We start from the raw sequence: 57496 nt of genomic DNA, 5'->3' as shown, positions 1-57496 counted from the left end.
AGATCACCCCCGGGAATTTCATCTTCCGCACTCGCGAGTTCGAGCAGATGGAGATGGAGTTCTTCGTCGAGCCGGGCACCGATGAGGAATGGCACCAGTACTGGATCGACCATCGCCAGGCCTGGTATACCGGGCTCGGCGTCGATCCGCAGAACCTGCGGCTCTACGAGCACCCCAAGGAGAAGCTGTCCCACTACTCCAAGCGGACCGTCGACATCGAGTACAAGTTCGGTTTCGCGGGCAGCGACTGGGGCGAGCTCGAGGGCATCGCTAATCGCACCGATTTCGATCTCAACACCCATTCGCAGCACTCGGGCGTCGACCTCAGCTATTTCGACCAGGCGAAGAATTCCCACTACCTGCCCTATGTCATCGAGCCGGCGGCCGGCCTGACCCGCTCGCTCATGGCCTTCCTGGTTGATTCCTACACCGAGGACGAGGCGCCCAATACCAAGGGCGGCGTCGACAAGAGGGTGGTACTCAAGCTCGATCCGCGTCTGGCACCGGTGAAGGCCGCGGTGCTGCCGCTGAGTCGAAATGAGAAGCTCTCCCCGAAGGCGCGCGATCTGGCCGCCGAGCTTCGCGGCTACTGGAACATCGACTTCGACGATGCCCAGGCAATCGGCAAGCGGTACCGCCGTCAGGACGAGATCGGCACGCCCTACTGCGTCACGGTCGACTTCGACAGCCTTGACGACGATGCGGTGACGGTCCGCGAACGCAATTCGATGTCGCAGGAGCGGGTATCCATCACCAAGGTGAAGGACTACCTCGCCACCCGGCTGGTGGGCTGCTGAGCCAAGCCAGACCCGCCAGTGGATCGGGCTGTCGAGCCGGCCGTTGCGTATGGCCGGCTCGACAGCCCGGTGTTCGCTCGTTCAGATGATCGGAGCCATGTCGAGCCCCAGATCCAGGACGGTGGCCGAGTGGGTGAGCGCCCCGACCGAGACGTAGTCCACCCCGCTGGCCCCCACTGCCGCGGCGTCGGGCAGGGTGAGACCCCCGCTGGCTTCGGTGAGCACCCCTGCTGGACGGCATATCGACACCGCCTCGGCCATCTGGGCCGGCGCCATGTTGTCCAGCAGGATCAACTGGGCCCCGGCATCGACTGCTTCGCGGACCTGGTCGAGGTTGTCGCATTCCACCTCGCAGTCCAGCCCGGGGGCCTGTGCCCGGACCGCCTGCAGGGCTGAGGTGATGGATCCCGCCGCCGCGATGTGGTTGTCCTTGATGAGGGCGGCGTCCCCCAGCCCCAACCGGTGGTTGAGCCCTCCTGCGCACCGCACCGCGTATTTCTGCAGAAGCCGGAGCCCGGGCAGGGTCTTGCGGGTGTCTCGGATGGCGTTGTGGGTGGGCGCGAGGGCGTCCGCCCACCGGGCAGTGGCGGTGGCGATGCCCGACAGGTGCCCCAGCAGGTTGAGCATGGTGCGTTCTCCGGTGAGCAGGCAGCGCAACGGCCCCTCGACACGCAGCACCTGATCACCGCGTTCCACACGGTCCCCGTCGCTGGCCAGGAGGTCGACGACGATCCCTGAGCCCTGGCGTTGCGCGAGCCGGTGCATCGTCGCCGCAGCCACCGGCAGACCTGCCAGAGTGCCGCGTTCCCGGCTCACGACGAATGCGGTGCCACGCTGATCGGGGCCAAACACCGAGTTGGTCGTCACATCGGGCCCGTATGCGAGGTCCTCATCCAGCGCCCGGTCGATGACGCGCAGCACGTAGTCGGGGCCGAGTCCGGCCTCCTCGAGTGCCGTGCGGATGCTGCGGGGCAGTGTCTCGGCGCCCGTCATGCGGCTGCCCTGCCCGCGCTGGGGGTGCTGATCCGGTCGGTTGCCGGTCGCACGGTGCCGGTGCTGTCGAGCTGCCAGTCCAGATGGCGCGCCCAGCCAGCGTCCTGGCCCGGACGGTCCGAGCGACGATGGCAACCGCGGGACTCGGTCCTGGTAGCCGCAGCAGTGGTCACGGCGCGCGCTACGACGGCGGCGTTGGTGGCGCTCAATGTGGCATCGTCGAGACCACTCGCGCCCGGCAGCCCATCGAAGCCGCTGAGCGCCTCACGAAGTCCCTGCGCGTCGCGCAAGACCCCGACCCGGCTGGCCATCTCCTCACGGATCGCGTCGAAGGCCGGCGCCGCGAGGAGCGGCAACTCGCGGCGGCGTACCGGATCCGCACCGTCCATCTCCTGGCGAGCAGTCCCGGCGACCTGCGCTCCGCGCACGCGGCTGGCCAGGAGCGTGGCGCAGCGCGTGCCCATCACCAGTCCCTCGGTCAGTGAGTTCGATGCCAGCCGGTTGGCGCCCTGTATGCCGGTGCATGCCAGCTCGCCGAGCGCGAACAGCCCCGCAATGTCCGTGCGGCCCGAGATGTCCGCCACGACTCCGCCACAGTGGTAATGCGCGCCGGGGGAGACAGGGATGGGTTCGCGCACCGGATCGACGCCACGTTCGCGGCACATCGCCAGGATCGAGGGGAAACTGTGTTCCCAGGTGCTCGCGCCGAAGGCTGTGGCGTCGAGAAACAGATGGGATTCACCGCTGGCGAGCATGTGGGCATGCTCGGCTGCCGAGACGATGTCGCGGGGGGCGAGATCGGCCAGTGGGTGGAGTCCCGCCATGACGCGTCGTCCGGCATGATCGACGAGGAAGGCCCCTTCGCCGCGCACCGCCTCCGAGATGAGCACTCCGCGGTCACCGGGACGGCGAAGCGCGGGTGGCACGACAAGGATCGTCGGATGGAACTGCATGAACTCCACATCGCGCACCCGAGCGCCGGCACGCAGGGCCATCGCGAGTCCGTCGCCGCTGGCGACGGGGGGATTGGTGGTCAGCGGCCACAGCTGTCCGATCCCTCCGCTCGCAAGCACGACCGCGTCGGCACGAATCTGCCCAGGGCGTCCCTCGGCGTCCAGCGCGCTGAGCCCTACGGCCCGATCCCGTTCATCGAGCAAGATGTCGACAGCGCGGGTGTTCGTGAGGATCGTGAGGTGGGCACCGAGATCGTGGCAGCTGCCGATCCGCTCCACGAGGGTGCGTTCCACTTCGTGCCCGGACTGGTCGCCGCCGGCATGGAGGATCCGCCGGGCGTGGTGCCCGCCCTCCAGATGCAGGTCGATATGGCCCGACGCGTCTGTGTCGAAGATCGCGCCCAGCGCGATGAGACGGCGCAGCGCGAGGGGCGCATTGTGGGCCAGGTCCCGCACCGCGGCCTCGTCGCACAGCCCCGCCCCGGCATCGAGCGTGTCGCTGATATGTGACTGCGTGGTGTCCTGTGGCGACCAGACGGCCGCCAAGCCTCCCTGGGCCCAGTCGGTGCTGGAGTCCGTGAGCGCTCCCCGCGTGACGAGCACTGTGTCCACCCCTGCCTCGAGCAGGCCCACCAGGCACATGAGACCTGCCGCGCCCGAGCCGACGATCACTACCGAGGCCTCGTGATGCCACTGCATTGTGCCCAGGGGCAGCTGAGTGGCCGAACCGATCGCGTTGACCATCCTCACTCGCCCCCGCCCGGCTGGCCGATCTCGATCATCCGCTCGACGGCCTGCCTGGCGCGCGTGGCGATGGCGGGGTCGATGGTCACCTCGTCGCGGCCCTGCTCAAGGCAGTCCAGCAGATTCTCCCGCGTCGTCATCTTCATGAAGGGACATGCCGCGTGAGGGTTGACCGGCAGGAACTCGGTTGCCGGATTCGCCTTGCGAAGCTGGTGCAGCATACCGATCTCGGTGGCCACCAGCACCTGCTTGGAGCTCGTGCGCGAGGCCGCACTGAGCATCCCTCCAGTGGACAAGATCTTCGTGCGCTCGGCAGGCAATTCGCCGCGCCCGGCCAACCACAGCGCTGCGGTGGTGCATCCGCATTCGGGGTGCACGAACAGCTCCGCGTCGTGGTGTTCATGCACCCGATCGATGAGCGAGGCGGGGGAAATCTCTGCGTGCACGTGGCATTCGCCCATCCACACCTGGATGTTGTCGCGCCCGGTCATCCGCCGCACGTGGGCACCGAGGAACTGATCGGGACAGAACAACACCTCTCGTTCGGGTGGGATCGATGTGACCACCTCGACGGCATTCGACGAGGTGCAGCAGATGTCGGTCTCTGCCTTCACCGCTGCGGTGGTGTTCACATAGCTGACCACGGCTGCGCCGGGGTGCTGTGCCTTCCAGGCGCGCAGCTGGTCGGCGTCGATGCAGTCGGCCAGTGAACAGCCGGCCCGCGCATCGGGGATGAGCACCCTCTTGTCGGGGGACAGCAGCTTCGCGGTCTCTGCCATGAAGTGGACGCCGGCGAACACGATGGTGGACTGCCTGGCGGTGGCGGCGATCCGAGACAGCGCCAGCGAATCGCCGACGTGGTCGGCGACATCTTGGATCTCGGGCGCCTGGTAGTTGTGAGCCAGGATGATGGCGTCCTCGCGGCGGGCGAGAGCACGGACCTGCTCGGCCCACGAGGTGGTTTCGGTGAGCATGCGGACTCCTGTGAGTAGTTATCGTCTGAGAGTCGATAACGCTCTCAGACAGTACCATGCAGCTGTGCGGACGCTGCCATTCAGGGACACCTCGGGCGTGGCGAAGTACCGCCATGAGGTGCTCGCGGTGGTTCTTCGCGTCTGCACCGGGGGCTCGCCTCGCCTCGAGGTCCTGGCCTGGCAGCGCCACCACGAGCCCTTCGAGGGCCGGTGGGCCCTTCCCAGCGGGCCGGTCGAGGTGGACGAGACGATGGACGCCGCCATGGAGCGGCACCTTGCCACCAAGCTCGACCTGACCACCGTGCGCCACTCCGAGCAGCTCGCGAGCTTCTCGGCGCCGCTGCGCGATCCCGCCGAACGCACCATCGCCACTGCCTACCTGGGGCTGGTGGCCGAGCACACCGAGGTGAGCGGTGAGGAGGTCGGCTGGTTCGCCACCGATCGCCTGCCGGCCATGGCCTTCGATCATGGCGAGGTGGTGGCGCTGGCCGCGCGGCGTCTGCAGGGGAAGATCTCCTACAGCAATATCGCCTTCGCACTGGCACCCGAGGAGTTCACCCTCGCCGCGCTGCGCGAGATCTATATCGGGGTGCTGCGTCACGATGTCGACGTGACAAATCTGAGCCGGGTGCTCAGCCGGCGTGGCCAGATCGAACCGACCGGCAGGCTGGTGGCTCCCGGTGACAAGGGGGGACGCCCGGCGCGCAGCTATCGATTCGTCGAGCGACGGCTGCGCATCACCGATCCGTTCGCCGTGCTGCGGGCCGGCGGCTCCCCGTCCTCACAGGGCCACCGGGGCGCGCCGGGGTCACACTAGAATTGCGCGGTGGACCAGATCAAGCCCCTCGTGCTCACCTCACCCTCGGGCGGGCAGGTCGTCGTCGAGACGCCAGTCGTGCTCGCGCCGATGGCCGGCGTGACGAATGCCGCATTTCGCACGCTGTGCCGCGAGCAGGGAGCCGGTCTGTACGTATGCGAGATGATCACCAGCCGCGGCCTCGTTGCGGGTGACCGCAAGACCGACGCGATGCTCACCTTCTTCGATTCCGAGACGATCCGCAGCGTTCAGACCTACGGAACCGACCCGCAGGTGCTTGCCCGGGCGGTGGACATGCTGTGCACCAGATATCGGGCCGACCATGTGGACCTCAACTTCGGTTGCCCGGTGCCCAAGGTCACCCGCAAGGGTGGCGGAGGAGTGCTGCCGTGGAAACTCGACCTGTTCGGCGCCATCGTCGATTCCGCCGTACGGGCTGCCGACCGGCATCGCGTGCCGGTGACGGTGAAGTTGCGGATCGGGCTCGACGAGGATCACGAGACCTATCTGGACGCCGGCCGAATCGCCGAACAGGCCGGAGCTGCGGCAATCTGCCTGCATGCCCGCACGGTTGAGCAGGCCTATTCGGGACATGCGCACTGGGACGCCATTGCTCGGCTGGTCGAGGAGGTTGACGTTCCCGTGCTCGGCAATGGTGATATCTGGGAACCTGCCGATGCGCTGGCCATGATCTCTCGCACCGGTTGTGCCGGCGTCGAGGTGGGCAGAGGCTGTCTGGGCAGGCCGTGGCTGTTCCGGGATCTGGCGGCTGCCCTGCATGGGCAGCCGGTGCGCACTGTGCCGAATCTGGGCGAGGTGGCTGCCACGGTGCGACGTCATGGTGAGCTGCTCGCACTCCAGATGGGTGAGAAGCACGGCCTCACCGACCTTCGAAAGCACATGAGCTGGTATTTCAAGGGCTTTCCGGTGGGCGGTGAGCTACGTCACGGGCTTGGCCTCGTCGACAGCTTCGAGAGCCTGGATGCGCTGCTCGCCACCGTGGTCGACAAGGCCGGCGCCGAGTGCCCCTATCCGGAACGCGAACTCGGCAGGCCACGGGGCCGTCAGGGTTCGCCACGTCACAAGGTGGTCATGCCCTACGGCTGGCTGGACGACCGCTGCGGTCTCCAGCTCGATCTCGCCGACGCCGAAGTGGCCGTGTCGGGCGGGTGAGTCCGCTGCCCGGCGCACAGAGGATTTGTCGGTGCCGCGCGAGATACTGGCCAGGTGACTGAGCAATCCCAGGAATTGTCAGCGCGCGGGCTCACGTCGCGCACCCGCGCCTGGGCGTCCACCATGAGCGGGCACCGCATCGAGTCCGAGGGCACCGGCGTGGTCCGGCCGCACGCTGACAGCATGGTACGTCTCGACATCGCCGAGCCCGTGAGCCGAGAGGCACGCGAGGCAGCCGAGGCGCAACTGCTGCGAGGCGGAGCCACGAGGGCTCGCGGGGCCGGCGAACGGGCCCGGGCTGAGCTGCCCGATCCCGAGCGCACCTGCTTCGAGAGGGACCGTGACCGGATCATCCATTCCACCGCATTCCGGCGGCTCGCCGGGAAGACCCAGGTGGTGGTCTTTCCCACCGATCACCAGCGCACCAGGCTCACCCACGCTCTCGAGGTCGCCCAGGTGGCCACCTCGATCGCCAGAGGGGTGGGTGCCAGTGTCAGCCTGACCGAGGCCATCGCCCTGGGCCACGACTGCGGGCACGGGCCCGGTGGGCATGCTTCCGAGGAGGCCTTCGACGCATTCCTGCCCGAGGGCTTCGACCACGGCCCATGGGGCGCGCAGGTGGCCCTGGCCGATCTCAACCTGTGCGTCCAGACCCTGGACGGCATCGCGCACCACTCCTGGTCCAGCCCGGCGCCGAGCACGGTCGAGGGGGAGATCGTCAGCTGGGCCGACCGGATCGCCTATTGCGCCCACGACCTCGAGGACGCCATCAGGGCTCGCATCATCACCGAGACCGATGTTCCGTCCACGATCACCGGTCCGCTCGGTGTGGCCCTGCGCAACCAAACCGGCACGCTCATCCGGGCCGTCATCGCCACTACAAGCGCCACCGGGATCGTCGGCATGGATCAGCCCACCGCCGAAGCGCTCGCGGCACTGCGCCGCTTCAACTACGAGCGCATCTACACCCGCCCCGAATCGCTTGACCAGGCGCACACCATGATCGAGATGCTTCGCCAGCTCGTCTCCTACTACGTCGGCCATCCCGAGAAGCTGCCGGCCGACCATCGCGGCGACGAGGACCTGATGCGCAGCGTGGTCACCTATGTGGCCGGCATGACCGATCGCTTCGCCTTCGAGTGCGCCGAACGGCTGCTCGGCTGGGATCCGGCTCGACTGCCGTGCGGCATCGGCCACGGGGCCTGAGCCGGGCCGCCTTGCCCCTCCAGGCCACCCGGCCTTCGTCAGCTCGCCCGGCGGTGACCATCGAGCCAGCGTCACGGCCACCGCATGGGTGATGCCCATCCGACCCCAGGAGTCGCGCATGGTCCTGCGCACGGGTGGCTACACTGCGGGCATGGCGAGCCGGATCAACGACGAGGACATCGCCCTGGTCCGCGAACGCGCCCGGATCGACGAGATCGTCGGGTCCTATGTCGCCCTGCGCAACGCGGGGGGTGGCTCGCTCAAGGGCCTGTGCCCCTTCCACGACGAGAAGACCCCCAGCTTCCAGGTGACCCCCTCGCGGGGTCTGTTCTACTGCTTCGGATGCGGCGTGGGCGGAGATGTCATCACCTTCCTGCAGAAGATCGACAACTTGAGCTTCACCGAGGCCGTGCAGACCCTGGCCGACAAAGTGGGCGTCCAGCTGCGCATTGAGGACGACGGTCAGCCCTCCCCGCCGCCGGGCCAGCGCGTTCGGCTGATGGCCGCCAATACCGCCGCCGCCGAGTTCTTCGCATCGGCCCTGCTCACCCCCGAGGCAATCGATGCGCGCCGGATGCTCACCGAACGCGGTTTCGACCGAGCAGCCGCCGAGCTGTTCGGTGTCGGCTATGCCCCCAAGGATGGCCGGGCGTTGCACCGGCACCTCAACAAGGCCGGTTTCCGTGACGACGAACTCGTGCGTGCCGGGCTCATCCGCGAGCACGGGGGGTGGGACTATTTCCAGGGACGCGTCATCTGGCCGATCAGGGATTCCGCGAACTCTGTCCTCGGGTTCGGTGCGCGGCGGCTCTACGAAGACGACCGGCTGCCCGCCAAGTACATCAACACCCCCGAGACCGTGCTGTACAAGAAGTCCCGCGTGCTCTACGGACTCGACCAGGCTCGTCAGAACATCGGCAAGAAGCTCCAGGCAGTGGTCATGGAGGGATACACCGACGTCATGTCGGCCCACCTGGCCGGGGTGGACACCGCAGTAGCGGTGTGCGGCACCGCCTTCGGCGAGGACCACGCGCGGCTCCTCCAGCGGCTCATGGGCAACAGCGACACGACCCGCGGCGAGATCATCTTCACCTTCGACGGGGACCGGGCCGGGCAGGCTGCCGCGCTCAAGGTCTCGCGGCTGGACCGAGCGTTCACTACACAGACCTATGTGGCGATCGAACCAAGCGGCATGGATCCCTGCGATCTGCGGATGGCCAAGGGCGATGCCGCCGTCCGTGAACTCGTGGCTCGTCGCGAGCCGCTCTACCGCTTCGTCATGGCCCACACGATCGAGGGCTTCGATCTGGACCGGGCCGACGGGCGGGTGTCGGCGGTACGCGCCGCCGCGTCCATGCTGGCGGCCGTGCGAGACCGTTCCCTGGTGGATCAGTACGTGCGCGATCTCGCTCAGCTCGTCGGGATGGATGTGGACGAGGTACGACGAGTGCTCAGCAGCGCGCCGCGGCAGTCGCGAGGTGCGCGCCAGCCGCCAAGTCGCCGAGTGGAGGCCGAGCCGCCACCTGGCGAGCTCCAGGTCAGTGAGGTCACGCCCGCCCCGAACAGCCAGCTGCCCTGGCCCGATCCCGGTGACCGCAATCTCGACGTGGAGCGTGGCACCGTGAAGGTGATGCTGCAGTACCCGACGCTCTTCGACACCCAATGGGACGGTGTGCAGCCCGAGGACTTCACGCACCCCGCCTATCGGGCCGTCTTCGAGGCAATCCTCGCCACGCCCTACAGCGCCCACGACTGGGCCGAGGCGGTGGCGCAGGCCACGCCTGACCCGATCGCCCGCCAGCTGGAGATCGCACTGCTCGTGGAACAGATCCTGCGCGAGCCCGACGAACGCTATGCCTCGGCCTACGCTGCGCGGCTGCGTCTGCTCACCACCATGCGACAGATCGCCGATCTCAAGTCGCGGCTGCAGCGCACGAACCCGCTGAACGCCGAAGAGCGCTACGACACGATGTTCCGCCGGCTCATTGAATTGGAGACGCGGCGCAAGCAATTGCTCCAGGACAGCCTCGGTCTCACTGAGTGAGCCACTCGCCGGGCTGACCTGGGTGCCGGCGGCCTGCGCGGGGCAGCCCGGGAACCTCTTGGCGCGGGAGAGAGCTCGTCCACCACATATGGTGTTGTCCGGTCCGGCTCATCCACAGCTGTGCCGTGCCCACGGCGGGCGGGCAATCATGACGCCATGACGACAACCGAGGAACCGATACCGCGCCGACGATTGGACGGGTTGGCGGAACGGGAGCTGGCAAAGATCATCGAAGCCGGTGTCTTCGCCCAGGAATGTCTGCGAACCGGCCGTCGCCCCTGCGGGGCCAGCACCGACGAACTGCGCGCCATCGTTGCGGAGGGTCAGCGGGCCATGGCGGAGTTCATCGGGGCAAATCAGGGCATGGTGGCGGTCATTGCCCGGCGCTGGTGCCATTCCTCGGCCGAGCTCGAGGAACTCATGCACGATGGCCAGGTGGGCCTGGTCGAAGCCATTGCGCGCTTTGACCACGCCCTCGGCTGGCGCTTCAGCACTCTTGCCTGGAATGTCGTGGCGCAGCACATCGCCCAGGCGGCAGTGGCGTCCAGAAGCTGCGGGCTGGAGACGGTCGCGCGTGCCCGGGCTGCTGCTGAGATCGAGCGGACCAGGTCCGAGCACAGTGCCCGACTGGGGCAGCAGGTCGACGATGCGACGCTGGCCGGGCTGCTGGGGCGCACGCTCTCCTCGGTGCGCCGGGCGGCCTCGCCGATCCGGGCGGACGTCGAAGTACAGGAGCTGGGCGATCGCCGGGCCGACGAGACCAGCGACGGACCGGACCTCAGCTGGCTCGGCCGGATGCCAGCCGAGGAAAGGCGGGTGCTCGTACTGAGCTTCGGGCTGGGCGGCGGTGAGGCGATGTCGGTGACGCAGGTGGCCCGGGCGCTCGGCATCAGCCCCTCGGGGGTCTATCGGCTCAAGTCGCGCGCGCTGCGCCGCGGGCGTGCGCTGGCCCAGGTGTTCGCAGCCTGAGCAGTCTCGGCTGGGTACCAGGCGGCGGTGATGTGGCATGACCGGGACCACCGGGAAGAATGGAGCCATGATTGCCATGCGCAGGCCCTCGGGTCGACCCAGCCGCGAGGAGTTGAGGGGTTTGCAGGCCGCACTTGGACACCGGGCTGCCGCCTTGGCCTGGGGCAGGGGCCAGGAGCTCTTGGCGGTGGCTACCAGAGGGCATCTGGCGGTCGCCGAGCGCGGAACCTGGCGGGTCATCGCCTGGGATGACATCCTGAGCGGTGCCTGGCGCGAGGACGACGCGACTCTTCGATGGATGCTGATCGACGGTTCTGGCCGGACGATCCAGCTGGAGAACTCCGGCGAGCTGCCGGGGGTTTTCATGGAGCGCGTCCAGGCATCGATCCTCGTGCAGGAACGGGTCCCGGTGCTTGGCGGACGAGGTGAGATCATCGTGTCCGGGCGTCGCAACCCCACCGGGGGCGGTGAGCTCCGCTGGATGGTGCAGCCGCTGGGCAGCACCGATCTGTCGGATCCCCGGGTGCAGCAGGTCGCGATCGCAGAAACCGAGCACCTGCGCCGCGAGTACGAGCCCTGAGAGCCTGGCCACTCCAGGGACACTGCCGATTTCCCTTGCGGCATCGGAACTGGTAACGTTTCCTCCCGCGCTGGCACTTCGGTGACAGCCGATCCCTGGTAGCTCAATTGGCAGAGCATCTGACTGTTAATCAGAGGGTTACTGGTTCGAGTCCAGTCCGGGGAGCCATGCAGCAATGGCTCTCATGAAGAACGCCCCTCAGCGGCGCCGTCTTGACGACGCCGGCTTGGCAGTGCGCGGTCCGCGCAGTGGGCATGCCGCATGGGCATCGGGAGGATCCATCCCTGTATCGCGTTCATGGCCGAATCCACCGTCGACAATCGAGGCCACGGGGTTGAGTTCGCGGTGTGCCAGGCTTGAGGCGTTCGATTCCGCGGTGGGCAGACAATCTCACAGATGACGCTGGTGCCCGCCACCGTGGCGGGCACCAGCGAATCGAGGGAATCAGACCCTCGACTTAGCGGGCTTGAGCGCGGCCGTGACCCGCCGCTCCACGAGGATTGGCAGGAAGGTCCGCACGGGTGCCTCAGCGAACTGATCGAATGCTGTGTTCACGGCGGTCTTCAGGGAATCCGGCTGCACATCGTGCAGCTTGGGAGTCAGGCGGGCGACCACCTCGTCGACGATCATCTCGTCGGTGATGTCACTTGTTCCAAGATCCACATGAGTATTGTGCAGTCAACGACGCCGATTGGCCAGAGCCGCTACCCATCTGATGGCTGCTCACACAGGCCTCTTGTCGCGGGCGAGCCCGGCGCCGGCCTGGCCCCGGGATGGGCGTCGGCGTGCGGAGCAGCGCCGCCAACTCGATGCCCATCCCGGGCGGGAAGACAGGGCCGGGACAGGCCCTCAGGCCCTCACGCTCATGCCGCGACGGGCGCGGGCTGGCCGATCTGGCTCAGCAACTCGTTGAACCAGGGCAGGGTGATGTCGAAGGGCTTGTGCCCGGCGATCCGCTTGAAGTCGATGACGGACAACCTGTCGCCAGCCTCCTCGTCCTGCCCCACCACACCGGCATGGCCGCCCAGCGCGGCGTCCACCGCCAGAACGCAGGTCTGTGCGATGAGGTCGAGATCCTCCTGGTTCGACTTGGCCGAGCGGGAGAAGTAGCCGGACTTCTGCACCATCGTCTTGCCCGCTCCGATCTTCTCGGCGAACTGCTTGGCAAACCACTCGCCGGGATTGATCTGGTTGAGCTGCACATGGCCGAAGGCATCCTTGGGCACGTCCTGCCCCTCGGCCTCGAGCTTGGCGATGATGTCGGGCACCCCCGCGCCCTCGGAGATGAACAGATTCACATTGCCGACCTCGTCCATCACCGACCGCAGCCGCTTCGCTTCGGCATCCAGGTCGATCTTCGCCTCGGGCAGGTACAGGGCGTGGATATCCCAGGCGCGGCGGTCGAGACCCGCTTCGGGGAGCCACTCCTGCTCGTCGAGCCAGGCGCGGTAGCGTCGGGCGGTTTCGGCGGCGAGGTAGCCGCAGTTACGGCCCATGATCTCGTGAATGATGAGTTCGCGCGGCGCGGAGTTGTGCTCCGCGATGATGTTGGTGGCGAAGCGGGCGGCCTGGTCTGCCGCGCTCCAGGCGCCCAGCGACTGACGGATCGGCACGATGTCGTTGTCGATCGTCTTGGGCAGGCCCACCACCGTGAGCGGGTAGTCGTGGTCGGCCAGATAGGCGGCGAGATCGGCGGCGGTGGTATTCGTGTCATCGCCACCGATCGTGTGGAGGACGTCGACACCATCGGCGACGAGCTGGTCGGCAGCGACCTTGAGCGGATCGGTGCCGTCGGGAACCAGGCCGCGCTTCACGAGGTCGGCGACATTGGTGAGCTTGACGCGAGAGTTTCCGATGGGGGAGCCGCCGAAGGCGAAAAGACGATCGTAGTGGTCGCGCACTTCCCGGGAGAACTCGAACGAATCACCCTTGAGCAGGCCCTCGTACCCATAGCGATACGCGATGATCGTGGTTTCTGGAGAGACCTCGGTGTAGCGCTTGACGAGCCCGGCGACGGCCGAGGACAGGCAGGGGGCGAAGCCACCAGCGGTCAGCAGAGCGACCTTCTTGACCATGAAGTAAGTGCCTTTCGTAGTGGAGGAATCGACCTGGTGACGCCAGGGCCGACAGGCTCAGCCTAGGACAACCCACCGGCGCGCACGGCAGCGCCGTCGCCGTGCGCGATCCTGTGGACAGGCCAGCTGCTCGAGGTATTCATGGGACACTGAAGCCATCGCGAGGCCACCTCGGCCCGATGACAGCTTTGCCCGAAGACAAGCTTTGCCCGAGGAGAACCTGGGGAGACCGACGATGATCTCTACTGGTCGTGAAGCCCATGATCAGCGCGGCGCGAGCGTGAGCGTGCTCGTCGCGGCGTGCCTGCCTGCCTTCGCGCTCAGCTGCGGCCTGGCAGTGGACGGTTCGGCCAGACTCAGCGCGCAGCGAGAGGTGACCCTGGCGGCGAGCCAGGCTGCCCGGGCCGGCAGCGACAGCTATGCGCACAGCAGACTGGCCGGGCGCCCCGATGCCGCGCTGGCCATCGCGGCCGCACGCGCGTCACTGTCAGGTTTTCCTGCCATGACTTCGGACGCCACGGTGGATGCCGAGGGGCGGCTCAGCGTCAGTGTGTCCACCAGCGTCGGCACGCAATTCCTCTCCCTGGTGGGCATCGACCATTTCACGGTGCGCTCCCGGATGACCTCTGATCTACGTGCCTCATAGCCGCCCAGCTCACTAGTGTTTGTGCATGGCTCGCTACTACCCGGTCCATCCGGTCAATCCCCAGGCCCGCTCGCTCAGCCAGGTCGTCACAACACTGCGCGATGGCGGACTCATTGCCTACCCCACTGACTCCGGATTCGCTCTGGGGACCCTGTTCGGAAACAAGAACGGCATGGATCGCATTCGGCGTGTTCGAGGGCTTGACGAACGGCATCACCTCACTGTCGTGGTCAGCGAGTTCGCCCAGCTGGGCACCTATGTCGACATGGACAATCGGGAGTTCCGCGCCGTGAAGGCGTCCACGCCCGGGCCGTTCACGTTCATCCTCCGAGCGACTCGCGAGGTACCACGCGCCATGCAGCATCCCAGCACGAGGACGGTGGGTGTGCGGGTGCCCCACCATGTCACGGCCCTGGCTCTGCTCGCGGCGCTGGGTGAGCCCCTCGTCTCCTCCACCCTGATCCTGCCTGGGCACACTGAACCGCTCGACGACGGCTGGCAGATCAAGGAGACGCTCGACAACGAGCTCGACGCGGTCCTCGACTCCGGGGATGTGGGGTCCGAGCCCACCACCGTTGTGGACCTGACTGGCGAGGAGCCGGTGGTGCTGCGGGTCGGTGGGGGATCGACGGCACTGTTCACCTGAGACTTCCGCTGGCAGTCAACGCGCACCCGGAGCAGGCACCAGGCAGCGGCCTTCGAGGGCCTGCCGCGTATCCGTCGTGGACACGCACAGCGCGAGGGGTCGGCCGGGGAGCTGATCGATCCGGGTGCGCGCCGTGTGCTCGCACCGAGCATTCACCGGGAGGACATCTCCGGATCATCTCGGGTTCCCTGAGGGGTCACAGCTCTCTCATAGCTTCGCCAGGGATCACGGTCGTCGCCCAGGAGAATCTGCCTGGCCTCGACCCCGACTGGAGGGGAACCATGTATAGATTCGGGCGTGCGCTGAAGAGCGCCGCTGTGACGGCGATCGCTGTCAGCACCATCACTATCGGCTCACCTGTGTTGAACCAGGCCTCCGCCGCCCCGTCGACGGTTGCGTCCGCGCAGGAGGTCGCGCTCACCCCGACGGGCAAGCCCGACCCTGTCGCGCTCATGTCAGACTTCACCAAGTACTGGACTGCGCGTCCCTACGACACGACGAATGACACCACCAAGGCCGACACCGCATTCCGCGGCACCGTTCTCGACCCGGCTGTGCTGAACCGCAACGACTAGACTCTCGTCGCCATCAACAACGCCGGCGCCACCGATCTGGATCAGTCTCGCCGCGCTCTCATCGATGCCGATTACAAGTGGCAGGAGACCTACTCCGACGCGCTGGGACCGGTGCTCAGCAGGTACCTCAACGAGGGCCTCAACGACGGCCGGCTGCCCAAGACGGTGACCGCGATCGACGAGGCAGGGAGTGTCGGAACGGGCAGGACGAAGCCGACCTTCAACTACCCGCGCCCTTATCTGCCCGACCGCAGCTTCGCCGGCCAGCCCAATCCCTCACAACTCAACGGTCTCCAGCCCTCCCTCAACATCGACAAGGTCCCCGATTGGGGCGATCCTGCCCATACCGCGTCGTATGACGCAATGCTCAAGGGGTATTCCCAGGCCTTCCCGTCGGGCCACACCACCTACGCTGTGGCGACCGGTACCGCGCTGGCCCAGCTGCTTCCCCAGCTCGGCCCGGAGATCCTCACTCGGGCCTCGGAGGCGGGCAACAACCGCATCGTGCTCGGCGTGCACTATCCGCTCGACGTCGAGGGTGGCCGCATCCTCGGCCAGGCGAACAACTCCTATCTGTGGTCCAGCGCCGAGAACTTCAGTACTGTTCTGCAACCCGCAGCCACCGAACTGCAGAACTACCTCGCCTCCCGGTGCAAAGCTGACAGCCTCAGCGAGACATTGGCCGAGTGCATCACCAAGACTGGCGCGAATGCCGACAAGGGTTACACCAATTTCTTCACCGACGTCGTGTCGACCACCGCTGTGACCGACCGGACGACTGCCATCTCCGCATATCAGGCACGCATGACCTATGGATTCGGCCAGACCGGAACCGCCGGGCAGAAGGCAGTGGTGCCTGACGGCGCCGAGAGCCTGCTCGCGACGACCTTCCCGACGCTCGATCCCACCCAGCGTCGCGCCGTGCTGGCGGCTACCGAGATCGACTCGGGCTTCCCGCTGGACGCCGGCTCCCAGGGCTGGCAGCGTATCGACCTGGCGGCGGCCATGAGCGCGAAGGTCACAGTCGACGCGTCCGGCACTGTGACCGCGGTGGAACCCGGCCAGGCGGTCGCCTCCGTCGTCACAGCGGCCCCGTCCCCCTCCGCGAGCCCCTCGGTGTCGGTGTCGTCCAGCCCGTCGGCTTCGGTGTCCTCCGTGAGCCCTTCGGTGTCGTCCAGCCCGTCGGTGTCGGTGTCGTCCAGTCCTTCGGTGTCGGTGTCGTCCGCGAGCCCTTCGGCGTCGGTGGCGTCTTCGTCGGTGGTGTCGTCTGCTGGGCTGGTGAGTTCGGGTGGTCGTGGTAGGGCTGCGTCGGTGCTCGGTTTGCCGTTGACGGGTGCTGGTGGTGTTGAGGGTCTGGTTGGTTTGGCTGTGGTGTTGTCGGGTGCGGTCGGCGGGTTGTTCGCTGTTCGCAGGTCCCGGCGTCGCTGATCGGCCGGTCGTTGTTGCTGGGCCCCCGCCACCACCAGTGACGGGGGCTCAGCCGAGCAGGCCCGCGGAGATGGCGAGGATGGCACCGATCGGCACCAGGAGCGCGAGCGGATATGCCCAGCCGCCCCGTCCGGAGGCTCGCCCGCGCAGCACGAGCCAGCCGGCTGCCAGCCCGGTGAGGAAACCTCCCAGGTGGGCCTGCCAGGCGATGCCGGGGACGATGAATCCGAAGAGCAGATTGATCCCCACCAACAGCCAGATGCCGCTGCTGTCCATCCGCTCATGCCGCGACACTGCCAACTGGGCGCCGAACAGTCCGAAGACCGCACCCGACGCGCCGACGACAGCAGTTCCCGACGCGGTGGCGCTGGCCAGCAGTACGAAGACGGCACTGCCCCCCACGGCACTGAGCAGATAACAGATCAGATAGTCGCGCCGCCCGAGATAGGGCTCCAGGGAGCGTCCCATCACCCACAGCATGAGCATATTGGTGGCGATGTGCAAAATGCTGTACGGCGAGTGCGCGAAGGCCGATGTGAGGAGCCGCCACGGCTCGCTGAATGCCAGATCGGGTGTGAGCGCCACGCTTGACGCAACCCCTGGCACGTAGAGCTCACCGATCCACACCAGCACGCAGATGCCGATGATCGAGTACGTGCACACCAAGGACCCGGACGCGGGGCGTGCACGCGATCGCCGGCTTCCCGTTGCCGCAGGCTGCTGGAACCAGTGTTCAGCGTGGGAGCTCCTGGTCCGAGAGGCCGGGCTCGACGTCGGGGCAGGCGGTGGGAAGGCGCCTTCCGAATGCTCGCCGCGGGCGCGCGCCTGCGCCGAGGGCTCATGGGGCACGTACCACTGCCCCGAGGGCGCCCTGGTCCACATCTGCGGACCAGATGGCGGATCGGCCGGGTGCCCCGGCGACGCGGGGGATGGCTGCTTCGGCTGCTCGGGTGGGGTGCCCGGCGACGGGGGTGACGACGGACCCGATGCAGGCACAGGTGGGGGCTCAAAGTCCGGCGCGCCAGGTGGTGGGGTCTGCTCCGGATCCCGGTCCTCGTTCATCACCCCAGACTATGTGCGCGGGAAGGCCCCTCCAACGAAGTCGCGGCCTGGACCGCCACCCAGCGACCACGAGGCGGCCGCGACCGGCCCTTGGTGGTCTCATGCACGATGGAGGCATGGCGACTTGGGTCTTCCTGCATGCACATCCCGACGACGAGAGCTCGCAGACCGCAGGCACGATGGTGCTGGCTCACGACCGCGGTGACCGTGTGGTCAACGTCATCGCCACCGATGGCACGCTCGGCATGGCAGCCGAGGATCTGCGGAAGGGCGAAACTGTTGCCGATCGGCGCCGTGAGGAGCTGGCCTGCGCGGCAGGCGTCATCGGCATCGACCGGGTCGAATGGCTGGGCTATCGCGACTCGGGGATGGCCGGGTGGGACTCGAACCACGACCCGGAATCGTTCTGCAATGCCGATCTCACCGAGGTGACCGCGCGCGTGGGAGCCATCGTCCGCGAGGAGAAGGCCGACGTCCTCGTCAGCTACGACCCCGACGGCGGATACGGACATCCCGACCACATCATGGTGCATCGCGTCGGCGCGGCCGTCGCCCGCCAGCTCGGCAGCCCGCTGCGGCTCCTGGAGGGCAGCTTCAACCGTGACATGCGCGCTCGGCAGAAGGCGCTTGCCGTGAAACTGGGAGTAACCGGTCAGGGGTTCTTTGATTCCGATGAGCCACAGGATCTGAGGCCCTTCGGCTCATCGGCCAGCGAGTTGCGCTGGGCGGTGGACCTGCCGGACGAGGTCGTCGGGCGCAAGCACGATGCGCTGGCTTGCCACGCCAGCCAGACCAGCGATGCCGGGTTCTTCTTGAGCCTGCCCAAGCAGCTCTTCCGGGCCGTGCTTGGCATCGAGTACTACCGCGAGCCGGCCCACCCCGGTGAACTGGTGCATGGCTGGCCCCTCGAGGAGGCCTGAGTACCCGAGAAGGCCCAAGCCCCGCCGTGTGCCCGACGAGACCCGAGGCCTCCTCGGGCACGGAACGTTCAGTCTTTGGGCTCGCCGGGGTCCTCGGGCTGATCCGGATGGTCCGGGTTGCCGAAATCGGCCGGGCCTGTCTGGGGGCCCCGATCGGCCGGTCCCGGCCCCGCCGGGTTGGGACCGTCGTTGCCGGTGTCGAGGCTGGCCAGGTAGTCCTCCACAGCCTGCCCGATCTCGTCGGCGTTGGGGATCTGGTCCTCGCTCATCGGCAGTGAGTGGTCAGCCATGAAGGTGTCGTACTGCTTCTCCAGCGCGCTCACCATCTGGGACAGCTGCTCGGACTGCTGCACCTGGGCGTCGATCTGACCGCGCGCGAGTCGGGAGGCCTGCTCCAGATCGCCCAGCGGGACATCGAGATTCGCCACCTCGTTGACCCCGCGCACGAGTGCGATGGGAGCATCGGGGAACTCCGCCTCAGCCAGATACTGGGGCACGCGCGCCACCAGGCCGATGACATCGCGTCCCGACTCGCCGAGCCGCTGGGTCATCATGCCGAGGAACGAGGCACTCATCCGGAAGGAACCGCTTGGCTGGTTGCCGGGGAGCAGGTCTGAACGCGTTGCCACCTTGAGCAGCCCCACCGGGCGCGTATGAGGCACCGGCATCGGCACGCTCTGGGCCGTCACCACGAGCTGGACGTCGAGTTCGTCGATGATCCGATCGATCGCCGCCACGACCCGCTCCCATTGCAGGGCGGGCTCGGGTCCGGTGAGCAGCAGGAAGGGGCTGCCCGACTTGTCGGTGATCTCGTGGAGGGTCATCACCGGAGGCTCGTAGTTGTCGTAGTGATCCCGGTCGAAATCGATCGGCGGACGGTGACCGCGGTAGTCCATCACCTGGTCAGCATCGAAGGTGCCGATCGTGCGGTGAGTCAGCGTATTCAGCAGGTGCTCGTCGAACTGGGCCTGCGCGGAACCGGCATCGCCGTAGCTGCCCAAAGTGATGACCATTACGCGGTCGTGCACGGTCCTCTGGTCGATCTGGGGATCGTATTGGAACAGCGTCAGTGGATCTAGCATGGTCAGTTACCTCCGGCATCTGTGGTGGACGCTCTGTGGAGGAACACCGCACGGCCCGCGGGCATTCCCGCTCACACCACAAGAACGTGCCGGTCTCCACCGTGGCGAACACTGCTTGGGACGATAGTAGTAGGCCGACGTGGCTAGGCTGATCGCGCCGGACCCGAACTCGAAGGAAGATGATCCATGAATGCTGCGCGATTCGTCCTCATTCGGCACGGTCGCACGCAGTGGAATGCGCAAGGGCGCTGGCTGGGCGCCACGGACATCCCACTCGATGCAGTGGGCCGCGCGCAGGCCGGAGCCGCAGCAGGCTGGTTCGCCCATCTCGAGCCGGTGGCGATCTGGGCCTCTCCGCTGGCGCGAGCCCAGCAGACGGCGCAGCCGGTGGCCGAGCTCACCGGTCAGCCGGTGAACACCGATGCCCGGCTCGCAGAGCTGGACTTCGGGGCCCGCGAGGGCATGACCTGGTCGCAGATCGAGCGGGCTCAGCCCGAGCTGTGGGCCTGGCGCCGCGGTGAGCACGACTGTCGCTGGGGAGTCACCGGAGAGACAGGTGGCGAGGTGGCTGCCCGGATGAGCGCCGCCCTTGTCCACATCGACGCCAGCACCCCGCAGGGAACCATCCTGGTGTTCAGCCATGGCACCGCCATCCGGATGGGAATCGGCGGGCTGCTCGGCTGGGACTTCCCGACCAGCTGGCGGCTGGACTCCATCGCGAACTGCTGTGCGAGCTCCCTCCATCACAGTGGTGACCGAAACAGCGGGCACCAATGGCGTCTTGGCCGCTACAACGCCGAGCCGCAGTGGAACCTCGGCGCGTGAGCCGTGCTAACTTGACCCGCATGGTCAACCCCGAGGCAGCAGGCGACGCGGGTGACTTCATCAGCGACGCCGTGGAGAAGGACATCGAGCTCGGCACCTACTCCGGGCGGGTCCAGACCCGGTTCCCTCCCGAGCCCAATGGCTATCTACACATCGGCCACGCGAAGGCAATCACCGTCGACTTCGGTATCGCCGAGCGCTTTGACGGCATCTGCAATGTGCGCCTCGACGACACCAATCCGGTGGCCGAGGATCCGGAGTTCGTCGAGTCGATCATCGAGGACATCCGCTGGCTGGGCTATCGGCCCGCTGCGCTGGTGCACGCCTCCGACTATTTCCAGCAGCTGTACGAGTGGGCCGAATACCTCATCGGCCAGGGTCTGGCCTATGTGGATGACCAGGACAACGAGGCGATCTCGGCCCAGCGCGGCGGCTTCGGACGCGAAGGCATTGCGAGCCCCTTCCGGGAGCGTCCGGTCCAGGAGAATCTCGATCTGTTCCGGCGGATGAGGGCAGGGGAGTTCCCCGACGGCTCACGGGTGCTTCGCGCCAAGATCGACATGAACGCCGACAACATGGCCCTGCGTGACCCGGTGATGTACCGGATCCGCCACGCCAGCCACCACCAGACCGGGGACGACTGGCCCATCTACCCCACCTACGATTGGGCGCACGGCCAGTCCGACGCGATCGAGGGCGTCACCCATTCGCTGTGCACCCTCGAGTTCGACACCCACCGCCCGCTCTACGACTGGTATCTCGAGCATCTGCCGTTGACCGGCGGGCGGCCACGCCAGATAGAGTTCGCCCGCCTGGAGCTCACCTACACGATCACCTCCAAGCGGCGGCTCGCCAAGCTGGTCACCGAGGGCATCGTCGATGGCTGGGACGACCCGCGGATGCCCACCCTGCGCGGGCTGCGCCGGCGAGGCTATCCGCCGGCGGCGCTGCGCGACTTCTGCCGCTACATCGGCACGACGCGCACCAATTCCCGCCACAACATCGAGGAGCTCGAAGCCTTCGTGCGGCGCGAGCTCAACGCGAGCTCCCAGCGGCGCATGGTCGTGACCCGTCCCCTGAGGCTCGTCATCGACGACTGGCCCACCGACGAGCACGGCGAGCCCGTGGTGGAGTACTTCGAGCTGACGAACAACCCGGAGAATCCCGGCGACGGCACCCGTCGGGTGGCTTTCACCGGAGAGCTTTACATCGAGCGCGATGATTTCGCGGAGTTCCCCCCGCCCAAGTTCTTCCGGCTCTCACCAGGGCACGAGGTTCGTCTCCGTGGTGCCTATCTCATCACCGCCACCGATGTCGTGAAGAACGATGCCGGGGACATCGTCGAGGTGCATGCCGACTATGACCGGGCCTCGCGCGGGGGAGATGCCCCCGACGGGCGCCGGGTACGGTCCACCCTGCACTGGGTCAGCGCCGGCCATGACGTCGAATTGCGGGTCGCCCTGTACGACCGGCTGTTCAGCGCGCCCAACCCGGGGGAGTCGACCGGCGAACCCCTGGACGATCTCAATCCCGCCTCGCGAACACTGCTCGAGGGTGCAAAGGCGGAGCTGGCCATCCAGGATGTGGCACCTGGCGAGGTCGTCCAGTTCGAGCGGCTCGGCTACTTCGCGCTCGATCCCACTGAGCCGGCGCTGTTCCACCGCACGGTCGGGCTGCGCGACGAGTGGGCAGCCCTGCAGCGCAAGGCCGCGAAGAACAACTGAGCAGGCGCCGGCGGCCCCTCTAGCGCCGATGGTCCGGGTCGGCGGAGGACGTCGGGGCGCCCTGCGGGTCGAGGGCGGTGGCGGCCCAGCCGATCAGCTGGTCGATGAGCTGGCTGACGGCCGGCTCGGTGGCCGCGAGCCTGGTGCGATGCCGTACGAACAGGCGCCGGACACCCAACTCGGGCATGGGCGTGACCTGCACATGGCCGCGCTGGGCATCCACCAGCGCCAACTGGGGCATGACCGTGGCGCCCATGCCGTCGCTGATCATGGCCACCGCGACCGAATAGCTCGTGTAGCGGTAGTCGCTGTACTGGGCCCGGCCCAGCGGGGCAGTGATGCGCTGCATCGCCTGGTCACCGGCGGTGCCCTCCGGCTGACGCAGCCAGACCAGGGAGGCGAGATCGCGGGGTGAATTGATCCGAGGTGCTCCCGGTGGCGTGACCAGAACCCACGGTTCGTCGTAGAAGGGTGTGTCGGTGTACCCGCGCGGCGCCCGACCCGGGCGCGCATCGCGCTCGATGCACAACAGGTCGAGCTGCCCCGATCGCAATTCCGCCATGCCCTGCGGTTCGTCGACCTCGGCCAGTCGCAGATCCACCCCAGGCAGTACAGCAGCCAGCTGGTGGCGGAAGCGCAGCAACAAGGCCCCCATGAGCGACTGGAAGGAGCCCATCATCACCGACCCGGTGACCGTTCCGGTGAAGGGATGCAGGGCCCGGACCATGTCGGCCAGCTCCGTCTCGATGCGCTCGGCCCCCGCCACCAGCACGGCGCCCGCTGGCGTGATCAGCGCGCCATGCGGGGTGCGTTCCACCACCCGCAGACCGGTTTCGCTCTCCAGCCGGGCCAACTGCTGGGAGACGGCCGAGGGTGACAGCCGCAGCGCATCGGCCGCCGCGACGATACCTCCCTCGCGCTGAACGGCGAGCAGGATCGCCAGCCTGCGCGGATCGATGTGGATGCTCACGCACCCAGCCAACCATCCCCGCTGCGCGCCCGCATCGGCGTCCGGCCGGGCACGAGCGTCCGGCCGGCCTGGACGGTACTCGGAGAGAACCCGAATTGACTTAAGTGAAACTAAAGCTGCATTGAAGAATGATTCGATTGAACTGCACACCCCGAGGGGCCACGATAGGCACGTGGCTGAGATGACGACGGTCGTGGCGATGGCTCTGGGGTGGATCGGCGCTGCGGGAACACTTGCCGCGTACTACCTGGTTTCCTCCGAGCGGGTGCGCCCGGACTCGGTGCGTTTCCATGTCCTCAATATGGCCGGATGCCTGCTGCTTGCTTTCGCCTGCTTCACCACGAGAGCCTGGCCCTCGCTGGTCACCAATCTCGTCTTCCTGGCGATAGGGCTGCGCATGGTCTGGCAGCTTCGCGCACGGATCCTCGCGCGACTTCGCCGGGGTTGGCGCCATCGCGGGCAGCGCGCGCCTCACAGTGCGCGCGACATCTTCTCCACTGCCTCGACGGCCGGCGGATCGCCGATGAACTCGACCCTGGCCGCCCGTCCGTAGACCCATAGGGTGAGTTCCGCGGCGTGCCCGCGGGCAGTGACGATGACATCGCCCGGCTTCACAACGATCGGACGCGCCGATGCCACGTCGCTACGTTCCAGCCTGAGCCCGCTCGGGCACGCTCGCGAGAGCCGCTTGGCCACGATCGCCAGCTGCTGCCACAGCTCATTGCTGAGTTCCTCGCCGGGCAGCACATCGGGTGACCAGCCAGGCTGAGCGCGTCGCACGTCCTCGTGGTGGACGAAATACTCCACGCCGTTGGCCAACCGGTCGACCGCGGGGATGCGCATCGGCGACCAGGGCTTGGGCCCGTGGGAGAAGGCGTCCACCAGGCCCAGATAGCCCAGGGAGTCCATTGCCCGGCTCATCCGGTCCTGGGTCAGGCCGGCCAGTGCGGGGATGAGCAGCCCGGGTGCGGCAAGCGGATCGTTCTCGCGGACGTAGAGATGCTCGGCGAGGTCTGCGCAGTTCCACCCCTCGCACAGGGTGGGGGCTTCGGGCCGGGAGTGCTCAAGGATCGCAGCCAGTGAGTCGCGGTAGGCGCGTGCAAGCGTGGTCATGTCAACCACCCTAGGAGTGCTCGCCATCCGGTGCTGGCAGGAGTTGTCATCGGGATGCGGGACAATGGGCATCATGCCCGTTTCCCCCACCTCCAGCGAACTGCCCGCCGAGCTGGCTACGCGCCTCAGGCGCAACGAGGCCGGCCTGGTGCCCGCCATCGTCCAGGACGCCACGAGCAAGCGGGTGCTCATGATGGCCTGGATGAACGACGAGGCGTTGGCGCTCACACTGGCGACCCGCCATGCCACCTACTGGTCGCGCTCGCGCCAGGAGCTGTGGGTCAAGGGGGAGACCAGCGGGCACACCCAGCATGTCCGCGAGGTACGCATCGATTGCGATGGCGACACCTTGCTGCTCAGCGTCGACCAGATCGGCGGTGCCTGCCACACCGGTGCCGAATCCTGTTTCGATGCAGGCGGGATCGTGCCGATGCCCCAGTCCGCCGCAACACGCGCGACACAACGGCAAGGAGCCCAGCTGTGAACTCGGGGTTACGCATCGAACCCTCCCTCGAGGAGTTCCGCGCGCAGGCGCGCGAACGCCGGGTGATCAGCGTCCGTGCCCGGCTGAGGGCCGATGATCTCACGCCGATCGCGCTGTACGCGCAGCTGGCGTCCCAGTCCGCGAGCAGTTGCCTGTTCGAGTCCGTGGAACAGGGCACCTGGTCGCGGTGGTCCTTCGTGGGCGTGGACTGCGCCAGCATGCTCGTCGGGCGCGGGCTCGACGGCGAGTGGCTCGGCCGGCCGATCGCGGGGCTGCCCAGGACCGGGCGGCCACTCGAGATGCTCGCCGGGGTGCTCGCGGAACTGCACACGCCCTCAGACCCGCAGCTTCCGCCGTTCAGCTCCGGGCTCGTCGGCTATCTCGGCTACGATCTCATGCGCGAGCTCGAGCCCTCCCTGGGCACCGCCAATGCCGACGATCTCGGTGTGCCCGATATGGTCATGATGCTGGCGAGCGACCTGGCCGTGCTCGATCACCACCGCAGCGAGGTCTGGCTCATCGCCAATGCCATCAACTTCGATGCCCGCCCCGAGCGGGTGGACGAGGCCTGGCACGATGCGGTCGCCCGGGTGAATGCGATGGTCGCGAAACTGGCCCGGCCGCGTCCGGCGCTGTTGGCGAGCTGCCAGGGCGAGGCCACGCTCACGGTGCACCACCAGCGCAGCGCGGGAGAGTTCGAGGCCATGGTCGAGGCGGCCAAGAAGCACATCGTGGCCGGCGACATCTTCCAGGTGGTGCCCTCGCAGCGTTTCGACGTGCCGGTCACTGCCTCAGCCTTCGAGATCTACCGGGAACTGCGCGTCACCAATCCGAGCCCCTATCTGTTCCTGCTGAAGATGCCCGGCTTCGATCTGGTGGGCTCCAGTCCCGAGTCCCTGGTGACCGTGAAGAATGGCACAGCGACCACCCACCCCATCGCCGGCACGCGTCCGCGGGGGGCCGACGAGGCCGAGGACCAGCGGCTGGAGAACGAGCTGCTGGCCGACGAGAAGGAACGCGCCGAGCACCTCATGCTCGTCGACCTGGGCCGCAACGATCTGGGCCGGGTCTGTGTGCCCGGAACTGTCACCGTCACCCAGTTCATGCACGTGGGGCGCTACAGCCATGTCATGCACTTGGAAGCCGGCGTGACCGGACGCGTGCGTCCGGGGGTGAGCGCCCTTGACGTGACGATGGCCTGTTTCCCGGCCGGGACCTTGTCCGGGGCCCCCAAGCTGCGTGCCATGCAGATCATCGACGAGCTCGAGTTGACCGGACGCGGACCCTATGGCGGAGTAGTGGGCTACTTCGACTTCGCCGGCAATGCGGATGCGGCGATCACGATCCGCTCGGCCTTGGTCAAGGACGGCGTGGCGCATGTACAGGCGGGTGCGGGGATTGTGGCGGATTCCGTGCCGGCCCGCGAGAACGAGGAGTGCCACAACAAGGCTGCTGCCCTCATTACCGCGCTGCGGCGCGCCCAGGCGATGCGGCCGGTCGGCGGCGCCGGCGGCGTGTCGGGCCCGCAGGCAGGCACGCCCCCGCTGGCAGCTCGCTCATCGCGTTCGGGGGCGGCGAGATGAGCACGGTGCTCGACGAGATCATTGCCGGGGTGCGTATCGACATGGCGGCCCGGATGGCACGCACTGCGCCGAGCACACTGCGCGCACGCATCGAGGCTCTCGGGCCGACCCTCGATCCCCGGCCGGTCTTCCGCGCCCCGGGAATCTCGGTGATCGCCGAGGTGAAGAGGTCCAGCCCGTCCAAGGGTCAGCTGGCCCGGGTGGACGACCCGGCGGGGGTGGCCCGTGCCTACCAGGAGGGTGGCGCAGCGGCCATCTCGGTGCTCACCGAGAAGCGCCGCTTCAATGGTGAGCTGGCGGATCTTGCCGCCGTGCGCGCCGCAGTGAGCGTCCCGGTGCTGCGCAAGGACTTCGTGGTCGATCCTTACCAAGTCCTCGAGGCCAGGGCCTGGGGGGCCGATCTCGTGCTGCTCATCGTGGCAGCTCTCGACGATGCCTTGCTGGCGAAGCTCTATGCTCAAGCCGTCGAGCTGGGCCTTACTCCCTTGGTCGAGGTGCACACGCCAGAAGAGGCACACCGTGCCATCGGCCTCGGTGCCGAGCTGATCGGCGTGAACAACCGCAATCTCAAGACCCTCCAGGTGGACTTGGCGCAGTTCGAGCGCATCGCTCCCGAGCTGCCCTCGGGCGTCATCACCGTCGCCGAGTCCGGCCTTACTGGGCCCGCCGACGTGGCGCGGGTGCGTCGGGCGGGAGCCGACGTCGTGCTGGTGGGTGAGGCGCTCGTGACGAGCGGAGATCCCCGTGCGGCAGTGCAGGCCATGCGTGAGGGGGACAATCGTGCCTGACTCGATCAACAAGGGAGAACGATGACGCAGAGCACACCGGCGCGGCTGCCCGACGACTTGGGACATTTCGCCCAGTTCGGAGGTCAGTTCGTCCCCGAGGCACTCAAAACGGCTCTGGAGGAGCTGTCGGAGGCCTTCGAGGCCTCTCAGCGCGATCCATCCTTCGCGGCCGAGCTGGCCGATCTACAGGTCAACTACGCCGGCAGGCCCTCCCCGATCACCGAGGCGCGCAACTTCGGGAGCCGCTACTGCGGCGGTGCGCGGATCCTGCTCAAACGCGAGGACCTCAACCACACCGGCAGCCACAAGATCAACAATGTGCTGGGCCAGGGCCTGCTCACCCGGGCCATGGGCAAGGAACGGGTGATCGCCGAGACGGGCGCCGGCCAGCACGGCGTGGCCACCGCGACGATCGCCGCGCTCATGGGCTTCCAGTGCCGCATCTACATGGGAAAGGTCGACACGGATCGCCAGGCGCTCAATGTGGCGAGGATGCAGCTGCTGGGTGCCGAAGTGGTGGCCGTGGAGGCGGGCAGCGCCACCCTCAAGGACGCCATGAATGAGGCGATGCGCGATTGGGTCACCAATGTGGCCACCACCCACTACCTCATCGGTACGGCCTCCGGACCCCACCCCTTCCCCAAGATCGTCAAGGCCTTCCAGTCCATCATCTCCACCGAATCGCGCGCCCAGATGCTCCAGCGCTTCGGGCAGCTGCCCGACGCCGTGTGCGCGTGCGTCGGCGGCGGCTCGAATGCGATCGGCTCGTTCGCGGACTACATCGACGACGAGCAGGTGGCGCTCTACGGCTACGAGGCCGGCGGCTGTGGTATCGAGACGGGCAGGCACGCGGCCAGCATCAACGGCGGATCGGTCGGCGTGCTGCACGGAACCCGCACCTATGTGCTGCAGGACGACGACGGGCAGACGATCGAATCCCATTCGATCTCGGCTGGCCTGGACTACCCCGGGGTCGGCCCCGAGCATGCCTATCTCGCGAGCACCGGCCGGGCGCACTACGAGCCGGTGACCGACGAGCAGGCCATGGAGGCCCTCGATCGGCTCACCCGCTGCGAGGGCATCATGCCCGCCATCGAATCGGCCCATGCGGTGGCGGGGGCCCAGCGCCTGGCCCTGCGGATGCTGGCCGAGCATCCGCAGCATCGCCCCACCATCCTCGTGACGATCTCTGGGCGCGGCGACAAAGATGCCGACACCGCCATGAAGTACTTCGGCGTCCATGGCGATGTCGATGCAACGACCGGAGGACTTGAATGAGCGTCATCGATCTCGCCGCGGCGTTCCCCGACCAGTCACGGCTGGGCAGGTCCGGACGAGTTGTCGCAGCGGCGCGCCGGGAGAACCGCCCGGCGCTCGTCGGCTATCTGCCCGTCGGATACCCCGATGTGCCCGGCTCCATCGACGCGGTGGTGGCCCTCACCGAGGGCTCGCAGGGCGCCGGTGTGGATGCGGTGGAGATCGGGATGCCCTATTCGGACCCGATGATGGACGGCCTGGCGATCCAGCACGCCACGACCAGGGCGCTGGCCGGCGGGGTGCGCACCCGCGATGTGTTCAGCGCCGTGGAGGCGGTGGCGAAGGCCGGCGCGACACCGCTGGTGATGATCTACTGGAATCTGGTGGAGCACTACGGCAGCCACGGGCGCAGTACCGACTCCCTGGCCTCGGTGCGCCATTTCGCCCGTGACCTGTCCAATGCCGGGGGCGCGGGGCTCATCACGCCCGACCTCACTCCCGACGACGCCGCCCTGTGGACGGCCGCATCCGACGAGTTCGGGTTGGACCGCGTGTATCTGGTCGCGCCCTCCTCGAGAGAGGAGCGGATCGCGCAGACCACAGCTGCGTGCCGAGGCTGGGTGTATGCCACCAGTGTCATGGGTGTCACCGGCGCTCGCTCCCACACCTCCTCGGCCGCTCCAGTGCTCGTCGAGAAGGTACGCCGCATCGCCCCCGAACTTCCCGTGGGTGTGGGCCTGGGCGTCTCCAACGGTGACCAGGCGGCAGAGGTCGGTGCCTTCGCCGATCTCGTGATCGTCGGATCGGCCCTCGTCAAGTGCCTCATCGACAATGAGTCGGATCTCGGGACGGGTCTTGGGCGGTTGCGCGCCACGGTCGACGACCTCGCTGAGGGTGTACGGAGGGCCCGATGATCTCACTGTTCCTGCCCAGCCCGCCGATCAGCGAGTTCCACATCGGCCCGGTGACGGTGCACATCTACGCGCTGTGCATGCTCGCCGGTATCGTGCTGGCCTGGTGGCTGGCTTCACGGCGCTATGTGGCCCGAGGAGGCAAGCGCGAGGATTTCGAGTCGATGGCGCTGTGGGTGGTCGTCATCGGAATCGTCGGGGCCCGCGCCTACCACGTGATGACCGATCCCGAGCTGTACTTCGCGCCCGGACGCCATCCGATCGATGCGCTCAAGATCTGGAACGGGGGCCTGGGAATCTGGGGTGCGGTGGCGGCAGGAGCCGTCACCGGGCTCATTTGGTGCCGACGCCACGGAGTGCGGTTCGGCGCGGTGGCGGACTGCATTGCCCCCGCACTGCTGTTCGCGCAGGCGATCGGGCGGCTCGGCAACTGGTTCAACCAGGAACTGTTCGGTCGTCCGAGCACCGCGCCGTGGGCTCTCATGATCGACCCACAGCACCGGCCGGCGGGATACCAGCAGTACGCCACCTTCCATCCCACCTTCTTGTACGAGCTCATCTGGTGCACGATCGGCGGTTTCGTCCTGCTGTGGCTCGAGCGGCGGTTCTCGCTGGGCAGGGGCAAGCTGTTCACCAGCTACGTGCTCTACTACTGTTTCGGGCGTTTCTTCATCGAGGCCCTGCGCATCGACCCGGCCAACCATTTGGGCGGGCTGCGAATCAACAATTACACTTCAGCGATCATCTTTGCCGTCGCTGCCTGCGTGTTTGGCTGGCAACTGTGGCGCATCCCTGGCAGATCACCCTCGGTGTGGGTCGACGGGGCTCCCAAGGAGTCCACCAAGCAAGACAAAACATCCATTATTCAAGATGGGAGCTCTGCGGCCGAGGGCCGCCACGAGTAGCATCACCGCCTGACAGGCTGGACAGAAGGAGTATGGTATGGCGCTTCCTCAGCGGCAAGGTCTCTACGATCCCGCCTACGAGCACGATGCATGCGGCGTGGCATTCGTCTCACGACTTGACGGCGTAGCAGATCACCAGACGGTGGAGCAGGGGATCGAGGCCCTGCGCAATCTTGACCACCGGGGCGCCACCGGCGCCGATCCGGCAGCCGGCGACGGCGCCGGCATCCTTGTCCAGATCCCGGACGCCTTCTTCCGCTCCCATGTCGACTTCATGCTGCCTGCCAAAGGTCAGTACGCGGCGGGCATGGCCTTCCTTCCCCAGGACGAGGAGGAGCGCGAGATGGCCATGATCTCCATCGAGAAGATCGCCATCGAGCAGCGCCTCAAGGTGCTGGGCTGGCGCGAGGTGCCCGTCGTGGACACCACGCTGAGCCCGATCTCGGTGGGCGCGATGCCCCATATGGCCCAGCTGTTCGTTTCCGCGAGGGACGGCTCGGCCGGTATCGATCTCGACCGCAAGGTCTACCTGGTCCGTCGGCGCGCCGAGAAGCAGGTGGGTACCTATTTCGCCTCGCTCAGCTCCCAGACCGTGGTCTACAAGGGCATGCTCACCACCAATCAGCTCGAGGAGGTCTACCCCGAGCTTCACGACGAGGACTTCACCTCGGCGCTTGCCGTCGTGCACTCGCGCTTCAGCACCAACACCTTCCCGAGCTGGCAGCTGGCCCACCCCTACCGGATGATCGCCCACAACGGGGAGTTCAACACCATCAAGGGAAATCGCAACTGGATGCGCGCCCGGGAGGCGCTGCTCAGCTCCACGGTGTTCCCCGACGACCTGGGCGACATCTTCCCCATCTGCACGCCCGGCGGTTCGGACTCGGCCAGCTTCGACGAGGTGCTCGAGCTGCTCTACCTGTCGGGCCGCTCGCTGCCGCACGCCGTGCTCATGATGATCCCCGAGGCCTGGCAGCACAACAACGAGATGCCGCAGGCTCATAAGGACTTCTACTCCTATCACGCCAGCCTCATGGAACCCTGGGACGGCCCGGCGTGCGTCACCTTCACCGACGGCACGATCCTCGGCGCCACCCTCGATCGCAATGGCCTGCGCCCGGCCCGCTACTGGGTGACCGACGAGCGGGTAATCTTCGCCTCCGAGGCGGGCGTCCTGCCGGTCGACCCGGCCAAGATCCGTCAGAAGGGCCGGCTGCGCCCCGGACGCATGCTGCTCGTCGACCTGGCCAACCACCGTCTTGTCGACGACAACGAGGTGAAGGATCGGCTGGCCAGCGAGCACCCCTATGGGGAATGGCTCAAGAGGGGCCTGGTCAACATTGCGGACCTGCCCGAGCGCACCCACATCGTGCACTCGCACTTCTCGGTGACCCGCCGCCAGGAGATCTTCGGCTACACCCACGAGCAGCTGCGCAAGATCATCGCCCCGATGGCCAACAGCGGTCGCGATGTCATCGGGTCGATGGGCAATGATGCGCCGCTCGCGGTGCTGTCCAATCACCCGAAGAGCCTGTTCGACTTCTTCACCCAGCAATTTGCCCAGGTGACCAATCCGCCGCTCGACGCGATCCGCGAGGAACTGGTGACCAGCCTGGAGAGCCGGATCGGCCCCGAGGGGAATCTGCTGGAACCCACCGACCAGAGCTGCCGCCAGCTCGTGATCCCCTACCCGATCATCGACTCGGAGCAACTGGCCAAGATCGTCCACCTCGGTGAGCGAGCCGATCGCACCGGCGGGCAGACCCATGTCATCCGCGGCCTGTACGAGGTGCACGGCGGCACGCAGGCGCTGCGCACCCGCCTCGAGGAGATCCGCGACGAGGTGGGGGAGGCGATCGAGCAGGGTGCCAAGGTGATCGTGCTGTCCGACCGGCATGCCAATGCCGAGCTGGCACCCATTCCCTCCCTGCTGCTCACCAGCACGGTCCACCAGCATCTCGTGCAACTGCGCGAGCGCACCAGGATCGGATTGATCGTCGAGTCGGGCGATGTGCGCGAGGTCCATCATGCGGCCCTGCTGTTCGCCTACGGTGCCGCGGCCATCAACCCCTATCTGCTCTTCGAGTCGGCCGAGGACATGGCCCGCAACGAGCTGTATGTCGACGTCTCCCCCGAGCAGGCGATCGCGAATGTCTCGGCGGCCCTGGGCCGCGGTGTCCTCACCGTCATGAGCAAGATGGGAGTCTCGACCTTGGCGAGCTATCGGGGAGCCCAGATCTTCGAGGCCGTGGGCCTCGATCACGAGTTCGTCGACGAGTTCTTCACCGGTACCTCCAGCCGGATCGAGGGCATCGGGCTGGAGCAGATCGCCCAGGAGATTGCCGTCCACCACGAGCGGGCCTATCCGCAAAATGGCATCGAGCTGCCGCACCGCACCCTGGAGGTCGGCGGCGACCTGCAATGGCGCCGCGAGGGAGAGGACCACCTGTTCGACCCGGACGCGATCTTCCGTCTGCAGCAGTCCACCATCCGCGGGGACTACCAGCAGTTCAAGAAGTACACGAGCCACATCAACGACAACTCGGCGCGGCACATGACGCTGCGCAGCCTGCTGAAGTTCACGCACGACCGTCCCTCGGTGCCCCTCGACGAGGTCGAGCCGGTGTCCGAGATCGTCAAGCGTTTCAGCACTGGTGCGATGAGCTACGGATCGATCGGCCAGGAGGCCCACGAGACGATGGCCATTGCCATGAACCGGCTGCACGCCCGGTCCAACACCGGAGAGGGCGGGGAGGATCCGGCCCGATTGCACGATCCCGAGCGGTGCAGCGCGATCAAGCAGGTGGCGTCGGCGCGTTTCGGAGTCACCAGCGAGTACCTCTCCTATGCCACCGATCTGCAGATCAAGATGGCCCAGGGGGCCAAGCCCGGCGAGGGTGGCCATCTGCCGGGAATCAAGGTCTACCCGTGGATTGCGCGGGTGCGCCATGCCACCACCGGAGTCGCCCTCATCAGCCCGCCCCCGCACCACGACATCTACTCGATCGAGGATCTCAAGCAGCTGATCCACGATCTCAAGTGCGCCAATCCCAAGGCTCGCGTCCACGTGAAGCTGGTCAGCGAGGTGGGCGTCGGGACGGTGGCCGCCGGGGTGAGCAAGGCGAAGGCCGATGTGGTGCTCATCTCCGGTCAGGACGGCGGCACCGGCGCGGCACCGTTCACCTCGATCAAGCATGCCGGGGCTCCATGGGAGCTGGGCCTGGCCGAGACCCAGCAGACCCTGCTGCTCAACGGGCTGCGCGACCGCATCGTCGTGCAGTGCGACGGCCAGCTGAAGACCGGACGCGATGTGGTCGTCGCGGCGCTGCTGGGTGCCGAGGAGTTCGGCTTCGCGACCACTGCCCTCGTCACGATGGGCTGCGTCATGATGCGGGTCTGCCATCTCGACACCTGCCCCCAGGGCATCGCCACCCAGAATCCCGAGCTGCGCAAGGTCTTCCGCGGCAAGCCGGAATATGTCATCAATTTCATGCAGTTCATTGCGGAGGAGACCCGCGAGATCCTCGCCGAGCTCGGCTTCCGCAGCATCGAGGAAGCGGTGGGGCACGTGGAGTGCCTCGACATGAATCCCGCGCTCGACCACTGGAAGGCCAAGGGGATCGACCTGTCGGCGGTGCTGCACCAGGTGGAGGTGCCCGCGGGGACGCCCCTGCACTGCACCGCCGTGCAGGACCACGAGCTGGCCGGTACCCTCGACGAGCGGCTCATCGAGCTCGCCTCGGCGGCCCTCAACGACGGCAGCCATGTGGAGGCCAGCCTGCCGGTGCGCAATGTGGATCGCACTGTGGGCACCATGCTCGGCCATGCGGTGACGATGGCCACCGAGGGCAAGGGCTTCGCCGACGACACGATCGACCTGACCTTCGAGGGCACCGCCGGCCAGAGCTTCGGGGCCTTCCTGCCCCGCGGGATCACGATGAGACTCATCGGCGACGCGAACGACTACCTGGGCAAGGGTCTGTCCGGCGGGCGCATCTCGGTGCGGGCGCCGCAAGAGTCCTCCTTCGACCAGTCGAGCAACATCATTGCCGGCAATGTGATCGGCTACGGCGCCACCGGCGGCGAGCTGTTCCTGCGCGGCACGGTGGGGGAGCGGTTCTGCGTACGAAACTCGGGGGCGACCGCGGTGGTCGAGGGTGTCGGAGACCACGGGTGCGAGTACATGACCGGCGGCGAAGCCCTCGTCATCGGCCCGACCGGACGCAACTTCGCCGCCGGCATGTCCGGAGGTGTCGCCTGGGTGCTCGACCTCGACAGGGAGCGGCTCAACGACTCGCTCGTGGATGCCGCCGCGCTGTCCGCACTCGATCTCGAGAGGATCCGCCAGCTGCTCCATGAGCATCTGGAGCTCACCGGTTCGAGCCGGGCCGCCGAGCTGCTCGCCCTCGATGACCTCGCATCGCGATTCACGAAGATCGTGCCGCGCGGTTACGCGCGCGTCCTCAAGGCACGCGAAGAGGCGCAGGCCCGCGGCGCCACCGAGGAAGAACTGACCAGCGCAATGATGGAGGCTGCTCGTGGCTGACTTCAAGGGATTCATGAAGTACCCGCGTGAGGTGGCCGAGCGCCGCCCTGTTGACGAGCGGGTCGAGGACTGGAACGAGGTCTACCCGGGAACCCCCGGACGGGCCGTCCTGCCGATCATCCAGACCCAGGCGGCCCGGTGCATGGACTGCGGCATCCCCTTCTGCCACACCGGCTGTCCGCTCGGCAATCTCATTCCCGAGTGGAACGACCTGGTCTGGCGCGGCGAATGGCAGGCCGCGCTCGATCGGCTGTTCGCCACGAACAACTTCCCTGAGTTCACCGGCCGGCTGTGCCCCGCACCGTGTGAGACCTCCTGCGTGGAGGGCTACTATCGCGATCCGGTGACCATCAAGAACGTCGAGATCGCCATCGTCGAGAAGGGCTGGGACGACCTGCGTGTCACACCGCAGATGCCCAGCTGGCACACCTTGAAGACGGTCGCAGTGGTGGGCTCGGGCCCGGCCGGGCTGGCAGTCGCCCAGCAGCTCACGCGCGCCGGGCACACTGTGGTGGTCTACGAGCGGGCCGACGCGATCGGCGGGCTGCTGCGCTACGGCATCCCGAACTTCAAGCTGGAGAAGTGGGTCATCGACCGGCGCCTCAAGCAGATGCGCCTGGAGGGAACCACTTTCCGGCCCAATACGACGGTCGGGAAGGACATCACCGGCAAGCAGCTGCTGGAGCGCTTCGACGCGGTCGTCCTGGCGATTGGTTCCACCGTTCCGCGCGACCTGCCGATCCCGGGGCGGGAGCTGAAGGGCATCCACCAGGCCCTCGAGTACCTGCCCCAGGCGACGAAGGCGCTGACCAGCGAGGTGCCCGACCAGATCACTGCCGAGGGCAAGGATGTCGTGGTCATCGGCGGCGGCGACACCTCGAACGACTGCCTCGGCACTGCGCTGCGCCAGGGAGCGCGCTCGGTGACCCAGCTGGAGATCATGCCCCATCCGCCGGCGGCGCGCCCCGACGCGCAACCATGGCCGACCTGGCCGATCATCTACCGGGTGGCCAGCGCCAACGAGGAGGGCGGCAAGCGCGTCTACTCGGCCAGCTCCAGCGAGTTCATCGCCGGTGAGGACGGTCAGGTGGCCGGCGTACGGCTGCACGATGTGAAGCGCTCGGCCAACGGCCGGTTCGAGCCCGTGGAGGGCAGCGAACGCGAACTGCCCGCCCAGCTCGTGCTGCTCGCGATGGGCTTCCTCGGTCCTCAGAAGGAGGGGGTCGTCGAGGAGCTCGGTGTCGAACTCGACCCACGCGGCAACATCAAGCGGGGCGAGGACTACCAGACCAATGTTCCCGGTGTCTTCGTCGCCGGGGACGCTGGGCGCGGCCAATCGCTCATCGTGTGGGCCATCGCCGAGGGGCGCAGTTGCGCTGCCGGGGTGGACAGCTTCCTCAACGAGAAGCCTTCCCCGCTGCCCCGACCGATAGGTCCCCAAGAGCGCCAGATGATGCTGTGAGCACACCGGCACGCTGAGCCGCCTGTGGCGCACGCCAGGGTCCCACTGCCGAGGCAGTGGGACCCTGGCGACTCCACGAACTCTGGCGATTCAACGAGCCGGTGGCATCACTGGGGGGAGAGAAGCTCGCGGGCGGCCTGAGCAATGTGTTCGGCATCGATTCCGGCCCACGCGAGCAGCTCGGGTCCGGTGCCCGAACCGGGCATTCCCTCAACCGCCAGGTGGCGCAGGCGCAGTGGTGCCGAGCCGGCCAGCGCGGCGATGACCGCCTCTCCGAGACCCCCTTCGCGGTGGTGGTCCTCGGCGACGACGAGCCGGCCGGCGGTCGCGCCGAGAGCGGTGCGCAGCCCTTCGACGTCGAGCGGCTTGATGCTGTACATGTCGAGCACCCGCGCGTGAATTCCTTCGGAGGCCAGCAGCTCGGCGGCCTTCAGCGATTCGTGCAGCGTGACCCCGGCACCCACCAGCGTTACGGTGTCGTCGTCGTGCTTGCTGACCACCTTGGAGCCCCCGATGGGGAACTGTTCCGCGGGGCCGTAGAGCACGGGATAGGCGCCCCGGGTGGTGCGCAAATAGCTGATCCCGGGCTGCGTCGACATCTCCTGCACCAGAGCGGCCGTCGAGCTGGCGTCACTGGGATACAGGACGGTGCTGGCGTGGACCGAACGCATCATGGCCAGGTCTTCGAGCGCCATCTGGGAGGGCCCGTCGGCGCCGATCTCGACGCCGGCGTGCGAGCCGACCAGGCGCAGGTCGGCATGCGAGATGGCTCCCATCCGGATGAAGTCGAAGGCGCGCGTGAAGAACGCGGCGAACGTGGATGCATAGGGCTTGTAGCCGCGCACCGCGAGACCAGTGGCCGCGCCGACGAGCTGCTGCTCGGCGATGTACATCTCGAAGAAGCGCTCGGGATGCACCTGCTCGATCTGTTCGGCGTAGGTGGAATTGCTCACCTCCGCGTCGAGCGCCACCACCAGCGGGTCACGCCGCGACAGGGCCGCCAGGGCATCGCCATAGGCCCGGCGGGTCGCGACCTTCGTGCCCAGCTCCCAGTGCGGTGCGGCTGCGTCCTGGGCCGCCTCGGTGTGCGGTTCGCCGGCGGCCGGACGCGGACCACGCACCCGCAGATCGCGCACCCCACCCAGTTCGGCGATGGCCTGCTCGGCCATCTCGGTCGGAAGTGCCTTGCCGTGCCAGCCGGGCTGGTCGGCGATCGCAGAGTACCCGGCACCCTTGACTGTCTTCGCGACGATGACGACGGGGCGCCCGTCGTGGGCGCTACGGGCCTGTCCCAGCGCCTCGTCGATGGCAGTGAGGTCGTGGCCGTCGATCGTGATCGCCCGGGCGCCGAAGGATTCGGCTCGCGCAGCGTAGGCGTCCACGTCCCAGCCGAGCTCGGTCTCACCGCGCTGGCCCAGCCGGTTCACGTCGAGGATCACGACGAGGTTGTCCAGGTGGTAGTGGCCGGCCTTGTCCAGGGCCTCCCAGATGGAGCCCTCGGCGAACTCCGAGTCGCCGCACAGTACCCAGGTGCGGTAGTCCAGCGCGTCGAGGTATTTCCCGGCCAGAGCGATGCCCACGCCGTCGGGCAACCCCTGGCCCAGTGAGCCGGTCGCGACGTCCACCCATGGCAGCTCGGGAGTGGGATGGCCTTCCAGGCGCTCGCCGAAGCGGCGATAGCCCTTGACGAGCTCCTCGTCGCTCACCACGCCAGCGGCCTTGAATATGGAGTAGAGCAGGGGCGATGCGTGCCCCTTCGAGAAGATCAGATGGTCGTTCGCCGGATTGTCCGGCTCGTCCCAGTCGTAATGCAGGTGGCGGGCCACCAGGACGGCGAGCAGGTCGGCGGCCGACATGCTCGAACTCGGATGCCCCGAGCCGGCCGAGGTGCTGCATCGGATGGAATCGACGCGCAGCTGGGCGGCCAGCTGCGCGACACTGCCCAGCTCGGAATCGTGGGTGATGTCGGCCGGTCCTGCTGCGGGAATCGTGGTGTGGCTCACGTCATGGCCTCCTCATCTGGGGATCAAGGCGGGTCGCGCCGTGACCTGCCATGACCCGCCCTGCTGACTCATCCACTGTAGGTGCCGGGGGGCCGCTGCCGGGCCCCGCCATTGCGCTCACGACGAAGGGTGAGCCCGAGTGCTGGTGGGTCGACAAGGTAGCGCGTTTCGTTCACACCGAAGAGGTCAGTGCGGCCCGGGTGCCGGTGGGTCGACGACCTCTCCCTCGATGGTCACCGACCGCGGATCGGGCGTGCCGGAGCCGGCACCACTCGCGCTGCGCGAGATCTGGCGCAGTTTGGCCGCCAGGAGCACGAATGCGGCCCCGAGCAGGATCGAGGCGAGACCGAGCAGCACCCCCAGCACGCGGGCGGCGGGAGCCGGCGCGAGGAGGAGGTAGACGCCCAGGAGCACTGCCACCGCCCCGACGGCCCCCTGCGCCATCGCCCAGCGTCCACTGATCACCCGCCACGCCCCGGCAAGCCACACCAGCCCCAGGCCGGCACCGCCGAGGACCAGCCCGACGAACGAGACGAGCAGCGAGGTGCTCATGGCGGGATGCCAGGCTATGAGCAGTGCGACGACGATGCCGAACGTGCCGGTGGCCATGAGGGCACCCGAGCCGTGTGCCCGACGCACCCGCAACCCCGAGATGAGCGTGGCGGCTGCGGCGGCGAACAGTGCCGCAGCCACCAGGAGGGTGACGACCCACACGCTGTGCCCCGGCCAGGCGAGGCACGCCGCGCCGGCGATCATGCCGAGCATCCCGGCCACCAGGGACAGCCGGGCGAAGCGGCGGGCGTGCGCCGGCGCCATCACATCGTCGATCATGCTCACTCCTCGGATCGTCCTCACCTCGTCCGGCATGGCTCGGCGAGGCCATGCCGAGGACCTGCCGGGGCGGGTAGCCTGAGAGCCGCCGTGCGTCGAGAGTAGTGCCGGCACCTGGGACGGGAGAGTGATGAGCACGAAGAACTTCGCCCACTTGCACGTGCACACCGAGTATTCGATGCTCGATGGTGCAGCGAGCAATGAGAAGCTGTTCGCCGAGGTGGCGCGCCAGGGCATGCCTGCGGTGGCAATGACCGATCACGGCAACCTGTTCGGCGCCTACGAGTTCTTCCAGACCGCCAAGAAGTACGACGGCAACGCGAACCCGGCCGTCAAGCCCATCATCGGCATCGAGGCCTATGTCGCGCCCTCCTCGCGCTTCTCCCGCAAGCCGGAACGCTGGGGCAACGCCCGCGACGACGGTGCCCCGGAGACGGAGGGCGGCAAGGACGTCTCGGGGGGTGGGCGCTACACCCATATGACGATGTGGGCGGCCAACCCCGAGGGCCTGCACAATCTGTTCCGGCTGAGCTCGCTGGCCAGCTTCGAGGGTTACTACATGAAGCCCCGAATGGACCGCGATCTCATCTCCCAGCACGCACGAGGCATCATCGCGAGCACCGGCTGCCCCTCGGGGGAGGTGCAGACCCGGCTGCGGCTCGGCCAGTTCGACAAGGCCTGCGAAGCAGCTGGCGCCTACCAGGAGATCTTCGGCAAAGAGAACTACTACTGCGAACTCATGGATCACGGGGTCGACATCGAGCACGAGGTGCGTGCCGACCTGCTGCGGCTCGCCAAGAAGCTCGACCTGCCACTGCTGGCGACCAACGACTCGCACTATGTCACCGAGGATCAGGCCGATGCCCATGACAATCTGCTGTGCATCGGGGTGGGCCGCAACAAGGACGATCCGCACCGTTTCCGGTTCAACGGCTCTGGCTACTACATCAAGTCGAGTGAGCAGATGAGGGCGCTGTTCCCCGGGCTGGAATCGGCGGCCGACAACACGCTGGCCCTGGCCGAGCGCATCGAGCCCTACGATCCGGTCTTCGCCCACGTCGATCGGATGCCCCAGTTCGATGTGCCCCAAGGGGAGACCCAGGAGAGCTGGCTGCGCAAGAAGATCAAGATCGGCCTGAAGAAGCGCTACGGCGAGCACCCCAGCGACGAGGTGATGGCCCGCGTCGAGCAGGAGCTGAGCGTCATCGAGCCATTGGGCTTCAGCTCCTACTTCCTCGTGGTCTCCGACATCTGCGAGGCGGCCCGTTCGATGGGCGTGCCGGTCGGCCCGGGCCGTGGCTCGGCGGCCGGATCCATCGTCGCCTATCTCACCGAGATCATCCAGATCGACCCGCTCGAACACGGCCTGCTGTTCGAGCGCTTCCTCAACCCGGAGCGGGTAAACCCCCCCGATATCGACCTCGACTTCGATGACCGCCAGCGTGACAAGGTGATCGACTATGTCACGCGCAAATACGGCGAGGAATACACCAGCCAGGTCAACACCTTTTCCACCATCAAGGCGAAGGCTGCCGTCAAGGATGCCAACCGCATCCTTGGCTATCCCTTCAGTCTGGGCGACAAGATCACCAAGGCGATGCCGCCGGATGTCATGGGCAAGGGCGTCCCCCTCAACAAGCTGTTCGACCCCGAGCATCCTCGCTACCCGGAGGGCAAGGAGTTCCGTGATCTGTACGACAACGATCCGGACGTCAAGCGGGTGGTCGACACCGGCCTGGGGATCGAGGGCCTGATCCGCGGGACCGGGGTGCACGCCTGCGCGTTCATCCTCTCGAGCGAGAAGCTGCTCGATCTCATCCCGATGCACAAGCGCGACAAGGACGGCATGATTATCGCCGGCTTCGCGTATCCGCAGTTGGAGGCCATGGGCCTCATGAAGATGGACTTCCTGGGGCTGCGCAATCTCGGCATCATGGACCACTGCCTCAAGATCATCAAGCGCAACCGAGGCGAGGATGTCGACCTGTCCGCCGTGGGCCTGGACGACCCGGCCACCTACGAGCTGCTGGCCCGCGGAGACACATTGGGTGTCTTCCAGCTCGACGGGGTGGCGATGCGCGCCCTGCTGAGACAGATGGCCCCCACCTGTTTCGACGACATCATCGCCGTCATTGCGCTGTACCGGCCGGGCCCGATGGGTGCCAATGCCCACATCGAATATGCCGAGCGCAAGAACAACCGGCGACCGATCGTGCCGATCCATCCCGAGCTCAAGGAGGATCTCGACGAGATCCTCATGCCCACCTATCACCTGATCGTCTATCAGGAGCAGATCATGGCGATCGCCCGCAAGCTCGCGGGCTACACACTGGGCGGTGCCGATTTGCTGCGCCGGGCCATGGGCAAGAAGAAGAAGCACATCCTGGAGGAGAACTTCAAGCCCTTCCAAGCGGGCATGCGCAAGAACGGCTACTCCGACGAGGCGATCCAGGCGCTGTGGGACGTCATGGTGCCGTTCGCCGGATATGCCTTCAACAAGTCCCATGCCGCCGGGTATGCGCTGGTGAGCTACTGGACCGCCTATCTCAAGGCGAACTATCCGGCCGAGTACGGTGCCGCGCTGCTCACCAGCGTGGGCGACGACAAGGACAAGATGGCCCTGTATCTCACCGATATGAGGGCGCGGAAGATCAAGGTCCTGCCCCCCGATGTGAATGCCTCGGAGAACGAGTTCACCGCCGTGGGCGCAGACATCCGCTTCGGTCTGGGCGCCATCCGCAATGTGGGGGAATCGGTGGTGAACGGCATCGTGAACGCCCGGCAGGAGCAGGGCCCGGCCGCCGATTTCTACGACTTCCTCGACCACGTCCCGCTCACCGTGTGCAACAAGAGGTGCATCGAATCGCTCATCAAGGCCGGGGCCTTCGACTCGATGGGCCACTCGCGCCGCGCGCTCATGGATGTCTTCGAGCAGGCCGTCGACGGGGTCATCGACCTGAAACGCAACCAGGCCAACGGCCAGGACGATTTGTTCGGCGCCTCGGGCGCCGATGCCCTCGGTGCGGGCAGCGGGCTGGAACGCGCCGTGCCCGAGCTGGACGACTGGGACAAGACGACCAAACTCGGCTTCGAGCGCGAGATGCTGGGTCTGTATGTCTCCGACCATCCCCTGCACGGCCTGGAGCATCTGCTGGCCGCCGAGCGCAGCATCGGGCTCGCTGAGCTGTCCGAGAGCGGCTCCGAACTCGACGGCCATACCGAGACGATCTGCGGGATGATCACTCAGGTACAGCGCAAGCAGACCAAGAACGGGGCGTTCTGGGCGATCATCACGGTGGAGGATATGGAGGCCAGCTTGCAGGTGCTCATCTTCCCCAAGGTCTACGAGAGCTGCCTGACTCAGCTGGTGCCCGACTCCGTGGTACGGATCAAGGGACGCATCGTCGACAAGGACGAGGTCATCGAGATGCAGGCCAACGAGCTCACCGTCCCGGAGATCCACCGGATGAGCAATGGCCCGGTGACCATCCGGCTGCCGATCGTGCGCTGCGTGCAGCCCGTGGTGGAGGAGCTGAAGCATGTGCTCGCCGCGCATCCCGGCACCACCGAGGTGCGCGTCAAACTGGAGTCCGCCACGAAGGCCACGACACTGCGGCTGGGCGACCGGCTCAGAGTCGCCAACGAGCAGCCGCTCATGGCCGACCTCAAGGCGCTGCTGGGCCCCTCCTGCATGTCCGTATAGCCTGATCGACATGACACTCCAGGCCTCGATCGGGAGATTCGGCATCTCGCAGGACGCCCGGACATGAGCACCTCCTTCGATGCCCCCGCCCGGCCCCGAGCAGAGCCAGTCGCCGTCCACGGTGCCTCGGCCGCCGAACCACGGCTCACCCGCAAGCGCCTGGCCGCACGCCTGGCCATGCTGGGGATCACGGTTGTGGTGGTCGGTGTGCTGGCAGCCGTGGCCTGGCGGCTCACCGCCCCTGCGCCGACCATTACCGTCTCGGGCGACGGCACCGCGGCGGTCACCAACCGGACGATGGCCGAGTTCTTCGGCTCCGACGCGGACTTCATGATCATCGGCATGTTCGCCGGGCTCGGACTGGGAGCCCTGAGCTGGCATTCGCTCAAGAGCACGGGTTGGCCGGTCGTTTTCGCGGCGCTGGTGGCGGGCATGCTCGGTGCCCTGGTGGCCTGGCGGTGCGGTCTGCTCATCGGTCCCCATGACTTTGACGAGCGCCTCGCGATGGCGTCCTCGGGAGATCAGGTGGTCATCGATCTGACCCTGCGCACCCCGACGGCATGGCTCTCGTGGCCGCTGGGTGCCGTCCTGCCGGTGCTGCTCTACAGCGCTTTCGGCGACGACCGGCCACTGTTGCGCAGGCCACGCGCCGTATCTGCTGGGGGTGCACGCCGGCCCGACAGCTCTCAGGAGAGCTCGGCTGCTGCGCACCGCTCGATCCGTTTCCCATCGGTGATCGGCAAGGCGGGCGAGGAGCTCAGCCCGACAGCTCAGCGAAGCTCCCGTGGGTCACGACCGAAAGATCGTGCGGGGCGATCTCGACACTGAGACCCCTGCGCCCACCCGAGACGAAGATCGTCTCGAAGGCGCGCGAACTGGAGTCGATGAACACTGGGGTCTGGTGCTTCTGGCCCAGGGGGGAGATACCGCCGACCACATAGCCGGTGGCTCGCTGCGCGACCGCAGGATCGGCCAGCGCCGCCTTCTTCGCATGGCTGTGGGCCGCGATCGCCTTGAGGCTGAGCTGCCCGCTGGCCGGTACCACCGCCGTGACGAGCGCCACATCGGCCCCGCTCAGCTCGACGACGAGCGTCTTGAACACCCGGGACGGATCGACGCCGAGCAGTGCGGCGGCCTCGGTGCCGAAATGGTGGGATCTGGGATCGTGGGAATAGGCGTGCAGCTCGTGGGGCACTCCTGCCCGGTCGAGTGCGAGGGTGGCTGGGGTGCCGACGGATCTGCGGGCTGACTTCGACATGACGGGTGATCGGGCCTTCGACGAGGGGACATGCACCAGGATCGGGCCCGAAGGACAGGCTGGGGGCCACCAGTCCATTCCACCACCTCGCCTCACCCGCCACTGTGGCGATGGGTGCGTCGGCGCACGCCGTTAGGATGGCAGGGTGCTGCGAATCCTAGATGTGAGCGGAGAACGCCTCGACGACTACTCCTCGGTGCTGCCGAGGGCCAGTTTCGATGTGGATCACGCGATCTCCGTGGTGGAGCCGATCTGCCGGGCGGTGGCCGAGGAGGGCGAGCCGGCGCTGCGACGCTTCGCCCAGCAGTTCGACCACGTCGTCCCCGAGCATCTGCGCATCCCGGCGCGCGCTCTCGACGACGCCCTTGCCGCAATCGACCCGCAGCTGCGCGCCGCCATCGAGGAGTCGATCCGGCGCCGGCGCGAGGTGTGCGAGCGGGTCGAGCGCGAGGAGCCCGCGCGCAGCGTCGAGTTGGCGCCCGGCGCGAGCGTCGGCCAGCGGCTCGTGCCGGTCTCCCGGGTCGGGCTGTATGTGCCCGGGGGTCTCGCCCCGCTGGCCTCGACCGTGCTCATGAACGTGGTGCCGGCCCAGGTGGCGGGAGTGTCCTCCATCGCGCTGGCCACACCGCCGCAGGCAGAGTTCGGCGGCCTGCCCAATCCCACGATCCTCGCCGTCGCCCGACTGCTGGACGTCGACGAGGTGTACGCGGTGGGCGGGGCCCAGGCCGTCGCGATGTTCGCCTACGGGGTGGCGGGGCTGTGCCGAAGGGCCGATATGGTCACTGGGCCCGGCAACATCTATGTGGTGGCGGCGAAACGGCTGTTGCGCGGGCGGATCGGGATCGACGCCGAGGCAGGCCCCACTGAGATCGCCGTGCTGGCCGACGCCAGCGCCGATCCGGCCAAGGTGGGTGCCGATCTCATCAGTCAGGCCGAGCACGATCCGCTGGCCGGTGCCGTGCTGGTCACCGACTCCCGGGCACTCATCGATGCCGTGCAGGTGCAGCTCGCCCGCCAGATCGAACGGCTCGATACGCGCCAGAGGCTGGTCACTTCCCTGTCCGGCGCGCAGTCCGGTGCCATCCTGGTGGCCGATATCGACCAGGGGGTCGACGTCGTCAACGACTATGCCGCTGAGCATCTGGAGATACAGACCGCCAACGCCCGCGAACTCGTGGCCCGGATCCGCAATGCGGGTGCTATTTTCGTCGGCTCGCATTCCCCGGTGCCGCTGGGCGATTACTCGGCCGGATCCACCCACGTCCTGCCCACCGGTGGTGCCGCGCACTTCTCCTCGGGGCTCACTGTGCGCAGCTTCCTCAAGGCCGTCCACGTCATCGACTACTCGCCCAGCGCGCTGGCACAGATCGGCCCCGCCGTTCAGGCCTTCGCTCATGCCGAGAAGCTGCCCGGTCACGCCAACGCCATCGCAGCCCGTACGCAACCCCAGGAGCAGGAATGACCGTCGGACAGTTCCCGGTGCCCAATGCCCAGATCGCCCTCAGCGAGCTGCCGTTGCGTCCTGAGCTGGTGGGCGAGGAGCCCTACGGCGCCCCCCAGATCGACGTTCCGGTGTGCCTCAACACAAACGAGAATCCCTATCCGCCCAGTCCGAGAGTGCGCGCGCAGATGTCTGCCGCCATCGACAAGGCCACCCGCAGCATCAATCGCTATCCCGATCGAGACGCCGTCGATCTGCGCGCCGATCTGGCGAAATACCTCGGCTTCGGACTCACGGCGGACAATATCTGGGCAGCCAATGGCAGCAATGAGGTGATGACCCATGTGCTGGGCGCCTTCGGTGGTCCCGGACGCACGGTGCTCACTTTCACCCCCACCTACTCGATGTATCCCGAGTACGCCCGCAACACTCACACCGGCTTTGTCACGGTGCCGCGCAAGGCGGACTACACGCTGGACGCCGCCCTCGTGCTCGACGCCATCGAGCAGAACCGGCCCGATCTGGTGTTGATCACGACCCCGAACAATCCCACCGGTACGACGACTGCGGTCAAGGTCATCGAGGAGATCTGCGAGAACACGCGGGCCCTGGTGATCGTCGACGAGGCTTATCAGGAGTTCGCGGAGTTCCCCGACGATTCCGCGCTCGCCTTGTTGCCGCGCTTCGGCCGCCTCATCGTGAGCCGCACCATGAGCAAGGCCTTCGCGCTGGCCGGCGGGCGCGTCGGCTATCTCGCAGCAGCGCCGGCGGTCGTCGCAGCCTGCCGAATCGTGCGGCTGCCCTACCACCTGTCGGCACAGACCCAGACGATCGCGCGCGTGGCGCTCGCGAACCGCGCGGAGATGCTGGCCCAGGTCGCCGCGCTGCGCGAGGCCTGCCAGCATCTGCAGGAATGGCTGCGCCGCGTCGGTTTGCAGGTCATCCCCAGCCAATCCAATTTCTGCCTGTTCGGACGCTTCACTGACCGCCACGCGGTCTGGCAGGCACTGCTCGACCGGGGCGTCCTCATCCGCGAGACAGGTCCCGACGGATTCCTGCGGGTCTGCGTGGGCACCCCCCCCGAGCTCGCCGCCTTCCGCGAGGCGCTCACCTGCGTGCTCGACGATCCTGGAGTCCTCGATCTCGGCGAAGGGAACCCACGATGAGCCGCACTGCTTCGATCCACCGCATCACCTCCGAGTCCGATGTGCAGCTGAGCATCGATCTCGATGGCACCGGAAGCTCGACCATCAGCACAGGGGTGGGTTTCTTCGACCACATGCTCACCTCGCTTGCCAAGCACTCGCTCATCGACCTGCAGGTGCACACCACCGGAGATCTCCACATCGACGGCCACCACAGCGTCGAAGACACTGCCATCGCGCTGGGACAGGCGCTTTCGCAGGCTCTCGGCGACAAGCGCGGCATTCGGCGCTTCGGCGACGCCATCGTCCCGCTCGACGAGGCCCTGGCCCAGGCGGTGGTCGATGTGGCGGGACGCCCCTATGCGGTGTGCAGCGGCGAGCCGCCGTCTCAGGTGACTGCCCGGATCGGGGGCTCGGGCGTGCTCTACTCGGGGTCCATGACCTACCACGTCATCGAATCGCTGGCGCTCAATGCCGGGCTGTGCGTACACCTGAGGCTGCTCGCCGGACGCGAACCCCACCACATCGTCGAGGCGCAGTTCAAGGCGTTGGCCCGAGCGCTGCGCAGCGCCGTTGAGCCCGACCCGCGCGTCACGGGAGTGCCCAGCACGAAGGGGACGCTATGAGCAGCGGCCGCCCCCAGTCGGGCGCCGAGGTCGGGGTGTTCGACTACGGGTCCGGCAATCTGCACTCGGCGTGCCAGGCACTCGAGGCGGCTGGCGCCCGAGTGCATCTGAGCTCCCAGACCTTGCAGCTGGAGCGCTTCACCCGCCTCGTGGTCCCCGGGGTGGGTGCCTTCGCGGCGTGCATGGCCCAGCTACGCTCGGCCGGGGGAGTCGAGTTCATCCGCGAGTGGGTGGCTTCCGGGCGCCAGCTCCTGGGCATTTGCGTGGGTCACCAGATCCTCTTCGAGCGCGGTGTGGAGCACGGACGCGAAGCGCAGGGCATCGGCATCTATCCCGGTGCGGTCACCCGGCTCAGCAGTCCCGTGCTGCCTCACATGGGCTGGAACACCGTCGAGGCGGCAGCCCACAGCGAGCTCTTCGACCGAATTGGCGACCAGCGCTTCTACTTCGTGCACTCCTACGGAGCCCACGGCCCCGTACCCGAGCAGGCGAAGGTCACCTGGGCCGAACACGAGGGGGATCGCTTCATCGCCGCCCTCGAATACGGCCCGGTGTGCTCCACCCAGTTCCATCCCGAGAAGTCCGGTGCCGCCGGTGCCCAGCTGCTGCGCAACTGGCTGGCTCGCCGCTGCCCGGACATGGTGGGCTAGGGTCGCGCTGTGACCCACAGCACAGCACTGACGCTTCTGCCCGCCGTCGACATCCAATCCGGACAGGCTGTCCAGCTCGTCCAGGGAGTCGCGGGCAGCGAGAGGGTTTTCGGCGATCCTGGCGCCGCCGCACGACGCTGGTGCGAGCAGGGTGCGCAGTGGCTGCATGTCGTCGATCTGGATGCCGCCTTCGGGCGCGGGTCCAATGCCGAGCTGCTGGCCGAGCTGGTTGCCAGCGTGGACGTCGACGTGGAGCTGTCGGGGGGTATCCGCGACGACGAGAGCCTGGAACGGGCGCTCGGCACCGGCGCCCGGCGCGTCAACATCGGCACTGCCGCCCTGGAGAACCCCAGCTGGTGCGAGCAGGTGATCGGCAGTTTCGGTGACCGCATCGCCATCGGGCTCGATGTGCGCGGCACGAGACTTGCCGCCCGGGGCTGGACCCAGGAGGGCGGTGAGCTCATGGAGACCCTCGCCCGGATGGACGAGGCCGGCTGCGCTCGCTATGTCGTCACCGACGTAGCGAGTGACGGCATGCTCTCGGGCCCCAATCTGGTCCTGCTGGAGACGGTCTGCGCCACCACGAAGGCGGCCGTGGTGGCCTCCGGCGGGATCAGCTCGCTGGAGGACATCGCCGCGCTGCGCGCGATGACCGGCCACGGGGTGGAGGGAGCCATCATCGGCACGGCGCTGTACCTCGGCAACTTCACACTCGGCGAGGCACTGGCGGCGGCACGATGACCCAGGAATGGGAGGAGACCTTCGTCGACGACGTGCTCGACTGGAGCTTCCTGGAGTTCGACGACCTCAAGGAGCTGAGCGAACTGCGTGCCGCCATCGACTACATGGACGATCCGGTCCAGGTCTTGAGCTACCAGGACCTGGTCGCGGCCTGGAACGCCCCTGGGTCCCATGCCCATGACCATGCCGTCGTCGGACGAGAGAAGGGCGGCAGCATCGTCGCCTATGGCTGGAACCACCCCACTGCGAGCAGCGACCCGAACCCTCAGGTCTGGTTCGAGATCGGCGTGCACCCCGCCTGGCGCCACCAGCACATCCGGCACCGTCTCACGCTGTGGCTCATTGCCCGCGCCAAGCAGTGGTATCTGCACATCCGGGACGAGAACACCCGCCCGCTGTGGGTGGGAACCAGCGTCGACGAGAAGCGCGTGGGGCTCGCGCGCTCGATCGTCGAGGCGGGCCTGTCGGCGCAGCGCTGGTTCTTCGACATGCACCGGCCGCTCGGCACTGCGCCACTGCCGCCGATGCCCGATCTGCCCGAGCTGGTCATCGAGCCCTTCGACAAATCCCTGTCCGAGCAGGTGCGGGCCGCGCACAACGAAGCCTTCGCCTCGCGCCCCGGCGCCGTTCCGGTTTCCCGGGACGCCTGGGAGAGCTCCCTGCAGGCCGGTTCCGCGCGTCTGCAGCTGTCCTGGGTTGCCCTGCTGGAGGGCCGTGAGGCCTCCCATGTCGGCGCTCCGCACGGCCAGGTGGTGGGTTATGCGATCAACCGCAGCTATGACGACGAGACCAATGAGGGGTGGACCGAACGGCTCGGGGTCTGCTCCTGGTGCCGCCGCAAGGGTATCGGGCGCGCCCTGGTCATCGCGTCGATGCGCGGATTCGCGCAGGCGGGGCTGGGCACGGCCGGCGTCGGCGTCGACACCGAGGACCCGAAGGCTGCCGAGGAGTTCTTCGGCTCCCTCGGCTACACCGCCACCGAGCGCGTCGTCGTCTACGGGCGCACCATGACCGAAGCCGATTTCTCGCAGCAGTGAGCCGCGCGGTGGGCAGGCCCGGCGTCGAGTACGTGCGCCACCAGCTCCGGGGACTGTCGGCGCATGGCGATGTGACCGGCTTGGGGCCGCTCGGTAGAATTGGCTCGTTTGCTGCGCGGACGGGTGCTCCCGTGCCCAGCTGAAGACGTCGAGGAAGGGGTTTGGGCAGATGAGCGGTCACTCCAAGTGGGCGACGACCAAGCACAAGAAGGCTGCGATTGACGCCAAGCGCGGCAAGCTGTTCGCCAAGCTGGTCAAGAACATCGAGGTCTCGGCCAGGGTCGGCGGGGGAGACCCCAGCGGCAACCCCACCTTGTACGACGCGATCCAGAAGGCGAAGAAGAACTCGGTCCCCGCCGACAACATCGACCGGGCCGTCAAGCGTGGTTCCGGCGATGGCGCCGATTCGGTCAACTACGAAGAGATCATGTACGAGGCCTACGGCCCCGAGGGCGTCGCAGTGCTCATCGAATGCCTCACGGACAACCGCAACCGCGCGGTGGCCGATGTGCGCACTGCCATTACGCGCAACGGCGCGACGATGGCCGACGGCGGCTCCGTGCAGCGGCTGTTCACCCGCAAGGGTGTCGTGACCGTCTCCAAGAGCTATGAGGTGGAGGAGGGACGCAAGAGTGTCACTCACACGGTCGACGAGGACCAGCTGCTGGAGGCGACCCTGGAGGCCTCAGTGGAGGACATCCTCGACCAGGGTGAGGTCTTCGAGCTGATCAGCGATCCGAATGACCTGGTCGGAGTGCGCAAGGCCGTCCAGGCCGCGGGAATCGACTACGACTCGGCTGAGGTGAGCTTCGTGCCCAGCTTCAACCAGCAGGTCGACGATGTGGAGGCGGCCCGCAAGATCGAAAAGATCGTAGAGATCCTCGACGACCTCGACGACGTGCAGAATGTCTTCACCAATGCCGAGTACTCCGATACCGTCGAAGAGGCCCTCGAGGTCGAGGAGGACTGAGCGCACGACGCAGCGGCCGGACGCTGGCTGATTGCCGGCGCGATGCTGCCAGGCCCTAGACTGTCGAACAGACGTTCGGATCATGCCGGATCGGTTGCTGCCAGGAGGTTGCAGGGTGCGAGTGATGGGTGTGGACCCGGGACTGACCAGGTGCGGGGTCGGCATCATCGATGCCGCCCCGGGAGCCCGCCCGCGCCTGGTGGCCGTCGGGGTGGTGCGCACCGATCCGCACGAGCAGCATCCGCAGCGCCTGCTCGCCGTCGAGGCAGGGCTCACGGAGTGGTTCGACAGCTACCGTCCGGATGTCATCTCGATCGAGGCCGTATTCGCTCAGCACAATCTGCCCACCGTCACCGGCGTCGGCCAGGCGGCCGGTATCGCCATGCTCATCGGGGCACGCTCCGGATGCCAGGTGGCCATGCACACGCCAAGCGAGGTCAAGGCGGCACTCACCGGATCGGGCCGGGCCGGCAAGGAGCAGGTCGGCGCCATGGTGGCCCGGGTGCTCGGCCTGGCGGCGCCACCCACGCCGGCGGACGCTGCCGACGCACTGGCTCTGGCCATCACCCATCTGTGGCGCGGCGGCGCGAGCAACCGCTACGCCGCCGCCGTCGCAAGGGGCCGCTCATGATCGCCCAGATCCGCGGTGTGGTCGCGGCACTGGGCGTCACCTGGGTGGTCGTCGATGTGCACGGTCTGGGCTTGCGGGTGTCGGTCCCCCCGGCAACCTCCGCCACTTTGCGCGTAGGGGAGGAGGCCCGTTTGCACACCTGCCTGCTCGTGCGCGACGACGACCTGAGCCTGTACGGCTTCGCCACTGCGCAGGAACGCGAGTGCTTCGAGCTGTGCCGCTCGGCCAACGGAGTGGGTCCCAAGCTCGCCCTGGCCATCGTTGGGGTCCTCAGCCCGGGAAAGCTCGCCGCTGCCGTGCGCAGTGAGGACCTCGCGACGCTGTGCACAGTGCCCGGAGTGGGCCGCAAGAGCGCGCAGAAGCTGGTCATCGAGCTGAAGGACAAGATGAATCACCTCGCCTTCGAGCCGGCGGCCTCGCCGTCCCAGGCGACGGTGGGGCAGTGGCGCGAGCAGATCCTCGAGGGTCTGGAAAGCCTGGGATGGACGACCAAGGACGCCGAGGCCGCCTGCCAGGCGGTGGCACCGCTGGCCGAGCAGACTCCCTCGCCGACCGTCCCCGTGCTCATGAAGGCGGCCCTGGCATCACTGGCGAGGCTGTGATGACGCCGACCTCGATCGTGCTCGCGATCGCCGGCGATCGCCGCGGGTCAGCTCGCGGCTCGCGCCCAGGGCCAGGGGAGCGCCGATGATGGAGCACTCCCCGGTCGACCCGCTGGTCGCTCCCGAGGAGCAGGCCGCGGAGGCTGCCCTGAGGCCGAGCCGGCTCGACGAATTCGAGGGCCAGCCCAGGGTGAGGGACCAGCTCTCGCTTGTGCTGGCAGCGGCCCGGCACCGCGACAGCACCCCCGACCACGTGTTGCTCTCCGGGCCGCCTGGGCTGGGCAAGACCACCTTGGCCATGATCATCGCTGCCGAGGTGGGCGCACCCCTGCACATCACCTCGGGCCCGGCCATCCAGCATCCCGGCGATCTGGCGGCGATTCTCTCGGGGCTCGTCGAGGGCGAGGTGCTCTTCCTCGACGAGATCCACCGCATGTCGCGCCCGGCCGAGGAGATGCTCTATCTGGCGATGGAGGACTTCCGCGTCGACGTCATCGTCGGCAAGGGGCCCGGGGCCACCGCCATTCCGATCAGTATCCCGCCGTTCACCCTGGTCGGCGCGACAACCCGTGCCGGACTGCTGCCCAGTCCGCTGCGCGATCGATTCGGTTTCACCGCTCAGCTCGACTTCTACGAGGTCGAGGACCTGACCGGGATCGTCACCCGCTCGGCCGCCAAGCTCGATGTCGAGCTCGACGCCGACTCGGCCCGGCTCATCGCGTCACGTTCCCGTGGCACACCGCGGATCGCCAATCGCCTGCTGCGCCGGGTCCGCGACTATGCCCAGGTCAACGCCGATGGGCGGGTGGACGTCGCGTTGGCGAAGGCCGCGCTTGAGCTGTACGAGGTGGACGAACTGGGCCTGGACCGCCTGGACCGGGCCGTGCTCGAGGCGATCTGCGCGAAGTTCGCCGGCGGCCCGGTGGGCCTGTCGACCTTGGCCATCAGTGTGGGTGAGGAGACCGAGACCGTCGAGGAGGTCGCCGAGCCCTTCCTGGTGCGCCAGGGCTTCCTCATGCGCACCCCGCGCGGGCGGGTCGCCACACCGGCGGCATGGGCCCATCTCGGGCTGTCCGCTCCGCCCGGCGCCCCCGGCGGGCCCCGGCCATCCGGCGATGAGGGCCCCGACCTGTTCTCGTGAACCCTCGGTGGGTGCGCGGCGAGTGGCGTTGAGTGTCCGAACCGGTAAACTCGCCACGGCATGGCGCATCAGATGTGCCCGAGAGAGGACGACTATGCAAGGCTCATCTCTGATCATCCTCGTCGTCGTGATGTTCGCGGCGATGTATTTCCTCATGATCCGTCCGCAGAAGAAGCAGATGGACAAGCAAAGGGAGATGCTCAACAAGGCACAGCCCGGTTCGCGCGTCATGCTCACCAGCGGAATCTTCGGCACGATCCGAGCAGCCGGCGAGAAGCAGTTCGTTGTCGAACTGGCTCCCGGCGTCGACATCACAGTGGTCAAGCAGGCGGTCACGCGAGTCGTGCCTGCCGAGGAAGAGGAGTTCGAGTTCGCCGACTCCGATGCGACGGACGACACCACCCCCGAGGCGATCGAGGCCGATGCCACGGCGGGCACCGAGGAATCGCTCAGCGCCCCCTCGGAGGAGATCTCCATCGGCACGACACCGGCGAGCCCCTCGCTCAGCCCGATCGGCGATGCACCGCGCGAGGCCAGCAGGCCCACAACGGACAGCGGTTCGAGCATCGGCGAGCCGCCGGACACCACCGACTCCCAGCCCTTGGCAGCTGCACCCGAGCCCGATGCGGACGACGCGCCCGGTCGGGATCGCAACTGAGAGCTCGGGGAGAATCGGCAGCAGATGGCGCGCACCAGCAGTCCACGACACGCAAAGCCCGGGCGTCGGCTCATCGTCTTCGCACTCATCCTGGTGGCCCTCTACGGGCTCATGGCGCTGAGCAAGACATGGGCCCCCAGGCTCGGTCTGGACCTACGCGGCGGAACGACGATCACACTGACCGCGCACAACAACAGCGATGGCTCGGCACCCAGCAAGGAGAACCTCGAGACGGCCCGCACCATCATCCAGAAGCGTGTCGACGCGCTGGGCGTGGGCGAGTCCTCGGTCACCTTGCAGGGAGACCGGCAGATCCAGGTTGCGGTGCCCAATGTGAGCAATGACGAGCTGGTCCAGCTCGTCGGAACCACCGCCCAGCTGGCCTTCCGCAATGTCTATTCCGCCTCGCAGTCCCAGTCCGCCACGTCCAGCCCCTCGGCGAGCGTGAATCCGACGGCACCGGTGACGAGCGGCCTTCCGCCGTCGCCCACGCCGACCCCCACACCGCAGACCGCGCCGGCCACCGCCGGTCTGCCGCCATCCCCCACCCCCACCCCGACCCCGCGGCCCACTGCCCCGGCGTCGGCCCCCGCCGACTTCTCCACGCTGCTGAACTGGCAGCCAAGCGCTCAGGACGACGCGGATTTCGACAAGTTCAGGTGCGGGGACGCCTTCCCCAATGTCCCCGACCAGCCATTGTTCGCGTGCAGCGAGGACGGCACGACGAAGTACCTGCTGGGCCCCGAGCTCATCAGCGGCACTCATGTCACCAATGCCCAGGCGGAGATACCCCAGGGGGAGGTGGCCTGGGTGGTCTCGCTGGAGTTCGATTCAGCGGGGGCCGACCGGTTCAGCCAGGCGACCACCCACCTGGCCCAGCAGTCCTCCCCGATGAACCAGTTCGCGATCGTCCTTGACGGCAAGGTCATCTCGGCGCCCAGCGTGTCGAGCGCCATCACCGGCGGCAGCGCGCAGATCAGCGGCGGCAATATCAACGCCACCACCTCGAAGGCGCTGGCCAACGAGCTGAAGTTCGGGGCGCTGCCGGTGAGCTTCGATGTGTCCAGCGTCGACTCCGTCTCGGCCAGCCTGGGCGGCGATCAGCTGCAGGCGGGGCTCATCGCCGGGCTCATCGGGCTGGGCCTCGTGATTGTCTATAGCTTCCTTTACTACCGTGGGCTGGGGATCGTCGTTGTCGGTTCGTTGGGCGCCGCGGCCCTGGTCACATGGGCAGTCATCGTGCTGCTCGGAGCCACCGTCGGCTTCGCCATGAACCTTCCCGGCATCGCCGGGGCGATCGTGGCCATCGGTGTCACGGCCGATTCGTTCATCGTCTACTTCGAACGGATCCGCGACGAGATACGCGACGGGTTCTCCTTGCCGCACTCCATCCAAAGTGGCTGGGGCAAGGCCCGTGGCACGATCGTGATGGCCGACGCCGTGCAGCTGCTGTCCGCCGTGGTGCTGTTCATCCTGGCGATCGGCGAGGTGAAGGGCTTCGCATTCACCCTGGGCGTCACCACTGCCATCGACCTCTTCGTGGTGTTCTTCTTCACCCATCCACTCGTCACGCTGCTGGGACGCACGCACTTCTTCGGCACCGGGCAGCGGTTCTCCGGCTTCGAGCCCGAGCACCTGGGGGTCAGTCGCGCCTCCCTGCTGGGACGCCGGCGGACCAGACAGTCACACCCGGGCGGTGGATCCGCCTCGTCCGGGACCGGTGCCGCGAAAGCGAGGACCGCGAGGTCCTCGGCGGGCGTCGGGGCAAAGGAGTCACGATGAGCCAGCCGGTCGGCACCGACAAGGCCCCCCGCCCCGGCGCGGGGGAGCACGAGCCCAAGGGCAACTTCACCCACCGGCTCTACACCGGGGAGTTCGAGTTCAGCTTCGTGCCCCATGCCCGGCGCTGGTACACGATCTCGGCCATCCTGCTGCTCATCTCGGTCGTCGCGCTGTTCACCAGGGGCCTGAACCTGGGTATCGACTTCAAGGGCGGCTCGGTGTTCACGGTTCCGGTGAGCTCGGTCAGCTCGCAGACCGTCCCCGACTTCAAGCAGGTGCTCACACGCTCGGCGGTACCGAACCTGGAGGGCTACGAGGTCACCACCGTGGGGGGCGACTCGGTGCGCATCCAGACCAGAAGTCTGGGGAACGACGAGGTCAGCACACTGCGCCATGAGCTCGCCGACTCGGCGCAGACCACGCCGGAGAAGGTGAACTACTCGCTCATCGGGCCGTCCTGGGGCCAGCAGATCACCGACAAGGCCCTGCAGGCCCTGGTCGTCTTCCTGGTGCTCGTCGGGCTGATGATCTGGCTGTTCTTCCGGGAGTGGCGGATGTCGGTCTCCGCGCTCGTCGCCCTGGGGCACGATCTCCTCGTCACCGTCGGCTTCTACGCGCTCGTCGGCTTCACCGTCACTCCGGCCACGCTCATCGGCGTGCTGACCATCTTGGGCTATTCGCTCTACGACACGGTGGTCGTCTTCGACAAGGTCCGGGAGAATACCCGCGAGATCACCAAGCAGGACCGCACCTTCTCCGAGGCAGCGAATGTCGCCGTCAACCAGGTGCTGGTGCGCTCCATCAACACCACCCTCATCGGCATCCTGCCCGTGCTCGCGCTGCTCATCGCCGGCATCGGCTTTCTCGGTGGGGAGGGGCCGTTGGCCGATCTCGGCCTGGCGCTGCTCATCGGCATGGTGACCGGCGCCTATTCGTCGATCTTCATCGCCACCCCACTGCTGGCCCAGCTGCGCGAGGCGGAGCCGGCGATGAAGAGACATGTGGCCTCCCTCGAGCGCCGCCGCAGCCGTTCCGCAGCGAAGGTGAGCGTCACCACCACGGTGGCCACCGGTGAGCACACGCCGTCCCAGCTCAGTGGAGCAACCCTGCCGACCACCCTCCAGCCCGGTACTCGCACCCAGCCCGTCCACAAGACCCGTAGCCAGCGCAGGAAGTGACGGCATGTCCTCAGTCGACGCGCGGGTCGCGAAGATCAGCTCGCTGGTGCGCACCATCCCCGATTTCCCCGAACCCGGAGTTCAGTTCCGCGACATCACGCCCCTGCTCGCGGATCCCGACGGTTTCCGGGAGACCATCGACGTCCTCGTCGGGCAGCTGCCCGGCCCGATCGACGTCGTCGTCGGGATCGACTCGCGCGGTTTCCTGTTCGGCGCCCCGATGGCCCTGCAGATGGACGTGGGCTTCGTGCCGGTGCGCAAGCCCGGCAAGCTGCCCGCCCCGGTCTTCGAGGAGGACTATCTCCTCGAGTACGGCTCCAGCAGCCTCAACATCCATCGCGATGCGCTGCGTCCGGGCCAGCGGGTGCTCATCGTCGACGACCTGCTCGCCACCGGCGGAACCCTCGGAGCGGCGGCGAAGCTTGTGGCGCGCGAGGGCGCCGAGATCGTGCACGTCGAGACCGTCATCGAGCTGGCGGGGCTGGGGGGACGCAAGCACTTGGGGGAGTGCGGCGTGACCAGCTATTCCTCGATTCTGGTCTGCTGATCCCAGGTGTGGGGACGCTACTAAGCTTGGTCCACCAACACGAAAGGGGGCTGGCTCATGAGTACCGATGAGGTCTATGGCCCCTACGGCGACAGATCGCGCACCGAGCTGACGACCCGCTCGCCGGCCCCGGTGACCGGTGTCGAGCGTGCTGCCTCCGGACCCGAGCAGCCACGGCTGAGGATGCGCCAGCGGCTGGCTCGACTCGGCATGGTGAAGGCACCGCAGTCGGCCGTCCTCGACCCCTTGTTCTCGGTGATCCGGGCGAACCACCCCAAGGCCGACCTGTCCTTGGTGGAG

The 57496-nt window shown here is 67.5% G+C and carries 51 protein-coding genes, 1 tRNA gene and 1 pseudogene (2 of these 53 cut by a window edge); 41 read left to right on the top strand and 12 right to left on the bottom strand.

Translation table 11 applies throughout. The features are described from left to right. Nucleotides 1-797 carry the 3' portion of a glycine--tRNA ligase gene (locus tag BMX93_RS01985; protein WP_091967136.1) on the top strand. It extends 592 nt beyond the left edge of the window, so the window shows 797 of its 1389 coding nt (coding positions 593-1389); its start codon lies off the left edge, out of view; its stop codon occupies nucleotides 795-797. An 81-nt stretch (nucleotides 798-878) separates the two neighbouring features. On the opposite strand, the gene nadC is transcribed toward BMX93_RS01985, so the two are convergent. The 3 genes from nadC to nadA are packed head-to-tail and all read right to left on the bottom strand — an operon-like array spanning nucleotide 879 to nucleotide 4461. Continuing rightward, nucleotides 879-1790 carry a carboxylating nicotinate-nucleotide diphosphorylase gene (nadC, locus tag BMX93_RS01980; protein WP_091967134.1) on the bottom strand — a complete coding sequence of 304 codons (912 nt, stop codon included), beginning with the start codon at nucleotides 1788-1790 and terminating at the stop codon, nucleotides 879-881. After that, entirely contained in the window at nucleotides 1787-3487 is a 1701-nt protein-coding gene (gene nadB, locus BMX93_RS01975) for an L-aspartate oxidase (protein WP_218139184.1), read from the bottom strand. Before nadB ends, nadC begins: the two co-directional genes overlap by 4 nt. Nucleotides 3488-3489: 2 nt before the next feature. Continuing rightward, entirely contained in the window at nucleotides 3490-4461 is a 972-nt protein-coding gene (gene nadA, locus BMX93_RS01970) for a quinolinate synthase NadA (RefSeq protein ID WP_091967132.1), read from the bottom strand. 64 nt (nucleotides 4462-4525) lie between these two features. On the opposite strand from nadA, the gene BMX93_RS01965 reads away from it, so the two are divergent. The 7 genes from BMX93_RS01965 (at nucleotide 4526) to BMX93_RS01935 (ending at nucleotide 11418) form a co-directional block, all read left to right on the top strand. Then, entirely contained in the window at nucleotides 4526-5278 is a 753-nt protein-coding gene (locus tag BMX93_RS01965) for an NUDIX hydrolase (protein ID WP_091967121.1), read from the top strand. Nucleotides 5279-5287: 9 nt separating this feature from the next. Then, on the top strand, nucleotides 5288-6451 hold the full coding sequence (gene dusB / locus BMX93_RS01960) for a tRNA dihydrouridine synthase DusB (protein WP_091967119.1): 1164 nt from the start codon (nucleotides 5288-5290) through the stop codon (nucleotides 6449-6451). Between the two features lie 123 nt (nucleotides 6452-6574). Further along, a complete protein-coding gene (locus BMX93_RS01955; RefSeq protein WP_091967274.1) occupies nucleotides 6575-7657 on the top strand; it encodes an HD domain-containing protein in 1083 nt (360 codons plus the stop codon). Nucleotides 7658-7808: 151 nt separating this feature from the next. Continuing rightward, nucleotides 7809-9701, top strand: coding sequence for a DNA primase (gene dnaG, locus BMX93_RS01950; protein WP_091967272.1), 1893 nt, complete (start codon nucleotides 7809-7811; stop codon nucleotides 9699-9701). A gap of 156 nt (nucleotides 9702-9857) precedes the next feature. Next, nucleotides 9858-10670 carry a sigma-70 family RNA polymerase sigma factor gene (locus BMX93_RS01945; protein WP_091967118.1) on the top strand — a complete coding sequence of 271 codons (813 nt, stop codon included), beginning with the start codon at nucleotides 9858-9860 and terminating at the stop codon, nucleotides 10668-10670. A 67-nt stretch (nucleotides 10671-10737) separates the two neighbouring features. Continuing rightward, on the top strand, nucleotides 10738-11250 hold the full coding sequence (locus BMX93_RS01940; RefSeq protein ID WP_143052776.1) for a hypothetical protein: 513 nt from the start codon (nucleotides 10738-10740) through the stop codon (nucleotides 11248-11250). Nucleotides 11251-11342: 92 nt separating this feature from the next. Next, nucleotides 11343-11418, top strand: a tRNA-Asn gene (locus tag BMX93_RS01935). Between the two features lie 276 nt (nucleotides 11419-11694). Here the strand turns inward: BMX93_RS01935 and BMX93_RS01930 are convergent. Both BMX93_RS01930 and BMX93_RS01925 read right to left on the bottom strand, forming a co-directional pair. After that, entirely contained in the window at nucleotides 11695-11913 is a 219-nt protein-coding gene (locus BMX93_RS01930) for a three-helix bundle dimerization domain-containing protein (protein WP_091967114.1), read from the bottom strand. 200 nt (nucleotides 11914-12113) lie between these two features. After that, complete coding sequence (locus BMX93_RS01925; protein ID WP_091967112.1) at nucleotides 12114-13325, bottom strand: pyrophosphate--fructose-6-phosphate 1-phosphotransferase; 1212 nt, start codon at nucleotides 13323-13325, stop codon at nucleotides 12114-12116. A gap of 235 nt (nucleotides 13326-13560) precedes the next feature. Between BMX93_RS01925 and BMX93_RS01920 the strand changes: the two genes are divergently transcribed. From BMX93_RS01920 to BMX93_RS01905, 4 genes are all read left to right on the top strand, one after another. Continuing rightward, complete coding sequence (locus BMX93_RS01920) at nucleotides 13561-13971, top strand: hypothetical protein (RefSeq protein WP_091967110.1); 411 nt, start codon at nucleotides 13561-13563, stop codon at nucleotides 13969-13971. A 25-nt stretch (nucleotides 13972-13996) separates the two neighbouring features. After that, nucleotides 13997-14617 carry an L-threonylcarbamoyladenylate synthase gene (locus tag BMX93_RS01915; protein WP_091967108.1) on the top strand — a complete coding sequence of 207 codons (621 nt, stop codon included), beginning with the start codon at nucleotides 13997-13999 and terminating at the stop codon, nucleotides 14615-14617. Nucleotides 14618-14898: 281 nt separating this feature from the next. After that, complete coding sequence (locus BMX93_RS01910; protein WP_091967106.1) at nucleotides 14899-15192, top strand: hypothetical protein; 294 nt, start codon at nucleotides 14899-14901, stop codon at nucleotides 15190-15192. Between the two features lie 111 nt (nucleotides 15193-15303). Further along, the gene (locus BMX93_RS01905) at nucleotides 15304-16620 is read left to right on the top strand and encodes a phosphatase PAP2 family protein (protein ID WP_091967104.1); all 1317 of its coding nucleotides are present in this window, start codon (nucleotides 15304-15306) and stop codon (nucleotides 16618-16620) included. A 48-nt stretch (nucleotides 16621-16668) separates the two neighbouring features. On the opposite strand, the gene BMX93_RS01900 is transcribed toward BMX93_RS01905, so the two are convergent. Beyond that, nucleotides 16669-17283, bottom strand: a complete 615-nt coding sequence (locus BMX93_RS01900; protein WP_177170018.1) for a rhomboid family intramembrane serine protease — start codon at nucleotides 17281-17283, stop codon at nucleotides 16669-16671. A 515-nt stretch (nucleotides 17284-17798) separates the two neighbouring features. Here BMX93_RS01900 and BMX93_RS01895 point away from each other — a divergent pair. Next, complete coding sequence (locus BMX93_RS01895; protein WP_091967270.1) at nucleotides 17799-18602, top strand: PIG-L deacetylase family protein; 804 nt, start codon at nucleotides 17799-17801, stop codon at nucleotides 18600-18602. Between the two features lie 68 nt (nucleotides 18603-18670). Here BMX93_RS01895 and BMX93_RS01890 read toward each other — a convergent pair whose 3' ends face one another. Next, nucleotides 18671-19684 (bottom strand): PAC2 family protein, encoded by a 1014-nt coding sequence (locus BMX93_RS01890; RefSeq protein WP_091967100.1) that lies wholly within the window; start codon nucleotides 19682-19684, stop codon nucleotides 18671-18673. 186 nt (nucleotides 19685-19870) lie between these two features. Here BMX93_RS01890 and BMX93_RS01885 point away from each other — a divergent pair, with 186 nt between their 5' ends. Together BMX93_RS01885 and BMX93_RS01880 are read left to right on the top strand one after the other, a co-directional pair. Then, nucleotides 19871-20509, top strand: coding sequence for a histidine phosphatase family protein (locus tag BMX93_RS01885; RefSeq protein WP_091967098.1), 639 nt, complete (start codon nucleotides 19871-19873; stop codon nucleotides 20507-20509). Nucleotides 20510-20529: 20 nt separating this feature from the next. Then, nucleotides 20530-22233 carry a glutamine--tRNA ligase/YqeY domain fusion protein gene (locus BMX93_RS01880; protein ID WP_091967096.1) on the top strand — a complete coding sequence of 568 codons (1704 nt, stop codon included), beginning with the start codon at nucleotides 20530-20532 and terminating at the stop codon, nucleotides 22231-22233. Between the two features lie 19 nt (nucleotides 22234-22252). Here the strand turns inward: BMX93_RS01880 and BMX93_RS01875 are convergent, their stop codons facing one another. Continuing rightward, nucleotides 22253-23203 carry a LysR family transcriptional regulator gene (locus BMX93_RS01875; RefSeq protein WP_143052775.1) on the bottom strand — a complete coding sequence of 317 codons (951 nt, stop codon included), beginning with the start codon at nucleotides 23201-23203 and terminating at the stop codon, nucleotides 22253-22255. Nucleotides 23204-23384: 181 nt separating this feature from the next. Between BMX93_RS01875 and BMX93_RS01870 the strand changes: the two genes are divergently transcribed. Then, the gene (locus tag BMX93_RS01870) at nucleotides 23385-23756 is read left to right on the top strand and encodes a CBU_0592 family membrane protein (RefSeq protein ID WP_425438728.1); all 372 of its coding nucleotides are present in this window, start codon (nucleotides 23385-23387) and stop codon (nucleotides 23754-23756) included. Here BMX93_RS01870 and BMX93_RS01865 read toward each other — a convergent pair. Next, a complete protein-coding gene (locus BMX93_RS01865; RefSeq protein WP_177170017.1) occupies nucleotides 23675-24316 on the bottom strand; it encodes a TIGR03085 family metal-binding protein in 642 nt (213 codons plus the stop codon). The genes BMX93_RS01870 and BMX93_RS01865 overlap by 82 nt on opposite strands. Before the next feature lie 73 nt (nucleotides 24317-24389). Here BMX93_RS01865 and hisI point away from each other — a divergent pair, with 73 nt between their 5' ends. From hisI to BMX93_RS01825, 8 genes are read left to right on the top strand one after another with little or no spacing between them, the layout of a single operon-like run. Beyond that, nucleotides 24390-24800, top strand: coding sequence for a phosphoribosyl-AMP cyclohydrolase (hisI, locus tag BMX93_RS01860; protein WP_091967267.1), 411 nt, complete (start codon nucleotides 24390-24392; stop codon nucleotides 24798-24800). Next, entirely contained in the window at nucleotides 24797-26383 is a 1587-nt protein-coding gene (locus BMX93_RS01855; protein ID WP_091967090.1) for an anthranilate synthase component I, read from the top strand. Before hisI ends, BMX93_RS01855 begins: the two co-directional genes overlap by 4 nt. Next, nucleotides 26380-27171 carry an indole-3-glycerol phosphate synthase TrpC gene (gene trpC, locus BMX93_RS01850; RefSeq protein ID WP_091967088.1) on the top strand — a complete coding sequence of 264 codons (792 nt, stop codon included), beginning with the start codon at nucleotides 26380-26382 and terminating at the stop codon, nucleotides 27169-27171. Before BMX93_RS01855 ends, trpC begins: the two co-directional genes overlap by 4 nt. A gap of 21 nt (nucleotides 27172-27192) precedes the next feature. Further along, nucleotides 27193-28449, top strand: a complete 1257-nt coding sequence (trpB, locus tag BMX93_RS01845; RefSeq protein WP_091967086.1) for a tryptophan synthase subunit beta — start codon at nucleotides 27193-27195, stop codon at nucleotides 28447-28449. Between the two features lie 41 nt (nucleotides 28450-28490). Beyond that, the gene (gene trpA, locus BMX93_RS01840; protein ID WP_425438727.1) at nucleotides 28491-29342 is read left to right on the top strand and encodes a tryptophan synthase subunit alpha; all 852 of its coding nucleotides are present in this window, start codon (nucleotides 28491-28493) and stop codon (nucleotides 29340-29342) included. Further along, on the top strand, nucleotides 29339-30244 hold the full coding sequence (gene lgt / locus BMX93_RS01835) for a prolipoprotein diacylglyceryl transferase (protein WP_091967082.1): 906 nt from the start codon (nucleotides 29339-29341) through the stop codon (nucleotides 30242-30244). The genes trpA and lgt overlap by 4 nt, the downstream gene beginning before the upstream one ends. A 37-nt stretch (nucleotides 30245-30281) precedes the next feature. Then, a complete protein-coding gene (gene gltB / locus BMX93_RS01830; protein ID WP_091967080.1) occupies nucleotides 30282-34790 on the top strand; it encodes a glutamate synthase large subunit in 4509 nt (1502 codons plus the stop codon). Then, entirely contained in the window at nucleotides 34783-36252 is a 1470-nt protein-coding gene (locus BMX93_RS01825) for a glutamate synthase subunit beta (RefSeq protein WP_091967078.1), read from the top strand. The genes gltB and BMX93_RS01825 overlap by 8 nt, the downstream gene beginning before the upstream one ends. 107 nt (nucleotides 36253-36359) lie before the next feature. Here the strand turns inward: BMX93_RS01825 and BMX93_RS01820 are convergent, their stop codons facing one another. Further along, nucleotides 36360-38255, bottom strand: coding sequence for a transketolase (locus BMX93_RS01820; RefSeq protein ID WP_245725675.1), 1896 nt, complete (start codon nucleotides 38253-38255; stop codon nucleotides 36360-36362). Between the two features lie 186 nt (nucleotides 38256-38441). Further along, a complete protein-coding gene (locus BMX93_RS01815; protein ID WP_177170016.1) occupies nucleotides 38442-39086 on the bottom strand; it encodes an HdeD family acid-resistance protein in 645 nt (214 codons plus the stop codon). 130 nt (nucleotides 39087-39216) lie between these two features. Between BMX93_RS01815 and dnaE the strand changes: the two genes are divergently transcribed. Both dnaE and BMX93_RS01805 read left to right on the top strand, forming a co-directional pair. Then, entirely contained in the window at nucleotides 39217-42789 is a 3573-nt protein-coding gene (gene dnaE, locus BMX93_RS01810) for a DNA polymerase III subunit alpha (RefSeq protein ID WP_091967076.1), read from the top strand. Nucleotides 42790-42852: 63 nt separating this feature from the next. Continuing rightward, nucleotides 42853-43617 (top strand): hypothetical protein, encoded by a 765-nt coding sequence (locus BMX93_RS01805; protein ID WP_091967075.1) that lies wholly within the window; start codon nucleotides 42853-42855, stop codon nucleotides 43615-43617. Here the strand turns inward: BMX93_RS01805 and ybaK are convergent. Further along, nucleotides 43547-44047 carry a Cys-tRNA(Pro) deacylase gene (gene ybaK / locus BMX93_RS01800; RefSeq protein ID WP_091967073.1) on the bottom strand — a complete coding sequence of 167 codons (501 nt, stop codon included), beginning with the start codon at nucleotides 44045-44047 and terminating at the stop codon, nucleotides 43547-43549. The genes BMX93_RS01805 and ybaK overlap by 71 nt on opposite strands. Nucleotides 44048-44192: 145 nt before the next feature. Between ybaK and hisD the strand changes: the two genes are divergently transcribed. The 15 genes and pseudogenes from hisD to BMX93_RS01725 form a co-directional block, all read left to right on the top strand. Beyond that, nucleotides 44193-45509 (top strand): histidinol dehydrogenase, encoded by a 1317-nt coding sequence (gene hisD / locus BMX93_RS01795; protein ID WP_091967071.1) that lies wholly within the window; start codon nucleotides 44193-44195, stop codon nucleotides 45507-45509. Further along, entirely contained in the window at nucleotides 45506-46654 is a 1149-nt protein-coding gene (locus BMX93_RS01790; protein WP_091967069.1) for a histidinol-phosphate transaminase, read from the top strand. The genes hisD and BMX93_RS01790 overlap by 4 nt, the downstream gene beginning before the upstream one ends. Then, a complete protein-coding gene (gene hisB, locus BMX93_RS01785) occupies nucleotides 46651-47259 on the top strand; it encodes an imidazoleglycerol-phosphate dehydratase HisB (RefSeq protein ID WP_091967067.1) in 609 nt (202 codons plus the stop codon). Before BMX93_RS01790 ends, hisB begins: the two co-directional genes overlap by 4 nt. Beyond that, nucleotides 47256-47909: an imidazole glycerol phosphate synthase subunit HisH gene (hisH, locus tag BMX93_RS01780; RefSeq protein WP_091967065.1), complete on the top strand. Its 654-nt coding sequence runs from the start codon at nucleotides 47256-47258 to the stop codon at nucleotides 47907-47909. Before hisB ends, hisH begins: the two co-directional genes overlap by 4 nt. 9 nt (nucleotides 47910-47918) lie before the next feature. Further along, the gene (priA, locus tag BMX93_RS01775; RefSeq protein ID WP_091967063.1) at nucleotides 47919-48650 is read left to right on the top strand and encodes a bifunctional 1-(5-phosphoribosyl)-5-((5-phosphoribosylamino)methylideneamino)imidazole-4-carboxamide isomerase/phosphoribosylanthranilate isomerase PriA; all 732 of its coding nucleotides are present in this window, start codon (nucleotides 47919-47921) and stop codon (nucleotides 48648-48650) included. After that, on the top strand, nucleotides 48647-49687 hold the full coding sequence (locus BMX93_RS01770; RefSeq protein WP_091967061.1) for a GNAT family N-acetyltransferase: 1041 nt from the start codon (nucleotides 48647-48649) through the stop codon (nucleotides 49685-49687). Before priA ends, BMX93_RS01770 begins: the two co-directional genes overlap by 4 nt. A gap of 169 nt (nucleotides 49688-49856) precedes the next feature. Continuing rightward, nucleotides 49857-50657 (top strand): YebC/PmpR family DNA-binding transcriptional regulator, encoded by an 801-nt coding sequence (locus BMX93_RS01765; protein ID WP_091967059.1) that lies wholly within the window; start codon nucleotides 49857-49859, stop codon nucleotides 50655-50657. A 124-nt stretch (nucleotides 50658-50781) separates the two neighbouring features. Continuing rightward, nucleotides 50782-51325, top strand: a pseudogene (ruvC, locus tag BMX93_RS01760) (crossover junction endodeoxyribonuclease RuvC); the annotation flags it as partial. Beyond that, entirely contained in the window at nucleotides 51285-51890 is a 606-nt protein-coding gene (ruvA, locus tag BMX93_RS01755) for a Holliday junction branch migration protein RuvA (protein ID WP_091967055.1), read from the top strand. The pseudogene ruvC and the gene ruvA, both read left to right, overlap by 41 nt. A gap of 88 nt (nucleotides 51891-51978) precedes the next feature. After that, on the top strand, nucleotides 51979-53031 hold the full coding sequence (gene ruvB / locus BMX93_RS01750; protein WP_091967261.1) for a Holliday junction branch migration DNA helicase RuvB: 1053 nt from the start codon (nucleotides 51979-51981) through the stop codon (nucleotides 53029-53031). A gap of 94 nt (nucleotides 53032-53125) precedes the next feature. Next, nucleotides 53126-53689 carry a preprotein translocase subunit YajC gene (gene yajC / locus BMX93_RS01745; RefSeq protein WP_177170015.1) on the top strand — a complete coding sequence of 188 codons (564 nt, stop codon included), beginning with the start codon at nucleotides 53126-53128 and terminating at the stop codon, nucleotides 53687-53689. A 24-nt stretch (nucleotides 53690-53713) separates the two neighbouring features. Next, nucleotides 53714-55471: a protein translocase subunit SecD gene (secD, locus tag BMX93_RS01740; RefSeq protein ID WP_143052774.1), complete on the top strand. Its 1758-nt coding sequence runs from the start codon at nucleotides 53714-53716 to the stop codon at nucleotides 55469-55471. Beyond that, entirely contained in the window at nucleotides 55468-56649 is a 1182-nt protein-coding gene (secF, locus tag BMX93_RS01735) for a protein translocase subunit SecF (RefSeq protein WP_091967052.1), read from the top strand. Before secD ends, secF begins: the two co-directional genes overlap by 4 nt. Nucleotides 56650-56653: 4 nt before the next feature. Further along, nucleotides 56654-57196, top strand: coding sequence for an adenine phosphoribosyltransferase (locus BMX93_RS01730; protein ID WP_091967050.1), 543 nt, complete (start codon nucleotides 56654-56656; stop codon nucleotides 57194-57196). A gap of 57 nt (nucleotides 57197-57253) precedes the next feature. After that, nucleotides 57254-57496: the start of a RelA/SpoT family protein gene (locus tag BMX93_RS01725; protein WP_091967047.1), read on the top strand. 2112 nt of this gene lie beyond the right edge of the window; only the first 243 of its 2355 coding nucleotides appear in the window; the start codon lies at nucleotides 57254-57256; its stop codon lies off the right edge, out of view.

This window comes from Propionibacterium cyclohexanicum, assembly GCF_900111365.1.
Taxonomy (GTDB): Bacteria; Actinomycetota; Actinomycetes; order Propionibacteriales; family Propionibacteriaceae; genus Propionibacterium; species Propionibacterium cyclohexanicum.
The sequence above is the reverse complement of the archived record's forward strand: the minus strand, read 5'-3'. Positions and strand labels throughout refer to the sequence as shown.

What these genes read in the sequence shown, in the direction of transcription:
- BMX93_RS01805 (WP_091967075.1), top strand. Translation starts at nt 42,853, where the DNA reads ATGAGCACCTCCTTCGATGCCCCCGCCCGGCCCCGAGCAGAGCCAGTC.
- secF (WP_091967052.1), top strand. Translation starts at nt 55,468, where the DNA reads ATGAGCCAGCCGGTCGGCACCGACAAGGCCCCCCGCCCCGGCGCGGGG.
- BMX93_RS01910 (WP_091967106.1), top strand. Translation starts at nt 14,899, where the DNA reads ATGTATAGATTCGGGCGTGCGCTGAAGAGCGCCGCTGTGACGGCGATC.
- BMX93_RS01890 (WP_091967100.1), bottom strand. Translation starts at nt 19,684, where the DNA reads ATGCTAGATCCACTGACGCTGTTCCAATACGATCCCCAGATCGACCAG.
- dnaE (WP_091967076.1), top strand. Translation starts at nt 39,217, where the DNA reads ATGAGCACGAAGAACTTCGCCCACTTGCACGTGCACACCGAGTATTCG.
- trpC (WP_091967088.1), top strand. Translation starts at nt 26,380, where the DNA reads ATGAGCACGGTGCTCGACGAGATCATTGCCGGGGTGCGTATCGACATG.
- hisH (WP_091967065.1), top strand. Translation starts at nt 47,256, where the DNA reads ATGAGCAGCGGCCGCCCCCAGTCGGGCGCCGAGGTCGGGGTGTTCGAC.
- BMX93_RS01885 (WP_091967098.1), top strand. Translation starts at nt 19,871, where the DNA reads ATGAATGCTGCGCGATTCGTCCTCATTCGGCACGGTCGCACGCAGTGG.
- BMX93_RS01880 (WP_091967096.1), top strand. Translation starts at nt 20,530, where the DNA reads ATGGTCAACCCCGAGGCAGCAGGCGACGCGGGTGACTTCATCAGCGAC.
- hisB (WP_091967067.1), top strand. Translation starts at nt 46,651, where the DNA reads ATGAGCCGCACTGCTTCGATCCACCGCATCACCTCCGAGTCCGATGTG.
- nadB (WP_218139184.1), bottom strand. Translation starts at nt 3,487, where the DNA reads ATGGTCAACGCGATCGGTTCGGCCACTCAGCTGCCCCTGGGCACAATG.
- trpB (WP_091967086.1), top strand. Translation starts at nt 27,193, where the DNA reads ATGACGCAGAGCACACCGGCGCGGCTGCCCGACGACTTGGGACATTTC.
- ybaK (WP_091967073.1), bottom strand. Translation starts at nt 44,047, where the DNA reads ATGTCGAAGTCAGCCCGCAGATCCGTCGGCACCCCAGCCACCCTCGCA.
- BMX93_RS01945 (WP_091967118.1), top strand. Translation starts at nt 9,858, where the DNA reads ATGACGACAACCGAGGAACCGATACCGCGCCGACGATTGGACGGGTTG.
- dnaG (WP_091967272.1), top strand. Translation starts at nt 7,809, where the DNA reads ATGGCGAGCCGGATCAACGACGAGGACATCGCCCTGGTCCGCGAACGC.
- BMX93_RS01920 (WP_091967110.1), top strand. Translation starts at nt 13,561, where the DNA reads ATGATCTCTACTGGTCGTGAAGCCCATGATCAGCGCGGCGCGAGCGTG.
- BMX93_RS01870 (WP_425438728.1), top strand. Translation starts at nt 23,385, where the DNA reads ATGACGACGGTCGTGGCGATGGCTCTGGGGTGGATCGGCGCTGCGGGA.
- BMX93_RS01765 (WP_091967059.1), top strand. Translation starts at nt 49,857, where the DNA reads ATGAGCGGTCACTCCAAGTGGGCGACGACCAAGCACAAGAAGGCTGCG.
- BMX93_RS01770 (WP_091967061.1), top strand. Translation starts at nt 48,647, where the DNA reads ATGACCCAGGAATGGGAGGAGACCTTCGTCGACGACGTGCTCGACTGG.
- nadC (WP_091967134.1), bottom strand. Translation starts at nt 1,790, where the DNA reads ATGACGGGCGCCGAGACACTGCCCCGCAGCATCCGCACGGCACTCGAG.
- BMX93_RS01955 (WP_091967274.1), top strand. Translation starts at nt 6,575, where the DNA reads ATGAGCGGGCACCGCATCGAGTCCGAGGGCACCGGCGTGGTCCGGCCG.
- BMX93_RS01915 (WP_091967108.1), top strand. Translation starts at nt 13,997, where the DNA reads ATGGCTCGCTACTACCCGGTCCATCCGGTCAATCCCCAGGCCCGCTCG.
- BMX93_RS01940 (WP_143052776.1), top strand. Translation starts at nt 10,738, where the DNA reads ATGATTGCCATGCGCAGGCCCTCGGGTCGACCCAGCCGCGAGGAGTTG.
- nadA (WP_091967132.1), bottom strand. Translation starts at nt 4,461, where the DNA reads ATGCTCACCGAAACCACCTCGTGGGCCGAGCAGGTCCGTGCTCTCGCC.
- yajC (WP_177170015.1), top strand. Translation starts at nt 53,126, where the DNA reads ATGCAAGGCTCATCTCTGATCATCCTCGTCGTCGTGATGTTCGCGGCG.
- BMX93_RS01730 (WP_091967050.1), top strand. Translation starts at nt 56,654, where the DNA reads ATGTCCTCAGTCGACGCGCGGGTCGCGAAGATCAGCTCGCTGGTGCGC.
- ruvB (WP_091967261.1), top strand. Translation starts at nt 51,979, where the DNA reads ATGGAGCACTCCCCGGTCGACCCGCTGGTCGCTCCCGAGGAGCAGGCC.
- BMX93_RS01815 (WP_177170016.1), bottom strand. Translation starts at nt 39,086, where the DNA reads ATGATCGACGATGTGATGGCGCCGGCGCACGCCCGCCGCTTCGCCCGG.
- ruvA (WP_091967055.1), top strand. Translation starts at nt 51,285, where the DNA reads ATGATCGCCCAGATCCGCGGTGTGGTCGCGGCACTGGGCGTCACCTGG.
- BMX93_RS01895 (WP_091967270.1), top strand. Translation starts at nt 17,799, where the DNA reads ATGGCGACTTGGGTCTTCCTGCATGCACATCCCGACGACGAGAGCTCG.
- secD (WP_143052774.1), top strand. Translation starts at nt 53,714, where the DNA reads ATGGCGCGCACCAGCAGTCCACGACACGCAAAGCCCGGGCGTCGGCTC.
- hisI (WP_091967267.1), top strand. Translation starts at nt 24,390, where the DNA reads ATGCCCGTTTCCCCCACCTCCAGCGAACTGCCCGCCGAGCTGGCTACG.
- BMX93_RS01790 (WP_091967069.1), top strand. Translation starts at nt 45,506, where the DNA reads ATGACCGTCGGACAGTTCCCGGTGCCCAATGCCCAGATCGCCCTCAGC.
- gltB (WP_091967080.1), top strand. Translation starts at nt 30,282, where the DNA reads ATGGCGCTTCCTCAGCGGCAAGGTCTCTACGATCCCGCCTACGAGCAC.
- BMX93_RS01925 (WP_091967112.1), bottom strand. Translation starts at nt 13,325, where the DNA reads ATGGTCAAGAAGGTCGCTCTGCTGACCGCTGGTGGCTTCGCCCCCTGC.
- lgt (WP_091967082.1), top strand. Translation starts at nt 29,339, where the DNA reads ATGATCTCACTGTTCCTGCCCAGCCCGCCGATCAGCGAGTTCCACATC.
- BMX93_RS01865 (WP_177170017.1), bottom strand. Translation starts at nt 24,316, where the DNA reads ATGACCACGCTTGCACGCGCCTACCGCGACTCACTGGCTGCGATCCTT.